The following is a 57,671-nucleotide window of genomic DNA, read 5'->3' on the forward strand; positions in this document are numbered from 1 at the left end:
CCGGACCCTCACAGCAGACGAGGCATCAGCCGCACGTGAAGGCGCAGTGGCCTTGGCTGCCGAACGATTCGGTGCCGTCCAGCGCTAGCCGCAAGCACGCATCAACAGGAAAGGTCCCCGCCGCCACACGGCTGCGGGGACCTTTCCATGCGGGTGCTGCCCTACGGAACCAGGATGACCTTTCCGGTGGTGCGCCGCCCTTCCAGGTCCCGATGGGCCTGGGCAGCCTGCACCAGGGGGTATCGGGCACCGATGCGGACCTTCAAACTGCCGTCCGCCGCCGCTGCGAATACTTCGCCGGAGCGCCAGCGGCGCTCCGCAGCGTCCCTCAGGTAGTGCCCCATGGTGGGCCTGGTCAGGAACAGCGAGCCGCCGGCATTCAGGCGCTGGGGATCCACGGGCGGAACCGGGCCCGAGGCAGCGCCGAAAAGGACCAGCATCCCCCTGACGCGCAATGCGGCCAGTGAGCCGTCGAACGTGTCCTTCCCAACGCCGTCGTACACCACGTCGGCGCCGGTGCCGCTGGTGATGTCCCTGACCCGCCCAGCGAAGCCTTCGTACCGCAGCACATGGTCGGCGCCGGCCTCGCGCGCCAGCTGTTCCTTCGCATCCGTGGAGACTGTGGTGATGACTTCCGCACCGCGGGCCTTGAGCAGCTGGATCAGCAGCAGCCCCACGCCTCCCGCTCCCGCGTGCAGCAGGACGGTGTGCCCGGGCTCCACCTTGAAGGTGGAGTTCATCAGGTAGTGGGCGGTGATGCCCTGCAGGGGCAGCGCGGCTGCCGTCAGGTCGTCCAGGCCCTGCGGGACCGGGAGGGCTGCGGCCTCGTCAACCAGCGCATAGTCCGCGTAGCAGTTGATGCCCTCCGCCGTGGCCACCCGGTCACCCGGGACAAACCCCGTGACGGCGTCGCCCACTGCTTCAACGGTGCCGGCGGCTTCTGATCCGGGGGTGAACGGGAAGGGGACCTTGTAAGTGCCGCTGCGCTTGTACGTGTCAATGAAGTTAACGCCCGCTGCCCCCACCTTCACCAGGAGCTGGCCAGGTCTCGGGACAGGGCGTTCGATGTCCTCGTAGGTAAGGACTTCCGGTCCGCCTGCCTGACGTGCGACGATTGCGTGGGTCATTGCTCACCTTTCCCGGTCCCGGCGTTTCCGGCTCCGGCTGCTGCCACCATCCTAGGGACAGTCCACGGAAGCCCCATAGCGGCCACCTTCCGCTGCATGCATAAATATCGGCATCAGTGAATACTTTTGCTGTATGGTGGTGGTCATGACTATTTCTGTAGCAGTGTCCGGTGCCAGCGGATACGCCGGGGGAGAGGTCCTGCGCCTCCTGGCCGGGCATCCTGGCGTCACCATTGGAGCCATCACGGCCCACAGCAATGCCGGTTCCCGGCTCGGCGAACTGCAGCCCCACCTGCACGGGCTGGCAAGCCGCATCCTTGAGGACACCACGGTGGACAACCTGTCCGGCCACGACGTCGTCTTCCTGGCCCTGCCGCACGGCGCTTCCGCGGAGATTGCAGCCCAGCTGCCGGCAGGGACCGTCGTCATCGATGCCGGCGCAGACCACAGGCTGGAGGACCCGGCGGCCTGGGAAAAGTTTTATGGTTCCGCCCACGCCGGCACCTGGCCCTACGGCCTGCCGGAGCTCCCGGGCCAGCGCGAAGCCCTCAAGGGCGCCAACCGCATTGCCGTGCCCGGCTGCTATCCGACGTCGGCCCTGCTGGCTTTGGCGCCCGGGTTCGCCGCCGGGCTCCTCCAGCCCGACGACGTCGTCATTGTCTCTGCCTCCGGCACCTCCGGCGCGGGCAAGGCCGCCAAGGTGAACCTCATCGGTTCAGAAGTCATGGGTTCCATGAGCCCCTACGGTGTTGGCGGCGGCCACCGGCATACCCCCGAGATCGAACAGGGGTTGTCCAATGCCGCGGGCGAACAGGTCACCGTGTCCTTCACGCCCACCCTGGCACCCATGAGCCGGGGCATCCTCACCACCGCAACGGCGAAGGTCAAAGCCGGCACCACGGAGGAGCAGCTGCGCCAGGCCTGGACCGACGCGTACGACGACGAACCGTTCGTGCACGTCCTCCCGGAAGGCCAGTGGCCCGCCACGAAGTCCGTGCAGGGGTCGAACCACGCCGCCATGCAGCTGGCGTTCGACTCCCACACCGGCCGGGTGATCGTCACCTGCGCCATCGACAACCTCACCAAAGGGACCGCCGGCGGCGCCGTCCAGTCCATGAACATTGCCCTCGGCCTGGCGGAAACCGCCGGCCTCGACCTGCAGGGAGTTGCCCCGTGACCGTTACCGCCCCCCGTGGATTCCGGGCCGCCGGCGTCACAGCCGGACTCAAAGCCTCCGGCAAACCGGACCTTGCCCTGGTAGTCAATGACGGCCCGTCCAAGGCCGCCGCCGCTGTCTTCACCAGCAACCGGGTAGCCGCCGCGCCCGTACACTGGTCACGCCAAGTCGTCTCGGACGGCCGCGTGGACGCGGTGGTTCTCAACTCCGGCGGAGCCAACGCCTGCACCGGGCCGGCCGGTTTCCAGAACACGCACAGCACCGCCGAAAAGGTGGCCAAGGTCCTGGACATCTCCGCCACGGATGTTTTTGTGTGTTCCACCGGCCTGATCGGCGAGCAGCTGCCCATGGACAAGATCCTTCCCGGCGTGGAGGCTGCGGCTGCCGCGCTGAGCGCCGACGGCGGCCCCGAGGCAGCTACCGCCATCATGACCACCGACTCCGTTCCCAAAGCGGCGCTGTTCATCGGCACCGATGCCGATGGCGAGGAATTTGCCATTGGCGGGATTGCCAAGGGTGCGGGCATGCTGGCTCCCGGCCTGGCCACAATGCTGGTGGTCCTCACCACGGATGCGGCAGTCGATTCGGAACTGCTGGATGTCGTCCTCCGGGACGCCACCCGGGTCACCTTCGATCGGGCAGACTCGGACGGCTGCATGTCCACCAACGACACCGTGGTCCTGCTGTCCTCCGGCGCCTCAGGCGCCGTGCCGTCGGCCGAGGCCTTCGCTGCCGGCCTGACCCAGGTCTGCGCCGAACTGGCCCGGAAGCTGATCGCCGATGCCGAAGGTGCCAGCCACGACATCGCCATCCGCACCTTCAACGCCGCCAGCGAAGCGGACGCCGAAACCGTCAGCCGCTCCGTGGCCCGCTCCAACCTCTTCAAGGCCGCCATCTTCGGCAAGGACCCCAACTGGGGCCGGGTGCTGTCCGCGGTGGGCACCACCGACGCCGTCTTCGAACCCGACCAGCTCAACGTGGCCATGAACGGCGTCCAGATCTGCCGCAACGGCAGCATCGGCGACGACCGCGGCCTGGTGGACCTGGAACCGCGCGAGGTCCTGGTGGAAATCGACCTCCAGGCCGGCAACGCCGAGGCCACCATCTGGACGAACGACCTGACCCACGACTACGTGCACGAGAACAGCGCCTACTCGAGCTGACAGACCATTTGAGCCGGGCCCACCGGCGCCCGGCAAACCTGGAGAAAATCCCTGATGAACACCCGCACCCGCGAAACCACGTCCATGCTTGACGCCCAAAGCAAGGCAGGCACGCTGATCGAGGCGCTGCCCTGGATCCAGCGCTTTGCCGGCACCACCATGGTGATCAAGTACGGCGGCAACGCCATGGTCAACGACGAGCTGCGCCGTGCCTTCGCCGAAGACGTCGTTTTCCTGCACCACGTGGGCATCCACCCCGTGGTGGTGCATGGAGGCGGCCCCCAGATCAACTCCATGCTGGCCCGGCTGGGCATCGAGTCCGAGTTCAAGGGCGGCCTGCGGGTCACCACTCCCGAAGCCATGGACGTGGTGCGCATGGTCCTCACCGGCCAGGTGGGCCGCGAACTCGTTGGGCTGATCAACTCCCATGGCCCCTATGCCGTGGGCATGTCCGGTGAGGACGGCGGGCTGCTGCGCGCCGTGCGCACCGGCACGGTCATCGACGGCGAAGAGGTGGACCTGGGCCTGGTGGGCGAAGTGGTGGGCGTGAACCCGGAAGGCATCCTGGACATCCTCGCCGCCGGCCGCATCCCCGTGATCTCCACGGTGGCCCCGGAGATCGACGCCAACGGCTTCGCAGCCGACGGCAGCGTCCAGACCACGGGGCAGGTGCTCAACGTCAACGCGGACACCGCGGCCGCAGCCCTGGCCGAAGCGCTCGGGGCCTCCAAACTGGTGATCCTCACCGACGTCGAAGGCCTCTATGCAAACTGGCCGGACAAGTCCTCGCTGATCTCCTCCCTGAAGGCCTCGGACCTGCGCGGGCTCCTGCCCTCGCTCGAATCCGGCATGATCCCCAAGATGGAAGCCTGCCTCAAGGCCATCGACGGCGGCGTGGAGCGCGCGCACATTGTGGACGGGCGGCTGGCGCACTCCATGCTGCTCGAAACCTTTACCACCGCGGGCATCGGCACCCAGGTGGTTCCCGACGAGGAGACGAATTCATGAACGACGCTGTCGACCTGGGCCCGGCGGGCGAAAAGGACGCCAAGGCTTCCGTGATGACCGGAACCGGAAGCGGATCCGAGTGGCTCGCCCGGTACTCCAGCTCCCTCATGGGTGTGTTCGGCACCCCGCAGCGCGTCCTGGTCCGCGGTGCCGGCTGCCTGGTCTGGGACGCCGACGGCAAGGAGTACCTCGACCTGCTCGGAGGCATCGCCGTCAACGCGCTGGGCCATGCCAACCCGTTCGTCACGTCCGTCATTTCCAGCCAGCTGGCCACCCTTGGCCACGTCTCCAACTTCTTCACCAGCCCCACCCAGATAGCGCTGGCCGAAAAGCTGCTGGCCATCACCGACGCCCCCGCTGGTTCCAAGGTGTTCTTCACCAACTCCGGCACCGAAGCCAACGAGGCCGCCTTCAAGCTGGCCCGCCGCAATACCGGCGGCAGCGGCGCCAGGCGGACCAGGATCATCGCCCTCGAAGGGGCCTTCCACGGCCGGACCATGGGCGCCCTCGCCCTGACCGCCAAAGAGGCCTACCGCGCGCCGTTCGAGCCGCTGCCCGGCGGCGTCGTCCACATCCCCTTCGGTGACGTGGAGGCGCTGAAGGACGCCGTGGACGAGACCGTGGCGGCCGTCTTCCTGGAGCCCATCCAGGGCGAGGCGGGGGTGCGGCCCCTGCCGCCCGGATACCTTCGGGCCGCCCGCGAGCTCACCGCCCGGGTGGGAGCGCTGCTGATCCTCGACGAGGTGCAGACCGGCATCGGCCGTACCGGAAAGTGGCTGGCCAGCGAGGACGCCGGAATCATGCCCGACGCCGTCACCCTGGCCAAGGGCCTGGGCGGCGGCTTCCCGATCGGTGCCCTGATCACCTATGGCCCGGAGACGTCGTCGTTGTTGGCTGCGGGCCAGCACGGCACTACTTTCGGCGGAAACCCGGTGGCAACGGCGGCCGCCCTCGCCACCCTGCACGCCCTCGAAAGCCAGCACGTGCTGGCCAATGCAGCGGCAGTAGGCCAGTACCTGCGGGCCGGCCTGGCCGGAATTCCGGGCGTCACCGAGGTCCGCGGGGAAGGCCTCCTCATCGGCTTCGACCTTGACGCGGAGGTTGCCCCGGGCGTTGTGCAGGCCGGCCTTGACGCGGGGTTCATCGTCAACAGCCCCGGGCCCCGCACCATCCGCCTTGCGCCGCCGCTGGTCCTGACCACGGCCCAGGCAGACTCCTTCCTCGACGCCTTCCCGGCAATCCTCCAAGCAGCTAAGGACGCCCAGTGACACCAGCAGCCAGCACCACCCGGCACTTCCTCAAGGACACGGACCTCAGCCCCGCCGAACAGGCCGAGGTACTTGAACTCGCAGCCCGGATGAAGGCGGCCCCCTACAGCGTCCAGCCGTATGCCGCCGAGGGCAGCGGCCGCAAGACAGTGGCCGTCATCTTCGACAAAACGTCCACCCGGACCCGGGTCTCGTTCGCCACGGGGATCGCGGACCTGGGCGGAAACGCCCTGATCATCAACCCCGGGGAGGCCCAGATCGGACACAAGGAATCCGTGGAGGACACCGCCAGGGTCCTGGAGCGGATGGTCTCCACCATCGTCTGGCGGACCGGCGCGCACGCCGGCCTGGTGGCCATGGCAGAGAACTCCAGGGTTCCCGTGATCAACGCCCTGTGCGACGATTACCACCCCTGCCAGCTGCTGGCGGACCTGTTGGCCGTCAAGGAGCACAAGGGCGAACTCAAGGGCCTCACCATGAGCTACCTGGGGGACGCCGCCAACAACATGGCCAACTCCTACCTGCTGGCCGGTGTCACGGCCGGGATGCACGTGCGGATCGCCGGGCCGGAGGGGTACCTCCCGGCCGCGGACATCGTGGCCGCAGCCGAGGAACGCGCGGCAGAGACCGGCGGGTCCGTGCTTATCACCACTGACGCGGCGGAGGCTTTGAAAGGGGCCGACGTCGTTGCCACAGACACGTGGGTGTCCATGGGGCAGGAAGCGGAAAAGGAAGCCCGGATGCAGCTGTTCCGGGACTACGCCGTGGACGAGGCCGCCATGGCACAGGCTGCGGAAGACGCCGTCGTGCTTCACTGCCTGCCCGCCTACCGCGGCTACGAAATCTCTGCCGGCGTCATCGACGGGCCGCAGTCCATCGTCTGGGACGAGGCCGAAAACCGGCTGCACGCCCAGAAGGCCCTGATGGCCTGGCTGATGCACCGTTCCGGCCTGGCCTTCGTTGACGGGCTCGCACCCGTTGAAGGCACCGGGGAGAGCACGTTCTAGTGTCCGCCCAACCGGCGTCGCCGGGCTCCAGCCCGGCGACCAAGACAGCCCGCCAGGCGCGCATCACCGCCATCCTGACGGGGGAGTCCGTGCGTTCCCAGGCGGAGCTGGCCGCCTTGCTGGCGGACGACGGCGTGCAGGTCACCCAGGCGACGCTCTCGCGGGACCTCGTTGAACTTGGTGCCGTCCGGGTCCGTGGCAAGGAGGGCGTGCTGGTGTACGCCGTACCCGGCGAGGGCGGCGAGCGGGCTGCCCGGAGCGGGGTGAGCCAGGAGATCCTGGACGCCCGGCTGGCCCGGCTGTGCAGCGAACTGCTGGTCACCGCGGAGGCTTCGGCCAACATCGCCGTGCTCCGCACCCCGCCCGGGGCGGCAAACTTCCTGGCGCTGGCCATCGACCATTCGGTGATGCCGTCCATCCTGGGCACCATCGCTGGGGACGACACGGTACTGCTGGTGGCCCGGGACCCGCAGGGCGGCCAGGACCTCGCCGCCAGGTTCCTGCAGCTGGCTGAAGAAGCCGGGCAATAAGCTTGAAGACAACATCTACAAACCCCAATCACAAGGAGCATTCGAAGTGACTGAACGCATTGTGCTCGCCTACTCGGGCGGCCTGGACACCTCAGTAGCCATCGGCTGGATCGGTGAAGCCACCGGCGCCGAGGTCATCGCCGTGGCAGTTGACGTCGGGCAGGGCGGCGAGTCCCTGGAGACCATCCGCCAGCGTGCCCTGGGCTGCGGCGCCGTCGAAGCCTACGTGGCCGACGCCTCCGACGAGTTCGCAAACGAATACTGCATGCCCACGCTGAAGGCCAACGGCCTCTACCAGGGCCACTACCCGCTGGTGTCCGCCATCTCGCGCCCGGTCATCGTCAAGCACCTGGTTAAGGCTGCCCGCGAATTCGGTGCCACCACCGTGGCGCACGGCTGCACCGGCAAGGGCAACGACCAGGTCCGCTTCGAAGTGGGCATCCAGACCCTCGGCCCGGACCTGAAGTGCATCGCCCCGGTCCGCGACCTCGCCCTCACCCGCGACAAGGCCATTGCCTTCGCCGAGGAAAAGGGCCTGCCGATCGAGACCACCAAGAAGAACCCGTACTCCATCGACCAGAACGTCTGGGGCCGTGCCGTGGAAACCGGCTACCTCGAGGACATCTGGAACGCCCCCACCAAGGACATCTACGACTACACCGCCACCCCGGAGTTCCCGCCGGCACCGGACGAGGTGGTCATCTCCTTCGAAGCCGGCGTTCCGGTAGCGATCGACGGCGTCAAGGTCACCCCGCTGCAGGCCATCAAGGAGCTCAACCGCCGTGCCGGTGCCCAGGGCGTGGGCCGCATCGACGTCGTCGAGGACCGCCTGGTGGGCATCAAGTCCCGCGAAATCTACGAGGCCCCCGGTGCCATGGCCCTCATCACGGCCCACAAGCACCTCGAGGACATCACCGTGGAGCGCGAGCAGGCCCGCTTCAAGGCCACCGTTGGCCAGCGCTGGTCCGAGCTGGTGTACGACGGCCAGTGGTTCTCCCCGCTGAAGCGCTCCCTGGACGCGTTTATCGAGGACACCCAGAAGTACGTTTCCGGCGACATCCGCATGACCCTGCACGGCGGCCAGGCCATCGTCAACGGCCGCCGGTCCGACACCTCGCTCTACGACTTCAACCTCGCCACCTACGACACCGGCGACACCTTCGACCAGTCCATGGCCCGCGGCTTCATCGAGCTGTGGGGCATGTCCGCCAAGGTTGCCTCCGGCCGCGACATCCGGGTCGCAGGAAAGTAGCCCCTGTGGCTGAACTGAAATCCGAAGCGACCAACACAGGCGCACTGTGGGGCGGCCGGTTCGCCGGCGGCCCCGCCGACGCCCTGGCGGCACTGAGCAAGTCCACGCACTTCGACTGGCGCCTGGCCCGCTACGACATCGCCGGGTCCAAAGCGCACGCCCGCGTGCTGCACAAGGCCGGGCTGCTGGACGACGCCGAACTGGACGGCATGCTCGCAGCGCTGACGCAGCTGGACGAGGACGTGGCCTCCGGCGCCTACCTGCCGGCGGAGTCCGACGAGGACGTCCACGGTTCGCTGGAGCGGGGCCTGATCGAGCGCGCGGGAACCCAGCTGGGCGGCAAGCTCCGCGCCGGCCGTTCCCGGAACGACCAAGTGGCCACCCTGGGCCGCATGTTCCTGCGGGACCACGCCCGGATCATCGCCCGCGGTGTCCTGGCCACGGTGGATGCCCTGGTGGAGCAGGCCAGGGCGCACCACGGTGTCGCCATGCCCGGCCGCACCCACCTGCAGCACGCCCAGCCCGTCCTGCTCAGCCACCACCTGCTGGCCCACGCCTGGGCCCTGCTGCGCGATGTGCAGCGGCTCCAGGACTGGGACAAGCGGGCCGGTGTTTCGCCATACGGTTCCGGTGCCCTGGCCGGGTCCTCGCTGGGACTGGACCCGGAAGCGGTGGCCGCGGACCTGGGCTTCTTCTCCGCCTCCCACAACTCGATCGACGGCACCGCCTCGCGCGACGTCTTCGCCGAGTTCGCCTGGGTCTGCGCCATGATCGGCGTGGACCTGTCCCGGGTGTCGGAAGAAGTCATCTTCTGGGCCACCAAGGAGTTCTCCTTCGTCACGCTGCACGATTCCTACTCCACGGGCTCGTCCATCATGCCGCAGAAGAAAAACCCGGATGTGGCGGAACTGGCCCGCGGCAAGGCAGGCCGCCTGATCGGCAACCTGACCGGGCTGCTGGCCACGCTTAAGGGCCTGCCGCTGGCGTACAACCGCGACCTGCAGGAGGACAAGGAGCCGGTATTCGACGCCGCTGACACCCTGGAGCTCCTGCTTCCGGCGGTCTCGGGCATGATCGCCACCCTGAAGTTCAACACCGAACGGATGGAATCGCTGGCACCGCAGGGCTTCGCGCTGGCCACGGACATCGCCGAATGGCTTGTCCGCCAGGGCGTACCGTTCCGGGAAGCCCACGAGCTCTCCGGTGCTGCCGTGAAGCAGGCAGAATCCCGCGGCGTGGAGCTGTGGGACCTGACGGACGGGGAGTACGCGGCCATATCGGAGCACCTCACGCCGGAGGTCCGCACCGTTCTGTCGACCGAGGGCTCACTCAACAGCCGCAACTCCCAGGGCGGAACCGCGCCCGCCGCCGTCGAACGCCAGCTGGTTGCGCTGGAAGCCGAGCTTGCCGGCGTCCGGGAGTACGCGGGGTAACCCATCCTCCGCGCGAGATGGCACTTCGCGGCAATGATTTTCATCAACACTGCCGTGAAGTGCCATCTCGCGGCGTTTAAGCTGGGCACATGAGCGAAACGTTCCGAAAGTTCCTCCGCACGCTTCCCGACTTTCCCGAATCGCTGCCGGGCTTTGACCCGGAGAGCGCCCCCAAGAATTCCGTTGAGCTGTTCCGGCAATGGCTGGGCGAGGCGCTGGCGGCGGGGGAGCGGCAGCCGCATGCGTGCAGCCTGGCCACAGCGGGCGGCGATGGCAAACCGTCGTCCAGGATGCTGATCCTGAAGAACATTGACGACGACGGCTGGCACTTCGCGACGTCCCGCACCTCACGCAAGGGCAGGGAACTGGGCGCCAACCCGCATGCTGCCATGACTTTCTACTGGCCCTCCCAAGGCAGGCAAGTCCGCGTTGCCGGGGCCGTCGTCGAACTCTCCGCCGAGGCCTCCGCGCGTGACTGGGCCGAGCGGCCCCGGGCGGACGGCAGCATCAACCCGCACTGGCAGCTCTACGCCCTCCGGCCCGCCGAGATCGAGTTCTGGCAGGCCAGCCACGACGGCAACCATGTCCGGCACCGCGTCGGTCCCGACGGTTCACCCCTGGGTTAGGCTGTCGCCATGACAGCTCCCGCACCAGACGAACTGCTCCCTGCGCTCCACAAAGCCGCGGAGAACGTTGCCGCCGACGCTGCGCGGTTCAGCGATGAAGATGCCAAGGCGCCCTCCGCCCTGCCCGGCTGGAATCGGGGGCACGTCCTTGCCCATCTCACCGGGATCTCCAACGCCATGGCCCGGCAGCTTGAGTACGCTGCGCGCGGAGAGGCCGTGGAGCTTTACGACGGCGGCATGGAAGGCCGGAACAAGGCCATTGACATGGCAGCGGGCCACGACGCCGCCACCCACCTCGCCGACCTCACCGCCGCGCTGGACCGGGCGCTCAAAGCCTTCGACGCGCTGCCCGGCGTCAAGGATTCAGCGGCGAACCGGACCGGCTGGTACGCCCCCATCACCTTTCGCGGGGGCGTGGTCCTGGACGGCGGACTGGCGCTGTGGCGGGAACTGGTCATCCACGCGTCGGACCTGCTGACGGGGAGGGGCCCGGAAACCTGGAGCCGGCCGTTCTGCGAGCACCTCTTCGATTTTCTGGCGGCCAGGGTCCAGCCGGACGACAAGCTGGTGCTGCAGCCACTGGGACTCCAGCCGGTCAGCATTGGCAGCGGCAACCGGTCCACTGTCATCAGCGGCATGATCACCGATATCGCAGCCTGGCTCGCCGGCCGCGAGCCGACGCTGGGCAGCCTGAGGGCCTCGGCCGCGGCTGACGGCGTGAACCTGCCCGAGCTGCTGCCGTGGCCTTCCGGAACCCCCGCAGCCGGCAGGAGCGGCTCGAAGGCCTAAGCGGCTTCGCGCGCCAGCAGGCTCTGCTTGATGGGAAGCCCCCAGCGGAAACCGCCCAGGGAGCCGTCAGTCCGGATCACCCGGTGGCAGGGCACAAACAGTGCGGCGGCATTGAAGGCGCAGGCGCTGGCGGCTGCCCGCACCGCTTTGGGGTTGCCGGCGAGCTCCGCGTACTGGGTATAGGTGACGGGCTGACCCGGCCGCACCAGCCGCAGGACATCCCAGGCATGGGCCCGGAAAGGTCCTGACACCTGCCGCACGGGAACGCCCATCGCCGGCGCGGGGTCACCGGCGTAGAAGGCTTCCACGGCCGATGAGATTTCTCCCAGTCCGCTGACCGTTTCCAGCGTGACGGGCCGCAGGGACGGATGGATCTGGCCGGTCAGCTCGCCGGGGTTGCCTGTCCAGCCGCTGGAGAGCACGACGCCGTCCTGGGCGAGGATGGTGAACGGGCCGTCCGGGGTGGTCATCTGAAGCAGTTGGGCCTTCATCTGTTCGCTTTCTCTGCTGGTCTGGCGTGATGTTGTGGACGCATTGCCGCTGTGCCCCGGCGCGGACTGAACGCAGACTGGGCTGCCGCAGCGTGGGCTGCCGCCCGCCACAGGTGCATGGTGGCGTACGAGCGCCACGGGCTCACTTCCCGGAAGTCCGGGGTGGACGTTGTGGCCTCCGCCGCGAGGGCACGGATCCCGTTCCGCACGGCCGCGTCGTTGGCGAGAAAAACGTCCGGGGCGCCAAGGACGCGCATGGCCAGGTACCCCGTGGTCCATGGTCCCACGCCGGGCAGCGGCAGCAGCTTGCCGGCCAGGCTCTCCGGGCTGTCACCATAGCCAAAGTCGAGCGCGCCGTCCGCCATCGCAGAAGCTGCCGCGAGGAGGGCCGCAATCCGCCGTTGCGGTCCCCGCAGGACGGCGGACCCTCCACCGGCGATCTCGGCCGGGGTGGGAAACATCCTGTCCAGGCCCTCGCCGGGGCTTCGGCTTGGACGTCCGACGACGGCCAGTTGGCTGAGGGCGGTCCGCGCCGCTGCCACGGTGACCTGCTGTCCGGCCATAGCCCGGATCAGCATTTCCGCGGGATCCACTGCACCAGGCATCCTGATTCCCGGAGCGGCCGCCACAACGGGCGCGAGCCTGGCATCCCCTGCCAGTGCAGTGTCGATGGCCACCGGATCAGCGTCCAGGTCAAAGAGCCGCCGCACCCGGCTTAACAGGGCCGGCAGGTCCCTAAGGTCCACCGCGCCGATGGTGAGGGTCAACGGCCGGCCTGGAGCGCCGGCGTCGTAATCCACCTGGAACCTGGCATCACCCTGGGGCAGCCGCAGCGTGCGGGCATAGGAGGCGGCCGTTCCTGCTTCAATCCCGGGGATGGCCCGGACGGCCAGGAAGGTGAAGACGCCGGGGTCGAAAGGTTCACGGTAGGGGAGGTTGAGGGTGAGGGCGGTGGAACTGGCGGTGGCTTTCGGATGCCTCGCGGTGCGGAGCGCGGTGGGGGTCATCCCAAAAACTTCCGCCATGGTCTCGTTGAACTGGCGGACGCTGCTGAAGCCGGCCGCAAAGGCAACGTCTGCGAGCTTCATGGAGGTGGAGACCAGCAGGGTCCGGGCAGTCTGTGCGCGGCCTGCCCGGGCCAGCGAGAGCGGTCCCGCCCCAAGCTCCTGGCTGAGGATGCGGTTGAGCTGGCGGGACGAATAGCCCAGGCGGGCCGCCAGACCGTCAACGCCGTCCCTGGTAACCACGCCGTCACTGATCAACCGCATGGCGCGCCCGGCAATATCCTGGCGAAGGTTCCAGGCGGGCGTGCCGGGAACAGCCTCCGGAAGGCAGCGCTTGCAGGCCCGGTAGCCGGCGTCGTGCGCTGCTGCGGAAGTTTCATAAAACGTGACGTTGGAACTCTTCGGAGTCCTGGCTGGGCAGGACGGGCGGCAGTAGATGCCCGTGGTCCGGACGGCAGTGTAGAACTGCCCGTCGAACCGTGTGTCCCGGGCGTCGATCGCCCGGTAGCGCTGCCAGAAGTCCATTCCTCCATCGTGCCAGCCCTCCGGTGTACCGGCTAGCGGAAATCGGACACGGCCGTAGGGCGTCAAATACGTGAGGGGCGGCGCCGGCGTTGGATAGAGTCTGGCCATGAACAGAAATCCGCTGGGGGCCGGCCAGCCGCTGCGGGAGTTCCTTTCCGGAGACGCCCGCCAGTTGGCGCCGCTGCTGCTGGGAGCCGTCCTGACCCATGACTCCAGGGACGGTGCGGTGTCCGTCCGGCTCACCGAAGTGGAGGCTTACCTGGGCCCCGAGGATTCCCTGCACCCGGATCCCGGATCGCACACCTACCGCGGCCCCACGCCCCGCAACGCCCCCATGTTCGGGCCTGCGGGCCACCTGTACGTCTATTTCACCTACGGGATGCACCACTGCACGAACATCGTGTGCGGTCCGGAAGGAACGGCGTCCGCCCTGCTGCTGCGGGCAGGGGAGATCGTGGACGGGATTGAACTTGCCCGGCACCGCCGGACCACGTCCAAAAGTGCCGCCGACCTTGCGAGGGGGCCTGCCCGGCTGGCCAAGGCCTTGGGCCTGACGACGGCGGACAGCGGCCGTGATGCACTCGCGCCGCCGTTCGGGCTGGCGCTTCCGCCCAGGCCCGTGGGAAAGGTGAGCTCCGGACCAAGGGTGGGGGTCTCCGGCACAGGAGGAACAGACCAGTACTCATGGCGCTTCTGGATCACCGGCGACCCTACCGTCTCCCAGTACAAGGCAGCCAAGCCAAGGGGGGCCAAACCGGATCCTGCAACGTTTCACAAGCGTTAACGGAAATGGTTGTAGAATGGTAGGTCTGTCTTTTGCGATAGGGGAACGTTAAATGCTCGACGCCGATTTGGCCCACGAACGCGACTATGTAGCCGGCCTGTACGCCCGGCTCGAAGAGCTGCGCGAGGAAAAGCGCCGCCAGCTGGCGCAGGTCCGCCGGGCCGGGGCTGTGGGCACCATGCAGAACGTCTCCGAGCGCGACGCGTTCGCTGCCCTCTACGAGGACCGGCTCGCCCAGCTGGACGCGGTGGATGACCGGCTGGTCTTCGGCCGGCTGGACCTGGACTCCGGCGAAGCGCAGTACATTGGCCGCATCGGCCTCACCACCGAGGACCTGCAGCGGCTCATGGTGGACTGGCGCGCGCCCGAGGCCGGCCACTTCTACCAGGCCACGGCCTTTGACCGGCAGGGTGTGCGCCGGCGCCGGCACCTGATCCTGCAGGGCCGGGAGGTCAAGGCCATCGAGGATGACGTCCTTGACGCCGGGATGCTGGCGGACAACGAATCCCTGCAGGGCGAGGGCGCCCTCCTCGCTGCGCTGAACTCCAAACGCACCGGCCGGATGTCGGACATCGTCAGCACCATCCAGTCCGAGCAGGACCGCATCATTCGCTCCTCCATCTCCGGTGCACTGGTGGTGCAGGGCGGACCCGGTACCGGCAAGACCGCCGTGGCCCTCCACCGTGCCGCCTACCTGCTCTACACCCACCGCGACCGCCTCAAGACTGCCGGCGTGCTGCTGGTGGGCCCGTCGTCGTCGTTCATGAAGTACATCGAAAGGGTGCTGCCCTCCCTGGGCGAGACCGGCGTCGTGATGGCCAGCGTGGGCCGCCTCATGCCAGGCATCCACGCGGTGCCGGAACCGGACGCCGACGTTGCCGCCATCAAGGGCCGCCTCGACATGGCCACCGTGGTGGCCAACGCCGTGGCCAACCGCCAGCGGATTCCCGCGGAAGACCGGATCCTGGAGGTGGACGGCCGCAAGCTGGTGCTGACTCCGCGCCAGGTCCGCCGCGCCCGCGAGCGTGCCCGCTCCACCGGCAAGCCGCACAACGAGGCCCGCGTGACGTTCGTCAAGATCCTGCTGCGCGAACTTACCGAACAAATGACCGAGCTGGTGGAGGCCGGGAACATCGGCAACAACGCAGACCGCTCCTACCTTGCCGAGGATGTCCGTTCCGCACGGGATGTCCGTATTGCCCTCAACCTCTGCTGGATGCCCATGACGCCGGAGAAGCTGATCTCCGAGCTCTTCAGCAAGCCGGCCGTGCTGGAATTCTGCACCCCCAACATGGCCCCGGCTGAGCGGGCACTGCTGCAGCGCCCGGCCGACGCCCCCTGGACCGAGTCCGATGTCCCGCTGCTGGACGAGGCCGCCGAGCTTCTCGGCGAGCTGGATCCCGCTGCCGGGCGTGGCCTTGCCCAGCAGGAACACGACCGGGCCCGCGACCTTGCCAACGCCAAGCAGACGCTGGTGAACATGCAGGCCGCAGGCGTCGATCCGCTGATGTCGGCAGAGGAACTGGCCGAGCAGAACCAGGAACAGGAAACACGGCAGACCGCCGCCGAGCGCGCCACCAGCGACCGCACGTGGGCTTTTGGCCACATCGTGGTGGATGAGGCGCAGGAGCTTTCGCCCATGCAGTGGCGCCTCCTGGTCCGCCGTTGCCCGTTGAAGTCCTTCACCATCGTGGGGGACATTGCGCAGACCAGCTCTGTTGCCGGCGCCAATTCCTGGCAAGGGGCGCTTGCTCCCATGTTCGGGGACCGCTGGCAGCTGGAAGAGCTGACGGTGAACTACCGCACGCCTTCCCAGATCGCCGAGGCCGCCGTCCGGATGGCCAACGCGGCGGGACTGGTGGTCTCGGCGCCGAAGGCCGTCCGCGAAGGACGCTGGTCACCCGTCATCGACGAAGTGGATGCGGGCCAGGTGGTCAGCCGCCTTGTTGAGGTCCTGCCGGAGGAGCTGGACGCGCTCGACGGCGGCCTGCTCGCCGTGATTGCCGACGGGCAGTTCCTGCCGGAGGCCACGGCAGCGCTGCGGGCTGCCTATGGACGCCGCGTGGGCACCGGTGCCGGTAGTTACGAGCAGGACATCGTGGTGATCAGCCCCCGCGAGGCCAAGGGGCTGGAGTTCGACGGCGTGGTGGTGCTCGAGCCCTCCATGATGCTCAACCATGAGCACGGCAAGGTGGGGGACCTGTATGTGGCAATGACCCGGGCCACCCAGCGGCTGCGGCTTATTGCTTCGGAACCAGTTCCGGCAGGGATCAAACGCTGATCCGGTGCGCCGCATACTGCTAACTTAGAAGGCGTGCCAGAACTCAACAGCCTCGAATCGCAGCAGAACGACCCCACTTTTGCCAACGTATGGCAGGAGCTGAAATGGCGTGGCCTGGTCCACGTGTCCACCGACGAGGCAGAGCTTGAAAAACTCCTCGCCGGCGGGCCGGTTACTTACTATTGCGGGTTCGATCCCACCGCGCCGAGCCTCCATTTGGGAAACCTGGTCCAGCTGCTCCTCATGCGCCGGCTGCAGCTGGCCGGCCATAAGCCGCTCGGGCTTGTGGGTGGTTCAACCGGCATGATCGGCGACCCCCGTCCCACGGCCGAGCGCACCCTGAACACCAAGGACACCGTGGCCGAGTGGGTGGGCTACCTTCAGGCCCAGGTCCGCCGCTTCCTCAGCTTCGAGGGGGACAATGCGGCCCGGATGGTGAACAACCTGGACTGGACGGCGCCCCTGAGCGCCATCGACTTCCTGCGCGAAGTGGGCAAGCACTACCGTGTGGGAACCATGCTCCGCAAGGATGCAGTGGCCTCACGGCTGAGCTCGGATGAGGGCATCAGCTACACCGAATTCAGCTACCAGATCCTCCAGGGCATGGACTACCTCCAGCTGTACCGGGATTACGGCTGCGTGCTGCAGACCGGTGGCTCGGACCAGTGGGGCAACCTCACCAGTGGTACGGAGCTGATCCGCAAGGTGGAGGGCAAGAGCGTCCACGCCCTCGGAACACCACTGATCACCAACGCTGACGGCACGAAATTCGGCAAGAGCGAGGGCAACGCCATCTGGCTGGACGCCGGCATGTGCAGCCCTTATGCCTTCTACCAGTTCTGGGTCAACACCGCGGATGCTGACGTTGTGAACCGGCTGAAGGTCTTCACCTTCCTCAGCAGGGCTGAGATCGAGGAGCTTTCCGCTGCTGTGGCGGAACGGCCGTTCGCCCGTCAAGGCCAGCGGAAGCTTGCCTACGAAGTGACGTCCCTTGTTCACGGTGTAGAAGCCACGGAGAAGGTCATCGCGGCATCCGCAGCGCTTTTCGGAAACGGTGACCTCACCGCCCTGGACAAGCCCACGCTTCAGGCGGCAACCTCGGAGCTGCCCTCCGCCACGGTGCAGGTGGATGAGATGGGGATTGTGGACCTGCTGGTTGCTTCCGGTTTGTCCGACAGCAAGTCAGCGGCCAGGCGCACCGTTGGTGAAGGCGGTGCCTACGTCAACAACGAGAAGGTGTCCGACCCCGAAGCGGTGATTCCAGAGTCCGAACTGCTGCATGGGCAGTACCTGCTTCTGCGCCGGGGAAAGAAGAACCTGGCCACCGTGGAGGTCTTGGTTCCCTAGGTCTTCCGCCGCTCTACATAGCCACCTGCACGCTCCTCCGCAGCCGATTTGCACGGCCGCGGGGGAGCGTGTAATGTTTTCTTAGTCGCCGCCGCTGAAGCGGAAAAATAGCGACCAACCCCCACCAAAAAGTGAAGCAACTTCACCATGTGCGGAAACGCAAAGCGGAGAATTGCTTCAATTTCTGATGGGCGGATTCATTCCACTGAGTGAATTCCGGGAAAACAACCCGGATTTGCAAAGTGAAAATCAATGAAATAAGATTGAAACATCGCAGCGAAGAAATACGGAATACGAATTCATTGAATTGAATTGTTTCGGGAATATTCGAATGTGTCTGTTGTTTGAGAACTCAATAGTGTGCCAAGTTTGTTGATACCAATTGTTTTATTGATTGGTTGTTTTGGCCAGGTCCGCCACCCCGTGGTGTGGTCTGGTTTTTACAGCTGGTTTCAAATTTTGCAGTGTGGTGGCCGCGTTTTCCCGTGGTGCCATGTTGTGTTCGTTTTTGTTTTTCTTCAACGGAGAGTTTGATCCTGGCTCAGGATGAACGCTGGCGGCGTGCTTAACACATGCAAGTCGAACGATGATCCCAGCTTGCTGGGGGATTAGTGGCGAACGGGTGAGTAACACGTGAGTAACCTGCCCTTAACTCTGGGATAAGCCTGGGAAACTGGGTCTAATACCGGATATGACTCCTCATCGCATGGTGGGGGGTGGAAAGCTTTTTGTGGTTTTGGATGGACTCGCGGCCTATCAGCTTGTTGGTGAGGTAATGGCTTACCAAGGCGACGACGGGTAGCCGGCCTGAGAGGGTGACCGGCCACACTGGGACTGAGACACGGCCCAGACTCCTACGGGAGGCAGCAGTGGGGAATATTGCACAATGGGCGCAAGCCTGATGCAGCGACGCCGCGTGAGGGATGACGGCCTTCGGGTTGTAAACCTCTTTCAGTAGGGAAGAAGCGAAAGTGACGGTACCTGCAGAAGAAGCGCCGGCTAACTACGTGCCAGCAGCCGCGGTAATACGTAGGGCGCAAGCGTTATCCGGAATTATTGGGCGTAAAGAGCTCGTAGGCGGTTTGTCGCGTCTGCCGTGAAAGTCCGGGGCTCAACTCCGGATCTGCGGTGGGTACGGGCAGACTAGAGTGATGTAGGGGAGACTGGAATTCCTGGTGTAGCGGTGAAATGCGCAGATATCAGGAGGAACACCGATGGCGAAGGCAGGTCTCTGGGCATTAACTGACGCTGAGGAGCGAAAGCATGGGGAGCGAACAGGATTAGATACCCTGGTAGTCCATGCCGTAAACGTTGGGCACTAGGTGTGGGGGACATTCCACGTTTTCCGCGCCGTAGCTAACGCATTAAGTGCCCCGCCTGGGGAGTACGGCCGCAAGGCTAAAACTCAAAGGAATTGACGGGGGCCCGCACAAGCGGCGGAGCATGCGGATTAATTCGATGCAACGCGAAGAACCTTACCAAGGCTTGACATGAACCGGAAACACCTGGAGACAGGTGCCCCGCTTGCGGTCGGTTTACAGGTGGTGCATGGTTGTCGTCAGCTCGTGTCGTGAGATGTTGGGTTAAGTCCCGCAACGAGCGCAACCCTCGTTCTATGTTGCCAGCACGTGATGGTGGGGACTCATAGGAGACTGCCGGGGTCAACTCGGAGGAAGGTGGGGACGACGTCAAATCATCATGCCCCTTATGTCTTGGGCTTCACGCATGCTACAATGGCCGGTACAAAGGGTTGCGATACTGTGAGGTGGAGCTAATCCCAAAAAGCCGGTCTCAGTTCGGATTGGGGTCTGCAACTCGACCCCATGAAGTCGGAGTCGCTAGTAATCGCAGATCAGCAACGCTGCGGTGAATACGTTCCCGGGCCTTGTACACACCGCCCGTCAAGTCACGAAAGTTGGTAACACCCGAAGCCGGTGGCCTAACCCCTTGTGGGAGGGAGCTGTCGAAGGTGGGACTGGCGATTGGGACTAAGTCGTAACAAGGTAGCCGTACCGGAAGGTGCGGCTGGATCACCTCCTTTCTAAGGAGCACCTACAAATTTTCATGCCGCGTATGTGGTGGTGGGGGTTTGTCAGGAGTATATGCCCGTTGCGCAGACGCTAGTTCTGCGGCGGGTGCTCAAGGGTGGAATATCAACAAATAGCGGCTGCCGGTTCTGTCCGGTGCTGAGTACGGTTCTCCCTTTGTGGGGTTCCTGGAAAGGTGCTGGGGGGTGTTGGTGGTTTAGTGTTTGGCACACTGTTGGGTCCTGAGGCAACAGGGCCGCGGGTTCTGCCCCCTTTTTTGTGGGGTGGGGTTTGCGGGTTTGTGTGTTTCTGGTTTCCTGGCTGCACCGATCATGCGTGTGATCCTTTCGGGGGTTGTGTGTGGGGTGTGTGGTTTGGGGTTGTTGTTTGAGAACTACATAGTGGACGCGAGCATCTTTTATAAGAAGCAATTTCCAAGAATATGAACCTGGATCTGTTGTTCTGTCTTTCGGGATGGAGCGGTGGTTTTCATGGTTCTCTCGAAAATTACTGATTGATCTTTTGTGGTCAAGTTTTTAAGAGCACACGGTGGATGCCTTGGCATTAGGAGCCGAAGAAGGACGTAGGAATCTGCGATAAGCCTGGGGGAGTCGATAACCGGACTGTGATCCCAGGGTGTCCGAATGGGGAAACCCCGCCAGGGGCGCGAGTTGCCTGGTGACCCGCATCTGAACACATAGGGTGCGTGGAGGGAACGCGGGGAAGTGAAACATCTCAGTACCCGCAGGAAGAGAAAACAATAGTGATTCCGTTAGTAGTGGCGAGCGAACGCGGATCAGGCTAAACCGTTCCATGTGTGATAGCCGGCGGGCGTTGCATGGTCGGGGTTGTGGGACTTTCCATACCAGTTCTGCCGGGCTGGTGGGGTGTGATGTGCAGGCATAGGTGAACGGTTTTGAAAGGCCGGCCAGAGAGGGTGTTAGCCCCGTAACCGTAATGTTGTGTACCGCCCGGATGAGTATCCCAAGTAGTACGGGGCCCGAGAAATCCCGTGCGAATCTGTCAGGACCACCTGATAAGCCTAAATACTCCCTAATGACCGATAGCGGACCAGTACCGTGAGGGAAAGGTGAAAAGTACCCCGGGAGGGGAGTGAAACAGTACCTGAAACCGTGTGCTTACAATCCGTCGGAGCCAGTCTGATTCTGGTGACGGCGTGCCTTTTGAAGAATGAGCCTGCGAGTTAGTGTTACGTCGCGAGGTTAACCCGTGTGGGGCAGCCGTAGCGAAAGCGAGTCTGAATAGGGCGTTGCAGTGGCGTGATCTAGACCCGAAGCGAAGTGATCTACCCATGGCCAGGTTGAAGCGACGGTAAGACGTCGTGGAGGACCGAACCCACTTCAGTTGAAAATGGAGGGGATGAGCTGTGGGTAGGGGTGAAAGGCCAATCAAACTTCGTGATAGCTGGTTCTCCCCGAAATGCATTTAGGTGCAGCGTTGCGTGTTTCTTGCTGGAGGTAGAGCTACTGGATGGCTAATGGGCCCTACAAGGTTACTGACGTCAGCCAAACTCCGAATGCCGGTAAGTGAGAGCGCAGCAGTGAGACTGTGGGGGATAAGCTTCATAGTCGAGAGGGAAACAGCCCAGACCACCAACTAAGGCCCCTAAGCGTGTGCTAAGTGGGAAAGGATGTGGAGTTGCGAAGACAACCAGGAGGTTGGCTTAGAAGCAGCCATCCTTAAAAGAGTGCGTAATAGCTCACTGGTCAAGTGATTCCGCGCCGACAATGTAGCGGGGCTCAAGTACACCGCCGAAGTTGTGGCATTCAGATATTAGCTAAGCCCTTGTGGTTCAGGCGTCTGGATGGGTAGGGGAGCGTCGTGTGGGCGGTGAAGTCGCGGTGTAAACCAGCGGTGGAGCCTACACGAGTGAGAATGCAGGCATGAGTAGCGAAAGACGGGTGAGAAACCCGTCCGCCGAATGATCAAGGGTTCCAGGGTCAAGCTAATCTGCCCTGGGTAAGTCGGGACCTAAGGCGAGGCCGACAGGCGTAGTCGATGGACAACGGGTTGATATTCCCGTACCGGCGAAAAACCGCCCATGCTGAACAGGGGATACTAACTGCCCGAGACCTGCCCGATCGCCCTTGTGGTGTGAGGGTTTTGGTGGAGCGCAGGACCTGATCCTGGGAGGCAAGCGTATTAACAGGTGTGACGCAGGAAGGTAGCCAAGCCGGGCGATGGTTGTCCCGGTCTAAGGATGTAGGGCGAACGGTAGGCAAATCCGCTGTTCATGATGCCTGAGATCTGATGGGACCCCCGTTTGGGGGGATTTGGTGATCCTATGCTGCCGAGAAAAGCATCGACGCGAGGTTTTAGCCGCCCGTACCCCAAACCGACACAGGTGATCAGGTAGAGAATACTAAGGCGATCGAGAGAATTATGGTTAAGGAACTCGGCAAAATGCCCCCGTAACTTCGGGAGAAGGGGGGCCCCAACCTTGATACACCCACGCGGTGTGGAGGGGATCGGGGCCGCAGAGACCAGGGGGAAGCGACTGTTTACTAAAAACACAGGTCCGTGCGAAGTCGCAAGACGATGTATACGGACTGACTCCTGCCCGGTGCTGGAAGGTTAAGAGGACCGGTTAGCCGCAAGGCGAAGCTGAGAATTTAAGCCCCAGTAAACGGCGGTGGTAACTATAACCATCCTAAGGTAGCGAAATTCCTTGTCGGGTAAGTTCCGACCTGCACGAATGGAGTAACGACTTCCCCGCTGTCTCAACCATAAACTCGGCGAAATTGCAGTACGAGTAAAGATGCTCGTTACGCGCAGCAGGACGGAAAGACCCCGAGACCTTTACTATAGTTTGGTATTGGTGTTCGGAGTGGCTTGTGTAGGATAGGTGGGAGACGTTGAAGCCCGGACGCCAGTTCGGGTGGAGTCATCGTTGAAATACCACTCTGGTCACTTTGGACATCTAACTTCGGCCCGTAATCCGGGTCAGGGACAGTGCCTGATGGGTAGTTTAACTGGGGCGGTTGCCTCCTAAAAAGTAACGGAGGCGCCCAAAGGTTCCCTCAGCCTGGTTGGCAATCAGGTGTCGAGTGTAAGTGCACAAGGGAGCTTGACTGTGAGAGAGACATCTCGAGCAGGGACGAAAGTCGGGACTAGTGATCCGGCGGTACATTGTGGAATGGCCGTCGCTCAACGGATAAAAGGTACCTCGGGGATAACAGGCTGATCTTGCCCAAGAGTCCATATCGACGGCATGGTTTGGCACCTCGATGTCGGCTCGTCGCATCCTGGGGCTGGAGTAGGTCCCAAGGGTTGGGCTGTTCGCCCATTAAAGCGGTACGCGAGCTGGGTTTAGAACGTCGTGAGACAGTTCGGTCCCTATCCGCTGCGCGCGCAGGAAATTTGAGAAGGGCTGTCCTTAGTACGAGAGGACCGGGACGGACGAACCTCTGGTGTGTCAGTTGTACTGCCAAGTGCACCGCTGATTAGCTACGTTCGGATGGGATAACCGCTGAAAGCATCTAAGCGGGAAGCTCGCTTCAAGATGAGATTTCCATACACCTTGTGTGTGAGAGGCCCCCAGCCAGACCACTGGGTTGATAGGCCGGATGTGGAAGCGAGGACTAACGACTCGTGAAGCTGACCGGTACTAATAGGCCGATAACTTACACCACACACCCTCTTCCGTGAACGGATTCAAAAGACGTTCACACCAGGAAAGGGTAAAAAGATAACAAGACTGCTTGCGTCCACTATGTGGTTCCCAACCAACAAACCCACCCGGTTTGCTGGCAAGGAACCAACAACTGAATATCAACACCACAATGTTGTAACCACACAAGACTTCCCACACCACCCCCACGGGGTTGGTGGCGGGTAACAGGGTTACGGCGGTCATAGCGTGGGGGAAACGCCCGGTCCCATTCCGAACCCGGAAGCTAAGACCCACAGCGCCGATGGTACTGCACCCGGGAGGGTGTGGGAGAGTAGGTCACCGCCGGACACACATTGGTCGAGGCCCCAACCACCATGGTTGGGGCCTCCCACATTTAACACACCACACCACACCCCCGGACAGGGACACACCAGCGGAGCACCAGGCAACGGCCGCCCGGGCGACCCTCTCCCACTTATCGTCGGTTTCCCGGGCGATCCTCACTCACCGAACGCCGGTTCCCGGGGTGATCCTCTTCCACCTCCTGCCGGTTAAAACCCCACCAGCGCACACAGAGTGCGAGAGCGTCCCGGGAAACCCGACATCAAGTGAGAGAGGGTGTGAATCTTCCCACGATGCGGCCGCCTGGGCTTCGCTCGTGATGCTCTGCGGGATGACTCCTCTAGAATTGATGAAGATGTACGGACTTCGAAGCGCTTGATTTCGGGTTGCGTAGGAAACGAAACACGGATACGAGCGGCTGCAGTTGCGCCAGTGGTCGGCTCACAACAGGAGGAATCCACATGGCTGAGCACAACGGCGGCAATCGCGGCGGAAATGACCGCGGCGGATTCCGCGGCAATAACAATTCAGGCGGGGATCCCCGGGGTTTCCGGTCCCGCGCCAACCGTGACGGCGGCGACTCATCAGGTCGTCCCTCCGGCAGTGGTGAGCGGAAGCCGTTCGGTGACCGTGAGCGGAAGCCGTTCGGTGATCGCGATCGTAAGCCCTATGGTGATCGGGACCAGAAGCCCTTTGGTGATCGTCCGCGCCGTGATGGCGAGAGCGACCGCCGCAGTTTCGGCGACCGCGACCGGAAGCCGTTCGGTGACCGTGACCGTAAGCCGTTCAGTGGTGGTGGTGAGCGGAAGCCGTTCGGTGATCGCGATCGTAAGCCCTATGGTGATCGGGACCAGAAGCCCTTTGGTGATCGTCCGCGCCGTGATGGCGAGGGCGACCGCCGCGGTTTCGGTGGTGGTGAGCGGAAGCCATTCGGCGACCGTGACCGTAAGCCGTTCAGTGGTGGTGGTGAGCGGAAGCCGTTCGGTGATCGCGATCGTAAGCCCTATGGTGATCGGGACCAGAAGCCTTTTGGTGATCGTCCGCGCCGTGATGGCGAAGGGGACCGCCGCGGTTTCGGTGGTGGAGAAAACCGGAGGCCCTTCGGAGAACGCAGCGAGCGGTCCGGCCGTGGTGACCGCCAGGACCGTGCACCCCGCAATTTCGATCGTGGCCCGGGCCGCGGGGACGCAGGTCCCCGTACCTTCGGCCGGGACCGGCAGGAAGACCGCCCCGTTCGCGAACCCAACGTCCGTGACCTCCGCAGCGCGAACCGTCCGGACCGGGAGAGGTCTCCGCAGATCGATGAGGACGTCACGGGTAAGGAACTCGACCGCGCCACCCAGCACCAGATCAAGACGCTCGAAGCAAAGAGCGCGGAATGGGTTGCCCGCCACTTGGTGATGGCCGGCCGGCTCATTGATGAAGAACCGGAACTCGCCTTCCAGCACGCCCTCGCTGCAAGCCGCCGCGGCGGCAGGCTGGCGGCGGTCCGGGAAGCCGTGGGCCTGACCGCCTACGCAGCCGGGCACTACGGCGAAGCCCTCCGCGAATTCCGCACCTACCGCCGCATCAGTGGCTCCAACGTCCATCTCCCAGTCATGGCCGACTGCGAGCGGGGACTGGGACGCCCTGACCGCGCCCTTGACGTTGCCCGGTCCGAGGAAGCCCAGGACCTGGACGCTCCCGGCAAGGCAGAACTCGCCATTGTGGCAGCAGGGGCCAGGACCGACCTTGGACAGCTGGACGCTGCGGTAGCCGAACTGGAAATCCCGCAGCTGGACATCAACCGGGCGTTCTCCTACAGCCCCCGGCTGTTCCGTGCGTACGCCGACGCCCTGGCTGGCGTGGGCCGCGACGATGAAGCCGAGAAGTGGCGGAAGCAGGCAGTGGTGGCTGAAAACGCGCTGGGACAAGGCGTGGATGAAGAGCCGGACATTATCGACCTCGGCTGGGACGAGGAGGAAGAGGCGAGGGAGGAAGCAGAGCGCCGCCGTCTCCTCGACCGTGCTTCGCAAGCGTCCGAAACTGCTCCCAAGGCTGTATCCGCTGAAGGTGCCCCCGCCGCGCAGGCCGCAGAGCTGCACGCAGCAGAGGCCACTGCGGAGTTGCAGGATTCTGAGCCGCAGGATGCGAGCATCGACGACCAGGAAGCTGACTACTTTGTTTCCGACGACGCCGAGTCTGACGAGGATTCGGTGGAACAGGACGAGCTGGAATCCGCCGGAGCGGACGCAGGCAGCGCCGCCGACGAACAGGATGACGCCGCCGAGCACCAGGACCGCCGGGAAGACTGAAGAATGGCCAACGTTCCCCTGATCTCCCTGTTCGATGCACTGCTGGCGGACCTGGACGGCGTGGTCTACGCCGGTCCGCACGCCATCCCCGGTGCCATTGAGTCGTTGAAGCAGCTCTCCGGCATCGGCGTGGGCCTGGGATATGTGACGAACAACGCGTCGCGTTCCCCGGCCCAGGTGGCAGCCCACCTTCGCGACCTGGGGGCGCCGGCCGAGGACCATCAGGTGGTGAGTTCTTCACAGGCCGCCGCGGATCTGCTCGCGTCCCTGCTGGCTCCCGGCTCGCGGATCCTCATCACCGGCAGCCCGGCCCTTGCCGCCGAGATCGAACTCGTTGGCCTGGTGCCGGTATTCAGCCAGGATGAGGGCCCGGTGGCGGTTGTCCAAGGCTTCAATCCCGAGATCGGGTGGAAAGACCTGGCCGAAGCCACCTACGTGGTGAACGCCGGAGCACTGTGGGTGGCCACGAACACGGACATGTCCATACCGCAGGCCCGAGGCATTGCCCCCGGAAACGGAACGTTGGTGGCGGCTGTAGCGGCAGCCACAGGCCAAACGCCTCGCGTGGCCGGCAAACCGGAGGCCCCGCTCTTCCACTCCGCAGCCAAACGGCTTGGGGCCGAACGGCCGCTGGTGGTGGGGGACCGGCTGGACACGGACATCCTGGGCGGCAACAACGCCGGCTTCGCCACCGTGACGGTGCTGACGGGCGTCGACACCCGCCAGACCATTCTGGCCGCCCGGGCCGCCGAACGCCCGGACTACATCATCAGCAACCTGGCGGACCTGCACCGGCCGTACCCCGAGGTGGAGCACCACGACGGCACCTACACCTGTGGCCTTGCTACGGCACGCGTGGCCAACGGCGCGGTGGGCATCATCGGCAGACAGGACAACCTGGACTCCTGGCGCGCTGCCTGCGCTGCATGGTGGGCCGCGACGCCTGACGCCTCCACGCCCCAGGCTCCCGATCTGGTGTGGATGGATCACTAGACTGGTGCAATGACTGAGCTGACCGAACCGGAATCCGCAGCAGCCCAGCCTTCCCCGGACTGGCCCGGCCTCGGGGATGCGGAAGTGACGGACCCCGTGGTGGCACAGGCACTGGCGCGGCTTGGCACCCTTCCGCAGGTCCCGGTGTCCGACCACGAAAAGGTGTACAACGAACTCCACGATGAACTGCTGGCCGCGCTGAACACAGTTCCCAATGACAGCGCGCCCGCAGGTGCGGACCCGACGGGCGGCGCGGCCTGATGCCGGCACGCCTCGACCAGGCCTTGGTTGCCCGCGGGCTCGCAAGATCCCGAACGCACGCAGCCGCCTTGATTGCCGAGGGCAAGGTCAGCTCAGCAGGCCAGGTACTGGCCAAGGCGTCCCTGCAGGTGGACGAGGACAAGCCCCTGGAAGTCGACCACGACGAACGGGACACCTACGTAAGCCGGGCAGGGCACAAACTGGCTGGTGCGCTTGACGCCTTCCCGGAAGTCCAACCGGAGGGCAAGAGGTGCCTCGACGCCGGCGCCTCCACCGGCGGTTTCACTGACGTCCTGCTTCGGCGCGGGGCCGCGCACGTGGTGGCGGTCGACGTCGGACACGGCCAGCTGGTGCAGCGGCTGCGGGAAGATCCCCGTGTGGAAGTCCACGAGGGACTGAACGTCCGGTACATGTCGCCCGCGGACATCGGGGGCACGGCGGAACTCACCGTTGCCGACCTCTCTTTCATCTCCCTCACCCTGGTTGTCCGTCCACTCGCGGAATGCACCGAGCCCGGTGGGGACCTGGTGCTGATGGTGAAGCCGCAGTTCGAAATCGGGAAGGACCGGCTGGGACGGACCGGCGTGGTGACTTCCGAGCGGGAACGGCGCCTGGCGGTGGAGAAAGTAGCCAGGGCAGCGCTCGACGCCGGGCTCGACCTAAGGGGCCTTGCGCAGAGTCCGTTGCCGGGCCAGGACGGAAACGTTGAATACTTCCTGTGGATAAAACGCAGGATCAGCCAAGACCTGCCTAAGATCGAAGAGCGGGAGGCAGCGGCTGCTGCCTTGCTCGGACGAATCTGGCCGAACCACTAGAGAGCGGAACCTGATGAGCAGGCGTGTACTGGTCCTCGCCCATACCGGCCGCGAGGACTCGCTGAAGGCTGCGTGGGAAGCGTGCGCCCTCCTGCACGCCTCAGGCATCGTGCCGGTCATGCAGGAATCCGAACTTGCGGATATGGAGCGTTTCTTCGGACACCTTGCCCAGCCCGTGGAGGTCCTCCACGACCACGTCCAGCTCCCGGATGTTGAACTGGTGATGGTCCTCGGCGGGGACGGCACCATCCTGCGCGCCGCCGAACTCGTCCGGGAAGTGGACGTGCCGCTGCTGGGCGTCAACCTTGGCCATGTTGGCTTCCTGGCCGAAAGCGAGCGGGCGGACCTGGCCCAGACCGTCGAGTGGATCGCCAGCCGCGAGTACACGGTGGAAGAGCGGATGACCATCGATGTCCAGGTGTGGGTCCGCGGCCAGAAGATCTGGCACACCTGGGCGCTGAACGAAGCCGCCATCGAGAAAGCCAACCGCGAACGCATGCTCGAGGTTGTGACCGAAGTGGACGAGCGTCCCCTCACGTCCTTTGGCTGCGACGGCATCGTGCTGGCTACCCCCACCGGGTCCACGGCGTACGGCTTTTCGGCCGGCGGTCCCGTGGTCTGGCCCGAGGTGGAGGCACTGGTCATCGTCCCCATCAGTGCCCACGCACTCTTCGCCAAGCCGCTGGTGGTCTCGCCCCGTTCCAAGTTGGCTGTGGAAGTTCTTGGCCGGACGGATGCCCAGGGCGTCCTGTGGTGTGATGGCAGGCGCTCCGTGGACCTGCCGCCGGGTGCGCGGGTTGAGGTCACAAAATCAGCTACGCCGGTGCGGCTCGCACGCACCCACCAGACGCCGTTCTCGGCACGGCTGGTCCGCAAGTTCGAGCTGCCGATCCACGGCTGGCGGGGACCGGTACCCAAGGCGGACGCCATCCACACCGGCCCCATACCCATTGTCAGGACCCCGCGGCCCATGCCTCCGCTCCAGGTGCCCCAGCCGGACCAGCCCGGCGATGACAACGATCCCACCACCGCAAAGTGAAGCCATGCTTGAAGAACTGAGAATCCGCGACCTTGGCGTCATCACCGACGCAACGCTGCCGCTCGGGCCTGGCTTGAGCGTGGTGACCGGCGAGACCGGTGCCGGCAAGACCATGGTGGTCACCGCCGTCGGGCTCCTCCTGGGCGCGCGCTCCGATGCCGGAGCCGTCAGGAGCGGCGCCAAGAGCGCCACCGCCGAGGCAGTGCTGAAGCTCGACGCCGGCCACCCCGCCATTGCCAGGGCCTTGGAGGCCGGGGCAGAGGCGGAGGAATTCGACGGCGGCGCGGAGCTGATCCTCGCACGTCGCCTGGGCTCGGACGGCCGCAGCCGCGCCTTCCTGGGCGGCAGGGCCGCGCCGGTGGGTGTCCTCGCCGAAATCGGCGAGACCCTGGTAGTGGTCCATGGACAGTCAGACCAGATCCGGCTCAAGGGAACTGCTGCCCAGCGCGGTGCCCTGGACAAGTTTGCCGGCGACGCGCTGGCCGGCCCGCTGGCCGCCTACCAGGACCTTTTCAACCGCTGGAAGTCCAGCCAGGCCGAGCTGGACACCCTCCGCAGCGCTGCACGCGACAGGCTGCGCGAGGCTGAATCCCTGCAGAGCGCCCTCGCCGAAATAGACGAGGTTGATCCGCAGCCGGGGGAGGACGAAGTGCTCAAGGCGGAAGCGGTGAAGCTGGCCAATGTGGAGGAGCTCCGCATCGCTGCCAGCACGGCCCACCAGGCGCTTATCGCGGAGGACTTCGGCGACGAGGGGGATGCCACCACCCTGGTTGATGCCGCCAAACGGACGCTTGAACATGTGGCCGAGCACGACGCCGAGCTGGGCTCCGCGGCCGCCCGCCTGGCCGAGGTGGGCTTCCTGCTGAACGACATTGCCACCGAACTGGCCAGCTACCAGGCGGGACTGGATACAGAAGGCCCTGAACGGCTCGCGGAGATCGAGGAACGCCGGGCCGTCCTGGCCAAACTGGTCCGCAAATACGCACCGACCATTGACGAGGTCCTGGTCTGGGCGGAGAACGCCCGCGTCCGGTTTGATGAGCTGCAGGACGACTCCACCAGGATCGAAAAGCTGGACGCGGAAGTGGTCCAGGCAGAAGCAGACCTGAAGAAGCAGGCCGCAGCCATCAGCAAAATCAGGGCCAAGGCTGCGAAGGACCTCTCAGCCCGGGTCAGTGCGGAGCTGAAGGCGCTGGCCATGGCTGATGCAACCCTGGTCATCAACATTGAATCCGGTGGCCAGCTGGGGCCGCACGGCGCGGACGAGATCAGCTTCCTGCTGCAGCCGCACTCCGGTGCCCCCGCCCGGCCCCTTGGCAAAGGTGCCTCCGGCGGTGAACTGTCCCGCGTCATGCTCGCCATCGAGGTGGTTCTGGCAGCCGTGGATCCGGTCCCGACGTTCGTCTTCGATGAGGTGGATGCCGGAGTGGGCGGCCGCGCCGCCGTCGAGATCGGCCGCAGGCTTGCCATGCTGGCCCGCCATGTACAGGTGCTGGTGGTCACGCACCTGCCTCAGGTGGCCGCTTTCGCGGACCAGCACATCACCGTCACAAAGACGTCCGTCCGGGGAGCCGACGGCGGAACCGCGACCGGGTTCACGTCCAGTGATGTCCGCCTCCTCGACGGGCCGGAAAGGGTCCGCGAGTTGGCCCGCATGCTGGCCGGCCAGGAGGACTCCGAGTCGGCGCAGGCCCACGCCCAGGAACTGCTGGACGACGCGAAACTCCTGCCCCAGGGGGCCTGAAAGCGGGCAGGGGGAGTGCCCGGCGTGCCGGCCGCCCCTTGATCGGCGGACGGCCGAAGGGCAGACTTTGACGTTTGGGGAACACTGCCGGCGATCCGTGGAAGGCTCAAATGATGATAAGCTCGAATTCCGTGGTGCAGCGATCAAATTCCCGTGTAAATTCCCGGTTCCCGGGTTCATCCAAGACGACCAAACACATCTTCGTAACCGGTGGTGTGGCGTCCTCGCTCGGTAAGGGACTGACGGCATCAAGCCTCGGCCACCTGCTGCGCGCACGCGGCCTGTCTGTAACTATGCAGAAGCTCGATCCCTACCTGAATGTGGATCCGGGCACCATGAACCCCTTCCAGCACGGCGAAGTCTTCGTCACTGACGACGGCGCCGAGACCGACCTGGACATCGGGCACTACGAGCGCTTCCTCGACGAAAACCTTGAGGGTTCGGCCAACGTGACCACGGGGCAGGTGTACTCCACCGTCATCGCCAAGGAGCGCCGCGGCGAATACCTCGGCGACACCGTCCAGGTCATCCCGCACATCACCGATGAGATCAAGCGCCGCATGCGCCTGCCGGCTGAGGGCAAGAATGCCCCGGACGTCATCATCACCGAAATCGGCGGCACCGTGGGTGACATCGAATCCCAGCCGTTCCTCGAATCGGCCCGCCAGGTGCGGCAGGACATCGGCCGCACCAACGTGTTCTTCCTCCACGTCTCCCTGGTCCCGTACATCGGGCCGTCCCAGGAGCTGAAGACCAAGCCCACCCAGCACTCTGTCGCAGCCCTGCGGTCCATCGGCATCCAGCCCGAAGCGATCGTCATCCGCTCGGACCGCGAAGTGCCCGATGCCATGCGGGAGAAGATCGGCCGGATGTGCGACGTCGACATCGACGCCGTGGTCAACGCCGCCGACGCGCCCAGCATCTACGACATTCCCAAGACCCTCCACACGCAGGGCCTGGACTCGTACATCGTGCGCGCCCTGGACCTGCCCTTCAAGGACGTGGACTGGACCAGCTGGGACAAGCTGCTCGAAGCGGTCCACAACCCCAAGCATGAGGTTGAGATCGCACTGGTGGGCAAGTACATCGACCTGCCCGACGCCTACCTTTCCGTGACTGAGGCCCTGCGCGCCGGCGGCTTCGCCAACGACACCAAGGTCAAGATCCGTTGGGTCCCGTCGGACGAATGCGAAACCCGCGAGGGCGCCATTGCAGCGCTCGACGGCGTCGACGCGATCTGCGTCCCCGGCGGCTTTGGCATCCGGGGACTTGAGGGCAAGCTCGGCGCCCTGAAGTTCGCCCGCGAAACCAAGCTGCCCGTCCTGGGCCTCTGCCTGGGCCTGCAGTGCATGGTCATCGAATACGCCCGCAACGTGGTGGGCCTCGAAGGCGCGTCATCCAGCGAATTCGAGCCGGACTCCAAGTACCCGGTCATCGCCACCATGGAAGAGCAGCTGGAGTTCGTCGAAGGCCGCGGCGACCTGGGCGGCACCATGCGCCTGGGCCTCTACGAAGCAAAGCTTGATCCCGGATCGGTCATTGCCGAGACCTACGGCAAAACCACCGTCAGCGAACGCCACCGCCACCGCTACGAGGTCAACAACAAGTACCGCGACCAGATTGCAGCCGAAGGCCTGGTCTTCTCCGGCACGTCCCCGGACGGCAAGCTCGTTGAATTCGTCGAGCTGCCCGCGGACGTCCACCCGTACTACGTGGCCACGCAGGCGCACCCTGAGCTCAGCTCGCGTCCCACCCGGCCGCATCCGCTCTTCGCGGGCCTGGTCAAGGCAGCCCTGAACCACCAGAAGGGCTCCGACACGGCCGGGACCGCGGATGACGGTGCAACCGAGGCCCTGCAGTCCGGTACGGTAGCCGCTAAGTAGTTCCAACAGAAAAAGGACGGCGCGATGCCCGGTACACCTGAAGCCACCCCTGCTGCGAAGCAGGTTTCGGATGCACCGAGCCCGCGCCGTCTTTTGTCTACCGAGAAGGTCTATGAAGGCCGGATCTGGGATGTGGTCAGCGACAGCTTCCAGCTGCAGGAAACGGGCGAAGCACTCACCCGCGACTACATCGACCACCCCGGTGCGGTGGCCGTCCTGCCCATGAACGCTGCCGGCCAGATCCTCCTCCTCAAGCAGTACCGCCATCCGGTGGGCATGGATCTCTGGGAGATCCCCGCCGGCCTGCTGGATATTGAGGGCGAGGACTTCGTGGTGGGGGCCGCCCGCGAACTCGCCGAGGAAGCAGACCTTGCCGCGGGAACCTGGAACGTCCTGGCGGACTTCTTCAACTCACCGGGATCTTCCAGCGAGGCCATCAGGATCTACCTGGCCCGGGACCTGATCGAGATACCCCACCACGAACGCCACGAGCGGACGGATGAGGAAGCGGAGATCGAGTTCCACTGGATCAGCCTGGACGACGCCGTGGACTCGGTACTGGCCGGAAGGCTCCACAACCCGTCCGCCGTCGTCGGCATCCTTGCAGCCGCCGCCGCGCGCGCCAGCGGATTTGAGGGGCTCCGTCCCGCGGACGCACCCTGGCCTGCGCACCCCAGCCAGCGCTGATGGTGCCACCACCCTCCGCAGAACTGGCGTCCGCAGGGCCGGCTGTCGCCGAGGCGGCCCCGGCCGCGCCGGTCCGGGACGCAGCACCGCCCCCCTCCCCGCCCACGGCGGTTGACCGGGGCATTATCGACTACCTGCAGCACATGGGTGTGGAGCGCGGCCTGGCAACTAACACCCTGGCCGCCTACAAACGGGATCTCACCCGTTATGCCCGCTACCTGTCAGCGGCCGGCTGCACCCGTCCGGAGGACATTACCCGCCACCACGTCACCGGGTACGTCCGTGCGCTGACAGACGGGTCCGACGGCGGCTCCACCCTGGGCGTCAGGTCCGCCGCCAGGACCGTGGTCGCCGTCCGCGGCCTCCACAAGTTCTGGGCGTTGGAGGGCTTCACGCCCACGGATCCCGCCAGTGAAGTCCACCCGCCCATGCCTGGGAAGCGGCTGCCGAAGGCCATCAGCGTGGACGAAGTCACCCGGATCCTCGAAGCGGCCGGAACGGACACGGCAACGGGGCTGCGCGACCGGGCCCTCCTTGAATTCCTGTACTCCACCGGAGCGCGGATCAGCGAGGCCGTGGGCCTGGATGTTGACGACATCTCACTGGATGCTGAGGCGTCCGGCCCAGCCATCGTGCGGCTCTTCGGCAAAGGTTCCAAAGAACGGCTGGTGCCCCTTGGCTCCTATGGTGCCAGGGCGCTCGAAGCCTACCTGGTGCGGGGCCGGCCCCTACTGGCAGCCAAGGGAAAAGGCACCCCGGCGCTGTTCCTCAACGCCCGCGGCGGACGGATCAGCCGGCAGAGCGCCTGGACCATCTTGAAGGCGGCGGCCGAAAAGGCAAACATCACCAAGGACGTCTCACCCCACACCCTCCGGCATTCCTTTGCCACCCACCTGCTCGAGGGCGGTGCCGACGTCCGCGTGGTCCAGGAGCTCCTGGGGCACGCCTCGGTGACCACCACGCAGGTGTACACCCTGGTCACGGCCGACACCTTGCGGGAGATCTATGCCGCCGCGCATCCACGGGCACTGGGCTGAGCATGGCTGCTGCGGTTGCCCTCTGTTTCCTGCTCCGGGAGGTTGACGGCGTCTCCCAGGTCCTGCTGGGGTTGAAGAAGACGGGCTTTGGGCGCGGAAAGATCGTTGGCATCGGCGGCCACGTGGAACCGGGCGAGAGCGACGCGGAAGCGGCAATCCGCGAGGTGCGGGAGGAAGCCGACGTCGTGCTCCGGCACGAGGACCTCCGGGATGCCGGAATCATCCGGTTCGTGTTCCCGGCCAAGCCGGAGTGGGACATGCACACGCGGCTGTTCACAGCCGTCCGCTGGGACGGCGAACCCACGGAAAGCGCCGAAATCGCACCGGCCTGGTTTGATACCGCAACCCTGCCTGTGGACCGGATGTGGCAGGACGCGGACCATTGGCTGCCGGTGGTGCTGGAAGGCGGGAAGGTCAACATCGTTGTGACCATGGACAACGACAACGAAGCCGTCGCCTCCTCCGAAAGCCTGCTGTCCTAGGCCTAGGCCCTTCAGGACCAGAACCCTAAGCAGGGAAGAACGACGGCGGCACGACCACCTTGGAAGGTGGCCGCACCGCCGTGGCCCACAGGCCGTCGTCGTGCTTTCCGCAGGGGCGGAGGTTACCCCAGGTGCCGTTCCTCCGGACCCACGTATTCGCTCAGCGGACGGATCAGGGAGTTCGAGTCCAGCTGCTCCATGATGTGCGCCGTCCAGCCCGTGATCCGGCTGGCGACGAACAGGGGAGTGAACGTCTCGGTGTCGAAGCCCATCAGGTGGTAGGTGGGTCCCGCCGGATAGTCGAGGTTGGGCTTGATGGCCTTTGCCTCGTCCATGGCGGTCTCGAGCCCCTGGTACAGGCCCAGGAGTTCCGGCCGGCCGTAGTGCGCGATCATCTTGTCCAGGGCCGCCTTCATGGTGGGGACCCGGGAGTCGCCGTGCTTGTACACCCGGTGGCCAAAGCCCATCACCTTCTTCTTGTGGGCCAGGGCGTCCTCCATCCAGGCCTTGGCCCGCGCTGCCGCTTCTTCCAGCGATTCCTCCGGCCGGATGCCGATCTCGTCGAAGGTGTGCATGACGGCCTCGTTTGCGCCGCCGTGCAGCGGGCCCTTCAGGGCGCCGATGGCGCCCGTGACCGCTGAGTGCAGGTCCGAGAGCGTGGAGGTGATCACCCGCGCCGTGAAGGTTGAGGCGTTAAAGCTGTGTTCGGCGTAAAGGATCATGGAAACGTTGAAGGCCTCCACCACTTCGGGGACCTGTTCCTCACCAAAGGCCATCCACAGGAAGTTGGCCGAATAGCCCAGATCCTCGCGCGGCTCAATGGCGGTTTGCCCGTGCCGGCGCCGCTGGTCATACGCCACCACGGCCGGCATCGCTGCGAACAGGTCCACGGCCTTTGCCATGTTGGCATCCCGCGATGAATCCTCCGCCAGCGGATGCCTGGCACCCATGACCGAGGCCGCCGTCCGGCACACATCCATGGGGTGGGAGCTGGTGGGAAGGGCATCGATCACCTGCTTGACCACCGGGTCCAGGGCGCGCCCGGCCCGCTCCCGGGCGGTGAACTCAGCCAGCTGCTCCGCGGTGGGCAGCTCCCCGTTCCAGAGCAGGTACGCGACTTCCTCAAAGCTGCACCGCGCCGCGAGCTCCTGGACCGGGTAGCCGCGGTACAGCAGCGAGTTGGTGTCCGGGTTGACCTTCGAAACGGACGTGTAGTCCACTACGACCCCGGCGAGACCTTTTTTGATGTCCTGTTCAGCCATGCTGAAACTCCCTTGTTCCTGTCGCCTTTCGGATGCCGGCCGCGGCCGGCGGTGGTCCTTTAGTGCTTCCCGGGGACCTGGAAATTGAAGACCCCGGTGTCAAAACGGTTGTATGCCTCGTAGTCAACGAGGTCGTACAGCCGCGCACGGGTCAGCATGCTGCCAACCTGCGCCTCCTGCGTTCCCTCAGCCTTGATCGAGTCCAGCGTACGCTCAGCAGCGCCCATGGCACTACGGAGCAGGGTGACCGGATAGATCACCATGTTCACGCCCACTGCTGCCAGCTGGTCCACCGTGAAAAGGTCGCTCTTTCCGAACTCCGTCATGTTGGCCAGGATGGGCACGTCCACGGCATCGCGGATGGCCTGGAACTCGTCCAGGGTGGCCATCGCTTCGGGGAAGATCGCGTCAGCACCGGCGTCCACGAGTGCTTTTGCCCTGTCCTGGGCGGCCGCCAGTCCGTCCGTGGCGCGGATGTCGGTGCGGGCCATGATGAGGAAGTTCGGGTCCCGGCGGGCATCCGCAGCCGCCCGGATGCGCTTGGTGGCCGTCTCCAGGTCCACTACGTTCTTGCCGTCCAGGTGGCCGCAACGCTTGGGGTTGAACTGGTCCTCGATGTGCAGTCCTGCCAGGCCGGCGTTCTCAAGTTCCTGCACGGTGCGCGCCACGTTCATCGGCTCACCGAACCCGGTGTCTGCGTCCACGATGGCGGGCAGGTCCGTCATGCGGGCAATCTGCCCGGCACGGGTGGCAACCTCGGTCAGGGTGGTCAGTCCGATGTCCGGGAGGCCGAGGTCGTTGGCCAGCACCGCGCCGGAGATGTACACCCCGGCGAACCCTTTTTCCTCGATGAGCCGGGCCGAGAGCGGGTTGAAGGCGCCCGGGAACTGCGCGATGGTCCCGGAGGCGAGGAGCTCGCGGAACCGGAGCCGCTTCTGCTCAGGGGTGGTCTTCGAGTACAGCACTAGAAGAGTCCCTTCGGTGCGGCGTTGAGGTCGATGACGCCGGAGGCGGCGGTGATGTTCAGCTGGTCCAGCTCGCCGGCGGCGAGTTCCGGCAGGCGTTCGACGGCGGCGAGGAACCTTTCAATCTCGGCCTCCTCCACAAGTCCGGCGGCGAGGGTGCGGAACTTATTGATGTACTGCTCGCGGCCAAAGGGCCTGGCACCGAGGGGGTGGGCGTCGGCAACCGCGATGCTGTCCTTGATGACCGTGCCGTCCGTCAGGGTGATCTCCACCGAGCCGCCAAACGCCTTTTCGGCAATGTCCAGGGAATGGTAGCGGCGGGTCCACTCGGGGTCTTCCTCGGTGCTGACCTTCTGCCACAGGTCAACGGTGTCCGGCCGTGCGGCGCGTTCCGGGGAGTAGGAGTCCACGTGGTGCCAGGACCCGTCCTGCAGGGCGACCGTGAAGATGTACGGGATGGAGTGGTCCAGCGTTTCCCTTGAGGCGGTGGGGGAGTACTTCTGCGGATCATTGGCGCCGGAGCCGATGACATAGTGCGTGTGGTGGCTCGTTTTGATCAGGACGGACTTCACGTTGGCCGGGTCCGTGGCTTCCGGATGTTCGCGGTTCAGTTTCCGGGCAAGGTCGATCCAGGCCTGTGCCTGGTACTCGGCGGAGTGTTCCTTGGTGTAGGTGTCCAGGATGGCCCGCTTTGCTTCCCCGGCCTCCGGCAGCGGCACCAGGTACGAGGCGTCCGGGCCGTCCAGCATCCACGCGATGACTCCGTCCTCACCTTCGTAGATGGGAACGGGAGAGGTCTGCCCGCGCATGGCACGGTCTGCGGCCTCAACGGCCATCTTTCCCGCGAAGGCAGGAGCGTGCGCCTTCCAGGTGGAGATCTCGCCCTTCCGCGACTGCCGGGTGGCGGTGGTGGTGTGCAGGGCCTGGCCGACGGACTGGAAGATGGTTTCGACGTCGAGCCCCAGCAGGGTGCCGATGCCGGCCGCTGCCGACGGGCCAAGGTGGGCCACGTGGTCGATCTTGTGCTTGTGCAGGCAGATGGCCTTGACCAGGTTCACCTGGATCTCGTACCCGGTGGTGATGCCGCGGATGAGCTCCTGTCCGCTGGAACCGGTGTGCTGGGCAACAGCCAGGATCGGCGGGATGTTGTCCCCTGGATGTGAGTAGTCGGCGGCCAGGAACGTGTCATGGTAGTCCAGTTCCCGCACAGCAACCCCGTTGGCCCACGCCGCCCATTCCGGTGACACGCGCTCGCCAATGCCGAAGACCTTGGCCCCCTGCCCGCCGGTGCTGGGGCCGTGTGCCAGGGCCTGGGCGCGGGCCGCCACAATCGGTGCCCGGTTCAGGGAAGCGATGGCCACGGACGCGTTGTCGATGACCCGGTTGATCACCATGTCGGCCACCTCGGGCGTTACCGGGACGGGATCGGTGGCCACCTTGGCGATCTTGTAGGCGAGCTGCTCCTCGCGGGGCAGGTTTTCCTCGCTCTTGTAAACCCGGACGTGGTGTTCCTTAACCATGGTGCTCCTTGTGGTGGGGTGTGTGCGTGTTCTTGACGTGCGAAAGGCTTCGGTGCAGGTGGAGGATGGTGGCGGCCTCGGCCAGCCGGGGATTGCGGGCGGCGATCGCTTCGGCGATGGCTGCGTGCTCGGCTGCCGCGGCCGTGAGCCGCTGGGCATCGTCGGCTGCGAGGCGGCGTACGCGCACCAGGTGCACACGCAGGCCGCGCATGGCCTGTGCCAGGTAGGAGTTGGACACTGCGGCATCGATGGCGGCATCCAGGCGCCCGGCAAGATCGTAGTAGGCATGCCGGCCGGGGTCGCTGCTCTCGATAAGGGCCGGGGCCTCGAGCAGCTCCTTGTGGAGCTGGAGGAAGACGCCAGGGTCCCCGCGCTCGGCTGCCAGGGCGGCGGCCTTGCTTTCAAGGGTTTCGCGCAGCTCGAAGAGTTCGTCGATGTCATCGAGCGAAACGTCGGTGACGACGACGCCACGGCTGCCTGCCGTCGTCGTGAGCCCTTCGGCGGTAAGCCGGCCCAGCGCCTCCCGCAGTGGAGTCCGTGAAACGCCGAGGCGTTCGGACTGCTCCACCTCAGCAAGCACCGTGCCCGGGAGGAGGCGCCACTCGGTGATGTCGTCGCGTAGCGCGGCGTAGGCCCTGTCACTGGCGCGCATCGTTGCCTCCTTCGGTATCGAACACCCTCAGTGTATACACAACTTCCCCTTATGCCAACAAACTCCAATATCTATGCACCGTTTTAGGTCTTTTGTATACAAAACCCTTGTTGCCCTGTCCTGTCCCCGCTAGCATGTCCACTACACAACGTCGTGGATGGGAAGTGCTTCATGGTCACCAGCAGCTATCGGGACAGCTACGAACAAAGCCTCGGGCAGCCGGGGGAGTTTTGGCTCAATGCCGCCGCCAAGGTTTCCTGGTCGGTGCCGCCCCGGCGCGCCCTCGACTCAAGCCGGGCTCCGCTCTTCACCTGGTTCCCTGACGGCGTCCTCAATACCTCCTACAACGCCCTTGACCGCCACGTGGAAGCCGGCCGGGGGGACCAGGACGCGCTGATCTACGATTCCGCCATGCTCGGCACCCGCCAGCGCTTCACCTACACGGAACTCACCCGGCTGGTGGCACGCTTTGCCGGCGCCCTCCGCAACCGCGGTGTTGGCAAGGGGGACCGCGTCGTGATCTATATGCCGATGATTCCCGAGGCTGCCATCGCCATGCTGGCAACAGCGCGTCTTGGAGCCGTCCATTCGGTGGTCTTCGGCGGGTTTGCCCCGAAGGAACTTGCAGCACGCATCCGCGACGCCGCTCCCGCCGTCGTGGTCACGGCTTCCGGAGGAATCGAGCCGTCCCGCCGCATTGAGTACCTCCCCGCCGTCGCGGAAGCCCTTGAACTTGCTGGGGTACCGGACCTTCCCGTAATCGTCCGGGCACGTGACGGGTTCGCCAACACGGCGACGGACCGCGGCTGGAATGACTGGGACTTGGAAATGGCCGTTGCGGAACCTGCCGCCCCCGTGGACGTCGCGGCCACGGACCCGCTGTACATCCTCTACACCTCAGGCACCACCGGGACGCCCAAAGGCGTGGTGCGGGACAACGGCGGCCACGCCGTCGCGCTCAGCTGGACCATGGAAAACATCTACGACGCCGGTCCCGGGGACGTCATGTGGACCGCGTCGGATGTCGGCTGGGTGGTAGGGCACTCCTACATCGTCTACGGCCCCTTGCTTGCCGGTGCCACCACTGTCCTCTATGAGGGCAAGCCGGTTGGAACGCCTGATGCCGGCGCGTTTTGGCGGGTGATCCAGGAGCACGGGGTCAACGTCTTGTTCACCGCCCCCACAGCGCTGCGGGCCATCCGGAAGGCAGACCCCGGGGCGGACCTGCTGCGGAACTACGACGTCTCCAGCCTGCGCACGCTTTTCACGGCGGGGGAGCGGCTGGACACGGACACGTTCCACTGGGCCTCCCGGTCGGTTGGCGTTCCTGTGGTGGACCACTGGTGGCAGACGGAAACGGGCTGGGCCATCTGCGCCAATCCCCGCGGCCTGGAAGAACTGCCCATCAAGGCAGGTTCGCCCAGCGTCCCGATGCCGGGGTTCAGGCTCAGCATCGTGGACGGCCTGGGCGGGGAGGTGGCACCCGGCACGGAGGGGAACATCGTGCTCGGGCTGCCACTGCCGCCCGGGACCCTGGCCACGCTTTGGGGCGACGACGAACGGTATATCTCCTCCTACCTGCAGGCTTTCGAGGGGTGCTACGCCACCGGCGACTCCGGCTACCGGGACGCGGAAGGCTACGTGTTTGTCATGGGGCGGACCGATGACATCATCAATGTTGCCGGGCACCGGCTGTCCACGGGCGCCATGGAACAGGTCATCGGGCAGCATCCGGCCGTCGCCGAGTGCGCGGTGATCGGCCTGGCCGACCCCCTGAAAGGCCAGCGGCCCAGCGGCTACGTCGTGCTCAAGTCCGGGGTCGAGGTGGCCGAGGACATCCTGGCCAAGGACCTGGTGGCGATGGTCCGGCGGGACATCGGCGCTGTTGCGGACTTCAAGCACGTGACGGTGGTAGATGCCCTGCCCAAGACCCGGTCCGGGAAGATCCTCCGCAAGACCATGCGCCAGATTGCCGACGGCGAGGAGTACACGGTGCCGTCTACGATCGAAGACGCCGGGGTGATCGACCAGCTGATCGGGAGCCTCCGTCGCGGCGGCAGCGGAAACTAGCAGCGGCCACTAGCGGCGGTGGCCTTAGCCAGCAGCTGGGTCAGCGCCCACTCCAGCGGTACTCGTTTTCCGGCCTGCCCGGTGTCCCGTAGCGGGCTGTCCTGGAGACCGTGCCGGCGTCCGCCAGGTACTCGAGGTAGCGGCGGGCGGTGACACGGGACATGCCCAGGGCGTCCATGACTTCCGTGGCGGACACGGCGACGCTGTGTTGCCTGACAAACTCCTGCACCGAGCCCAGCGTGGATGCGGAGAGGCCTTTGGGCAGGGGCAGTTCCGACGGCGCCCGCAGGCTTGCGAAAGCCTGGTCCACTTCGCTTTGGGATGCTCCGGCTTTTCCCGAGCCGGCGTCCGGGCCCGCGAGCTGCTGCCGGAACTGCCGGTAGCTTTCCAGCTTGTCGGCGAACGTGGCGAACGTGAACGGCTTGATCAGGTACTGCACCACCCCGATGGCCACGGCGCTCCGGACGATGGCCAGCTCCCGGACGGCGGTGATGGCGATGATGTCGGCCAGAATTCCCGCCGCCCGCATCCGCCGCGCAATGTCCAGGCCGTGGAGGTCCGGCAGGTTCATGTCCAGGAGGACCAGCTCCACCGGGTTGCCCGCCGCAGAGAGCTCACCGAGCAGCCGGAGGGCGGACTGGCCGTCCGGTGCGCTTCCGGCAAGCTCAAAGCCCGGCAGCCGCCCGATGTAGGCTGCGTGAGCCGCCGATGCGATGGCCTCGTCCTCAACGACGAGGACCCGGATGTTGCTCACGGTGTGTGCTCCTTCTGCGGGGACGCCGCCGCGGGTAGGAATACTTCGAATTTCGCTCCGCGCCGTCCGTTAATGGTCAGGGTACCGCCCAGACGCTGCACTGCCTGCCGGACCAGCGCCAGCCCGACGCCGCGGCCGCCGGGCCCGGAAGGCTTGGTGCTGAAGCCGTGCCGGAAGATGTGATCCGCGGACTGGGCGTCCAGGGCGGCGCCGGAATCGTGGACGGCGATATCCAGTCCCTCCTCATCCGATTCCACGGTCAGCTGCACGCGCCGGGGCGGGGGACCGTCCGCAGCCGCATCGATGGCATTGTCGAGCAGGTTTCCCAGGATTGTCACCAGGTCCTGCACGGCTACCCCCGCCACCGTACCGGAACCCAGCGTGGCAACGTCCAGCTGGACCCCGCGTTCGTGGGCTTCAGCCACCTTGCCCATGACCAGTGCGCCAAGGACGGGTTCATCAACGGAACTGACCATGTCATCGGTCAGCTGCTGGCTCAGTTCCAGGTCCCGGGTGGCAAAATCCAGGGCTTCCTGCGTACGGCCCAGCTCCAGGAGCGAGACCATGGTGTGGAGCCTGTTGGCGTGCTCGTGGGTCTGGGCGCGGAGGGCTCCGGACAGTGTCCGCATGGTTTCCAGTTCGTTGCCCAGTGCCTCGATTTCGGTACGGTCCCGCAGCGTTGCCACCGTACCGTAGACGGGTGTCCTGCCGCGGGTCCCCGGAGAGCCTGGCGCCCTTGCCGGTCCCTGGTTGACCACCAGCACACGGGAACCCGTAAGGATGATTTCGTCCTTGGCGGGCCGTCCGGATTCGAACAGGTCCCGGAGTTCCTCCTCGAGCGGCAACTCGGCCAGCGACGGCGGCATGGTTGGGTCCTTGCTGCCGGCACCTTCGAGGCCCAGCAGTTCCCCCGCCTGGTCGTTGTACATCACCACGCGCCCCTTCGTGTCGATGAGGATCAGGCCTTCGCGCACCGAATGCAGGACGGATTCGTAGTAGGCAAACAGCTGCGAGAGCTGCTCCGGCCCCCAGCCACGGGTCACGCGTCGGAGGTACCGGCCCAGGAACCAGGATGCCAGCGAACCTCCCACCAGCAGGGCGAGGCCAATCGACAGCAGGGCAGGCAGGCGTCCGGCAAAGGCGACATCCACCGTACGGACCGTAACGCCCACGGCCACCAGTGCCTTCACCTCGCCCGCCTGGTCCTTGACCGGAACAATGGTCCGCACCGAGGGGCCCAACGTCCCCGCCGTCACTTCGGTATGCTGCCCGCCCTGCAGCGCGGCGTCGATGGAGCCGATGTACGGCCGGCCGATTTCCTCGTCCCGCGGATGCGTCCACCGCGTCCGGTTCGGGGCCATGATGGTGATGAAGTCGACGTCGGCCTCCGCCATGACGTCCCTGGCGTAGGGCTGGAGCGTCCCCGTCGGGTCCGGGCTGGAGGCCGCATCCAGCACCAGGGGGCTGGCCGCGATGGCTGCGGCAATCCCCGCCATCCGTTGGCCGGCCTCATCATAGGTACGGTCCCGGGCATCGACGAACGTCGCCGAACCGACGATGGCGATAAACACCACCACGATCAGCAGGTTCGCCACAAAAAGCCGGCGGGCGATGCTCCAGGGGTGGATCATGTGTACCTCCCGACGCCCTTTCCGGCTGTAATCCTGTGGAAATCCCGTGCGCCACGACCAATCTGAACGGCACCGCGACCAATATGAACGCAACGGTGAGCTGGGTCACGGCGTACCCAATGATGGATATCACACCGGAGGACGCGTAGAGCCCAGAGAATGTGCCGCAGCGTCTATCAGATTATCCATATAAGGAGACACATCATGGCTTCTCAACGAGGAGAGTCGCTTGACACCGTGAAGACGCGGCGCAAGGGCATCGACAAATCGCACTACCTCTACATTGCCGTCATCGCCGCCGTTATCCTCGGCGCCGTGGTGGGCCTGATGTTCCCCGAGGTGGGCAAGTCCCTCAAGCCGCTCGGCGATGGATTCATCAAGCTCATCAAGATGATGATTGCGCCCATTATCTTCTGCACCATCGTCCTGGGCATTGGCTCCATCGCCAAGGCCGCCACGGTGGGCAAGGTCGGTGGACTGGCCCTGGGCTACTTCGTGCTGATGTCAACCTTCGCGCTCGCCATCGGCCTGGTGGTCGGCAACATGATCCACCCGGGTGAAGGCCTGAAGCTGGCACCGTACGATCCCTCCAAGAAGGCAGAAGTGGACAGCACCGTTGCCTTCCTCCTCGGAATCATCCCGGGTGATATTCCGGTCCTTCCCACGCTCTTTGCTGCCCTCCTCGTAGGTTTCGCCCTCCAGAAGATGGGCCCGCAGGGTGCACCCGTCCTCAAGGCCATCGGCCACGGCCAGGCACTCGTCTTCCGCATCCTCATCATGATCATGTGGCTTGCCCCCGTAGGCGCCTTCGGTGCCATCGCCGCCGTCGTGGGAGCCACCGGCTTCCAGGCCATCGTCAGCATGTTCACCCTGATGGCTGCCTTCTACATCACCTGCGCACTGTTCATCGTCATCATCCTCGGCGGATTGCTGAAAATTGTGACCGGCGTCAACATCTTCAAGCTCATGAAGTACCTGGGCCGTGAATACCTGCTGATCTTCTCCACATCCTCCTCCGAAGCCGCGCTGCCCCGCCTGATCGCAAAGATGGAGCACCTCGGCGTTTCCAAGCCGGTGGTTGGCGTCACCGTTCCCACGGGTTACTCCTTCAACCTGGACGGCACAGCCATCTACCTGACCATGGCTTCCCTGTTCGTCGCCAACGCCATGGGAACCCCGCTGGACCTGGGAGCCCAGGTTTCGCTGCTGGTCTTCATGATCATCGCTTCCAAGGGCGCCGCCGGCGTCACCGGCGCCGGCCTGGCCACCCTCGCTGCCGGCCTGCAGGCCCACAAGCCGGAACTGCTCGGCGGCGTCGGCATGATCGTCGGAATCGACCGCTTTATGTCCGAGGCCCGCGCCCTGACCAACTTCACCGGCAACGCCGTGGCCACCGTGCTGATCGGCACCTGGGTGAAGGAGATCGAACGGGGCCAGGTTGACCAGGTGCTCTCCGGCAAACTGCCCTTCGACGAGCAGACCATGATCGCCGGCCACGGCCACACCGAGCCCGCCGCCACGGAAACCGAAGCTCCGCGCGTTCCGGCCGCCGTCTAGGCGCCAGCCGCCAGCCGCGCACCCCAGTAACAGCACAGCAGCCCCCGCAGCCATGGCCGCGGGGGCTGCTTTGTGGCTCGAATAAACCAACCTTCGACCTCAGCTAGAGGGTCAAGGCTCAACATGGGTGGAAAGTCAAGTTCCGCCGAATACCGTGTCGGTCGCTGTAACCTTGGGAAGAAGAAGGAACGGCGCTGGCATCCAGCGGCAGGAAATCACCGTCATCGAAAGTGTGGATAGATACGTGAGCAGCGAACAGGGTTCGGCAACTCTGGAGGGCACGGAATTTGACCTGGACAACGCGGTGATGGGCCCCACGGGCCGCCCATACCGGGAGTTCCCGGAACCGGCACCGCTGTCCTCCCACGGTCCGGCGCGTGTGATCGCCATGGTCAACCAAAAAGGCGGCGTCGGCAAGACCACCTCCACCATCAACCTCGCGGCAGCGCTGGCGGAATATGGCCGCCGGGTGCTCCTGGTCGATTTCGATCCCCAGGGTGCGTTGTCGGCAGGCCTCGGGGTGAACCCCCACGAACTGGACCTTACGGTCTACAACGTGCTGATGGACCGCAAGGTCAACATCCGTGACGCCATCCACCAGACCGGCGTGGAGAACGTGGACCTGCTGCCGGCCAACATCGACCTTTCCGCTGCCGAAGTCCAGCTGGTCAATGAAGTGGCGCGGGAACAGGTCCTGGACCGGGCGCTGAAGAAAGTCGAGGACGATTACGACGTTGTCCTCATCGACTGCCAGCCCTCCCTGGGCCTGCTGACCGTGAACGCGCTGACCGCGGCCCACGGCGTCATCATCCCGCTGATCTGCGAGTTCTTCGCCCTTCGCGCCGTGGCTCTGCTGGTGGAGACCATCGACAAAGTGCAGGACCGGCTTAACCCGCGCCTGCAGGTGGACGGGGTGCTCGCCACGATGTACGACGCCCGCACCCTGCACAGCCGTGAAGTCATCACGCGGCTGGTGGAGGCTTTCGGGGACAAGGTCTTCGAGACCGTCATCAAGCGTTCCATCAAGTTTGCCGACGCCACCGTGGCCGCTGAGCCGATCACCAGCTACGCCGGCAACCACGTGGGCGCGGACGCCTACCGGCGCCTGGCCAAAGAGCTGATCTCGCGCGGCGGCGCGCCCTAGCCAGGACGTGGCCGAATCCAAGCCCGGCTTCGAGGTGCGGCTGGCCAACTTCACGGGTCCCTTCGATCTCCTGCTGGGGCTGATCGCGAAGCACCAGCTGGACATCACCGAGGTGGCCCTGGCCACGGTGACGGACGAGTTCATCAAGTACATCCGGAACCTGCAGGAACGTGGCGGGGAATGGGCGCTGGATGAAGCCAGCGAGTTCCTGGTGATCGCCGCGACGCTCCTGGACATCAAAGCTGCCAGGCTCCTTCCGGCCGGCGAGGTGGAAGACGACGAGGACATGGCACTGCTCGAGGCCAGGGACCTGCTCTTCGCCCGGCTCCTGCAGTACAAGGCCTTCAAGCATGTGGCAGGCCTCCTGGGCGAGACCCTGCACCAGGAGGCCATGCGCTATCCCCGGCAGGTTGCCCTTGAAGAGCATTTCGCCGCCATGCTCCCGGAACTGGTGTGGAAGCACACCCCCGAACAGTTCGCCGCGCTGGCGGAAGCCGCGCTGCGGCCCAAGGCCCCCAAACCCACCGAAGTTGGGCTGGCCCACCTCCACGGCGGTAACGTCAGCGTCAAGGAGCAGGCAGAAATAGTCGGGCTGCGGCTCCAGCGGGAATCGCCGCTGACATTCCGGGCCATCATCGCCGACGCCGAATCCACGCTTGTGGTGGTTGCGAGGTTCCTGGCGCTGCTGGAACTGTTCCGGGACAAGGCGGTGTCATTCGACCAGTTGTCGCCGCTGGCGGATCTTGCCGTCCACTGGACCGCCGGCAGCCGGCAGTGGTCGGCAAAGAACCTAAGCGAAGAATTCGAGGAGCAGCTGTGACCAAGGAAGCCACGGAAGACGCGCGATTGGCGGAGGAAGACGTCGAAAACCTCCCGGGCGGGGCCAAGGCTGCCATTGAAGCTGTCCTGATGGTCATCGACCAGCCGGCCACGGAGGAGGAACTGGCGGCAGGCCTTGGACTGACCGTTGAAACGGTCGGCGCCCTGCTGGCCGAACTGCAGCGCGAGTATAGCGGCTATACTGTTAAGGCCCCGGATATGGATCAAGCCAGCGCCGCTGGTTTTGGCTCCAGCCCCCGGGGTTTTGAATTGCGGAACATCGCCGGTGGCTGGCGGATCTACTCGCGCGCGGACTTTGCCGACATTGTTGGCAAATATGTGCTCGAAGGCCAGACTGCCAGGCTTACGCAGGCAGCCCTGGAAACGCTCGCGGTCATCGCGTACCGCCAGCCCGTCTCCAGGGCCAGGGTTTCGGCAATTCGGGGCGTCAATGTTGACTCTGTGGTGCGGACGCTCGCCCAGCGCGGGTTGATCGAGGATTCGGGAACGGATCCGGAATCCGGGGCCATGCTCTACCGGACCACGTCGTATTTCCTGGAACGGATGGGAATCGGCTCTGTGGCGGAACTGCCGCAGTTGTCTCCACATCTTCCGGGCCTTGACGGCATTGCGGAGTACTACGACGCCGACGGAATCTAGGCAGCGTCGCGCTGCCTGGGCAACAGTATTTATCAGGGCAGATTATTTCTGCACGGCTGGTTAAGGTTGTCTCTGGACACCTTTCCGGCCAAACAATTGAAGGACGGGTCATGACACAGGCGGGACGCCAGGGTTCACCACGTAACAGCTCGGGACGCAACAATCCCCAGCGCAACAACACCTCCCAGGGTGGCAAGTCAGCGGGCGGTTTCCGCGGCGGTGCCCCGAAGCGGGGCGGCGGGTTCGGCAGCGACCGCCCGCAGCGCGCACCCAAGCCGCGCGAGGAGCGCTTCATCGATCCGGATCTGGCATCGGACGGCCCCCAGCAGGGCCGCAGTGCCGCAGATCCGAAGGCCGCCAGGCCTTCCTCACGGAAGCCTGCAGCGCGCAAGCCTGGAGCGAAGAAGGTCCCGGGCACTCCGGGCGCCCTTAAGCCCAAGCCGCGTACCGGCGCACCCGGCGCCGCAGCCTCCCGCGCCTTCGGAAGCGAACGCTTCGGCCAGAACCTGGGACCAGTCCGCAGGCCCTCACGCAAGAAGGGCCCGCGCGGCGACGTTCCCCAGTCGGAACTCCACGACGCCGACGGCGTGCGCCTGCAGAAGGTCATGGCCTCGGCCGGCGTCGCCTCACGCCGCGTCTGCGAGGAGATGATTGCCGAGGGCCGCGTGGAAGTGGACGGACAGGTAGTCACCGAGCTCGGCGTCCGGGTCGATCCCAAAACCGCCGTCATCCACGTGGACGGCCTGCGGATCCAGCTGGATGAAAACCTCGTCTACATGGTCTTCAACAAGCCGAAGGGCGTTGTCTCCACCATGGAGGACCCCGAGGGCCGGCCGTGCATCAGCGATTTCCTCAAGAGCAACAAGAACACCGGCGAACGCCTGTTCCACGTTGGGCGCCTCGACGTCGCCACCGAGGGACTGCTGCTGCTGACAAACGACGGCGAACTGGCCAACCGCCTGACGCACCCTTCCTACGAGGTGCCCAAGACGTACCTGGTGCAGGTCCGCGGTCCCTTCCCGCAGGGGATCGGCGCCCAGCTCAAGGAAGGCGTGGAACTGGAGGACGGTTTCGCGTCCGTGGACTCCTTCCGCCTCGTTGACTCCACCCCCGGCTACGTCCTGATCGAGGTTGTCCTCCACTCGGGCAAGAACCGCATTGTCCGGCGCCTGTTCGACGCCGTCGGCTTCCCGGTCCTCCGCCTGGTCCGCGTCAAGGTAGGTCCCATCGGCCTGGGTGACCAGCGCCAGGGCAGCATCCGCAACCTCGGCAAGCAGGAAGTCGGGCATCTGCTGGCATTTGTAGGGCTCTGAGGCATGTCCGCCTTCCACAGCCAGGGCCGCGGGCACCTGGATGGTCCGGTGGTGGTCCTCGGGACCGGCCTGCTCGGTGCCAGCATTGGCCTGGGCCTGCGCGGACGTGGCGTCCCGGTGTTCCTTTCCGACCCCTCGCCCACCAACCAGGCGGTCGCCGTGGACATCGGTGCGGGCCGGCCGCTGCCGGAACTCGGCAGCGCCGTCCCCCAGCTGGTGGTGGTTGCCGCTCCGCCGGACGTTACAGCCGACGTCGTGGAAAAAGCCCTTTCGGATTTTCCCGGCTCCATTGTGGTGGACATAGCCAGCGTCAAGGCGGATATCCTGGACAACCTGCGGCGCCGCGGCGTCGACCTCTCCCGGTACGTGGGCACACACCCCATGGCCGGCCGGGAAAAGTCGGGCCCGGTGGCCGCCCGCGGCGAGCTGTTCACCTCGATGCCGTGGGTGGTGTGCCCGTCAGAGGAAACCTCTGGCGCCGCCCTCCAGGCGGCGCGGTCCCTGGCGTCGGACCTCGGCGCGGTGGTCTCCCAGTTCACGGCCGACGAGCACGACGAAGCTGTTGCCCTGGTGTCCCACCTGCCCCAGGTCATGTCCTCGCTGCTCGCGAGCCGGCTCCAGGGTACGCCGCTGCATGCCCTGTCCCTGGCCGGCAACGGGCTGCGGGACGTCACCCGGATAGCTGCGAGCGATCCGTCCCTGTGGGTCCAGATCCTCGGCGGCAACGCGGCGAAAGTCGTGGAAATCCTCTACGGCGTCAGGGATGACCTCAACCGCCTGATCGGAACACTCGAGCAACCCACGGCTCCCGGCGCACGGCTGGACCTCGCGCAGCTCATGAGCGAAGGCAACGCCGGCCAGGCCCGCATTCCGGGCAAGCACGGCGGACCGCCGCAGGCGTACTCCTGGCTGACCGTCCTGGTGGACGACAAACCCGGACAGATCGCGCGGCTCCTCACGGAGATAGGCGAGATCGGCGTCAACCTGGAGGACCTCCGCCTGGACCACTCTTCAGGCCAGAACGTGGGTATGGTGGAAATATCCGTGTTGCCGAACAAGCATGACCACCTGATCGAAGCACTCAACGACCGCGGATGGCGGGTACTCCAGTAATGACACAGGAACTTCTCGATACCATGCCCGCGCTGCGCATCGGCCGGCCGCTGGTGGTGGCCATTGACGGCCCGTCCGGCTCCGGCAAGTCCAGCGTCAGCAAGGAAGTGGCCCGCAGGCTCAGGCTCGCCTACCTGGACACCGGCGCGATGTACCGTGCCCTCACCTGGTTCTGCGTCAGTCAGGGCATCGACCTCGAAGACGCCGCAGCAGTGGAGCAGGCCGCCCGGGACCTGGTCCTGGAACTGAGCACCAGCCCCGCGGAGGAGTACGTGCGGGTGGACGGCGTCGACGTCACCGACGCCATCCGCGAGCCCGCCATCTCCTCTTCCGTCAGCGCCGTGGCCACTACCCTGGGGGCAAGGACTGAGCTGATCCGCCGGCAGCGGGAACTGATCGAAAAGCACCACCGCCGCATGGTGGTGGAAGGCAGGGACATCACTACCGTCGTCGCGCCCGGAGCGGAAGTCCGGATGCTGCTCACGGCCAGTGAGGAAGCGCGGCTGCGGCGGCGCGGAATCCAGCTGGGCGGCACCCAGAACGCCGAGGAGCTGGCGGCGCAGGTGACCCACCGCGATGCCAAGGACTCCTCCGTGGTGAATTTCACCACGGCCGCCTCCGGGGTGGTGACCCTGGACTCGTCGGACCTGGACTTCGACCAGACCGTCGCCGCCGCCCTGGTGATCGTCACAAAGGTCCTCAACCGTGACTGAACGCGCCGCCGCCACCTCCCGGCCGGGTGTTCCCTCCGGCCTGACCATGGCGTGGAGCAGGCCGGTGGGCTGGATTCTCGACCATATGGTCTACCGGACCACCGTCACGGGCAAGGAAAATGTGCCCACCGGCGGCCCCGTGATCTTCGCGGGCAACCACATCAGCTTCCTGGACGGTCCGGTCATGTTCGGTGCCGCACCGCGCCCTATGCACATCCTGGTCAAACAGGAGATGTTCAAGGGCTTCCTCGGCCAGGTATTGACCGCTTCCGGCCAGTTGCCGGTGGACAGGCGCGGCGACCGTACCGCCCTGCAGCGGTGCAAGGAAGTGCTCGACGCCGGCCGGTGCGTCGGCATCCTTCCCGAAGGAACCAGGGGGAGCGGGGCTGCAGAAGACATTAACGGCGGCGTCGCCTGGCTGGCCCTGAATTCCGGGGCCCCGGTGGTCCCCGTGGCCATCCTGGGCACCCGCAGGGGAGACGAGCACGTGGATTCCGTGCCGCGGCCCGGCAGGCGTTTCCACGTCAGCTTCGGAAATGCCCTCACCCTTGCCCGCCGGGCAGGGGAAAGCGGGCGTGCTTCAATGGACAGGGCGGCGCTGGAAATCCGCGCCGCGCTGGCAGGGCACGTCCAGGACTCCATTCAACTCAGCGGGCAGCCACTGCCTTTCGCAGATGCCCGCCAAGACTTAACAGCAGTAGCCGGGACGCCGGCAGATGACCACTAAGGACAGTGCAATGAGCGATACGACTCAAACTCCCGGCCACTTCGGCGCCGGCGAAGACGAATACACGCCCACGGGCACGGACCAGGTGGCCGAACGGCTGGCTGCCATCGACGATGACGAGGCCGAGCTCCGCGCTGCGTCCCTCCGGGCGGGCCTGGAGGACTATGACCTCGACGAGGAAGACGCCGCACTGCTCAGCGGCGAATACGGCGACGAGGACTTTGACGGTCCCGTCAAGCTCGATCCCGTCCTGGCCATCATCGGCCGGCCGAACGTGGGTAAGTCCACCCTGGTGAACCGAATCCTTGGGCGCCGGGAAGCCGTCGTCGAGGACACCCCCGGCGTCACCCGCGACCGCGTTATGTATTCCGCGAACTGGAACGGACGCAACTTCACCCTGGTGGACACCGGAGGCTGGGAGCACGACGCCCGCGGCATCCACGCCCGCGTAGCCGAGCAGGCCGAGATGGCCGTTGAACTCGCGGACGCAGTCCTCTTCGTGGTGGACTCTGCCGTGGGGGCAACCGCCACCGATGAAGGCGTCATGAAAATGCTGCGGCGCAGCAAGAAGCCGGTCATCATGGTGGCCAACAAGGTGGACGACTTTGCCCAGGAGGCGGACTCCGCCACCCTGTGGGGCCTCGGCTTCGGCGAGCCCTACCCTGTCTCCGCGCTGCACGGGCGCGGCGTGGCGGACCTGCTGGACCACGTGATGGACGTGCTCCCCGAGTTCTCCACCATCGAGGGCCTGGAACGCTCCGGCGGTCCCCGCCGCATCGCCCTGATCGGCCGCCCCAACGTGGGCAAGTCCTCCCTGCTGAACAAACTGGCCGGGACTGAACGCGTGGTGGTGGACAACACCGCCGGCACCACCCGCGATCCGGTGGACGAGTTCATCGAACTCGGCGGCCGCACCTGGCGCTTCGTGGACACGGCAGGCATCCGCCGCCGCCAGCACATGGCACAGGGTGCGGACTACTACGCCTCCCTCCGTACCCAGGCCGCGCTCGAAAAGGCGGAGGTCGCCGTCGTGCTCCTCGCCGTTGACGAGGTCCTCAGCGAGCAGGACGTCCGGATCCTGCAGCTCGCCATTGAGTCAGGCCGGGCCCTGGTGCTGGCCTTCAACAAGTGGGACCTGCTCGACGACGAACGCCGGCGCTACCTCGAGCGTGAAATTGAGCAGGACCTGGCCCACGTGGACTGGGCACCCCGCGTGAACATCTCGGCCAAGACCGGATGGCACAAGGACCGCCTGGTGCCGGCCCTGGACCTGGCGCTGGAGAACTGGGACAAGCGCATTGCCACGGGCCGCCTCAACGCGTTCCTTGGCGAGCTCGTTGCCGCGCACCCGCACCCCGTCCGCGGCGGAAAGCAGCCGCGCATCCTCTTCGGCACCCAGGCGTCAAGCCGGCCGCCGAAGTTCGTGCTGTTCACCACCGGATTCCTGGACCCCGGATACCGGCGCTTCATCACCCGCCGGCTGCGGGAAACGTTCGGCTTCGAAGGCACGCCCATCGAGGTCAGCATGCGCGTGCGCGAAAAGCGCGGCAAGAAGCGTTAATTGCGACACACCTTGGGGGCTGATCACCGGAAAGTGTCACAGGCACCCCTCCGGATCGTGTAAGCTCTTCTAGGTGGTTCGGCCGGACTGCTGATGAAAACCTTCGGGTTTGAGTTCAGCGGAGAACGGCGGAACCAGCGGGCTGTAGCGCAGCTTGGTAGCGCACTTGACTGGGGGTCAAGGGGTCGCAGGTTCAAATCCTGTCAGCCCGACCACAAAGCCGCGGAAACTCTAGGGTTTCCGCGGTTTTTGCGTTTGCGGGATTTAAACCAGTCAGCGAAAACCCGTCAAAACAGGCTGTGACCGGCCGGCGCTTAAGCCCGGCCGTGCCAGGCCTTTGGAGCGGCCGGGTGAACAACCAGCGAAGGACCCCGTTCGAGTGATCACCGGTCATTGACCGGGGGATTGGCCCCGAGCCTGCTCATGGACGCCTTGATGCTCCCCCGGGAGGAGCCTGCCTCGGTCAACAGTGCCGCCGAAGCGCGCCGGTGGCCGCCCGCGACAAGGACGTGGTCCCGGCCCTGCGTCCCTCCCGTTCTGCTCCCGTCGACGTCCTCAGGCGCCAGTGGAAGGCGTAAAGCGAGGAAGTCTTGGTTTCTCCTTGACCATTTGATGCCTCTCGGTGCCCAGCACAGCGTCCCAGCTAGCCGAGGGCGGCGTCGAGGGTCACGAAGCCGTAGCCTGCCGCCCGGAGCTGGGAGATCACCTGTGGGAGGGCCGCTGCGTCGAGCGTTGAGCCGTCGTCGGGGTTAGAGCCGAGGTGCATCAGGACGATCTCTCCGGGCTGCACGAATGCCATGACGCGCTGGACAATGAAGCTCGGGCCGCGCGTTCCGTTCATGGTGCCTTGCCAGCCCAAGGTGTCAACGGTCCACCGGACCGCCGCGTAACCTGCTGCGTTGACGTCTCCAATCGTGCGGGAATCGCGAGCGCCGAACGGGAAGCGGAAGAACGGGCGCGGGTCTCCTCCAGCGGCCTCGATGGTCTTCTGCGCGCTGCTGATCTGGGCCGCGATCTGGGCGTCGGTCAGGGTTGTGAAATCTGGGTGGGTCATGGAGTGATTGCCGATCCGATGCCCCGCGTTGTAGATCAGCGCCGGGTCGGAGGGGAACTGGTTCACCCAGTCTCCGGTGAGGAAGAAAGTGCCCGGGACGCCGTTGGCTGCGAGGGTGGTGAGGATCGATCGGAGGGCGGCGTCGTTGGCGCCGGCGTCGAACGTGAGAGCGACAACCTTCTGCGTAGTCTGAATGCGCTCGAGGTCCACGCCCAGGAGCGCCGACGGGACCCCGGTGTAGATGACGTCGGTCCTGCCGCTGGCCGCGTGCCACAGGATGGAACCGTGCTGGAAGTCGCTGCGGCGCCCGCCCGTGATGCCGTACTCGCCGCTGGTCGGGTAGCCGAGCCGGCTGCGCTCCCAACCGAGGACCACCCACTGGGCTCGGATGGCTCCGTACACCTCGTGGGCTCCCGTGGCGGGCGACCAGTAGATCGACGAGCTGGCGTTCGTGCCGCTGAAGTGGTTGTACCGGCCGACCCCGTCGGGGGTGCCGGTCTCGTCCGTGAGTGGGAAGCCCAGTAGGCCGGCTGGTCCGCCGAATGCGAGATAGCGTCCGCGGATGGCCCCGTGCACCTCGCGCGCTCCGGTGCCGGGGCTCCAGTAGACCGATCCTCCGGCGAAGTCATTGTACTGACCAGCGGCGCCCGGAGTGGTGGTCTCGTCCGTGAGTGGGAAGCCCAGTAGGCCGGCCGGTCCGCCGAACGCGAGATAGCGTCCGCGGATCGCCCCGTGCACCTCGCGCGCTCCGGTGCCGGGGCTCCAGTAAATCGTGCCTCCGGTGTAGTCCTGGGCGCGACCCCCCGCGATGTCGTACGCGCTGCCGACTGGCGTGCCGAGGAACGAAGCGCTGCCGCCGAGCTGCTCATAGTGCTGGACGATCGCGTCGTCGCCGGTCTGCTCGACCGTCATCGATGCCGTAACGCTCCGCTGCGCAGCCACCGCTGATGCAGCGGACGCGGGCGGCGGCCCCAGGGCCGTGCCCCCGAGGCCACCTCCGAGGGCGAGGGCCAAGGTCATGACGAGGACGGCGGGTCGAGACCGGCGCATTGTGACCCCTTCGTGCTGATGGAGACATGCGAGCTTTGGTCAAGACGCTACGCCCCAGGAACGTACCCGGGTAGGACCAGAAGTCCCGAACCGCAATCTTTCCACCAGCGTCACCCGCCGCGGCGCTGCCGCAGTCGCCGAATGTTGGGGGTGCTACATCCTTGAGCCCGGAAAGTTCGTGGATCGGCGTCCATGGCACGTTGCGGGCGGGATGCCGGCCTCCCTACTTGAGGAACTTCGAGGTCCTGCGGTCGGCCAGGATCTTGCCCTTCGTCTGGCAGGTGGGGCAGTACTGCAGCGCGGTGTCCGCAAAGGAGACTTCGTGGACTGTGTCCCCGCAGACGGGGCACGGCTGCCCGGCCCGGGCATGGACCCGCATGTGGCTCCTTTTGACGTCCTTGAGGTCCTTGGGCGGCTTGCCCTGGGCCTCGGCCATCGCCGTTCCCAGGATGTCGTGGATGGCGTCGTACAGGACCTGGACAGTTTCACGGTCCAGGGACTTGGCGGTGGCGAAGGGGGAGATCCGCGCCGCATGCAGGATTTCGTCGCTGTAGGCGTTTCCGATCCCGGCGATCACGCCCTGGTTCCGCAGGAGACCCTTGATCTGCTGGGAGCTGCCGGCAAGGATCTCAGCCAGCATATCGGCGTCGAACGCTGCAGCAAACGGGTCCGGGCCCAGCGTTGCGATGCCCGGCACCTCCTGGGGGTCCCGCACCACGTAAACCGCAAGGCTCTTCTTGGTTCCGGCCTCGGTAAGGTCGAATCCGCGGGGGCCGCCGGGTCCGGTGAACGCGAGGCGGGCGGCGATGTGCCCCTTGCCCATCTTCAGCTGGGCATCGGTGGGGGAGTCCGTGAAGCGCACCCAGCCCGCCCTGGCGAGATGGAAGACAAAGGAAACTCCTCCCGTGTCTATGCTGATGAACTTCCCGAAGCGCCGTACGCCGGTCACGGTCCTGCCTTCGAGTGAACTGAAGGGCGGATCGGCTGTCTTGAGGACGGCAAACGACACGATCTGCACTTTGGAAACAACGGTTCCTTGCAGATGGTCGGCCAGGAAGCCGGCCAGGCCGGAGACCTCGGGGAGCTCAGGCATCCGTCAACCGCCGTTCCTGGCATCGCCGCTGCCCGTGCATGCGCTCATGCGTCCCATCTTGTCAGAAACCCCGGCAAACGCCCCGCCGGATGTGCCTATACTTTCAACGCGGCCCGTTTCCCGGGCCGCGTTGACAGTGGTGTTCGACCCGATGAAAGGCCCCTGATGAGCAACATTCCTGAAGATCTGTCCTACACCGCCGAACACGAGTGGGTCACCGCCCCCAATGCCGACGGCGTGGTCCGGGTAGGGATCACAGACTTTGCCCAGGATGCCCTCGGGGATGTTGTGTACGCCCAGATGCCGGAAGTCGGTACCAGGATTACGGCAAACGAAGTTGTCGGCGAGGTGGAGTCCACCAAGAGCGTCAGCGACATCTACGCCCCCGTCAGCGGCGAAGTTGTGGGCCGGAATGAGTCCCTTGACACCGATTCCGCGCTCATCAACACCGATCCCTATGGGGACGGCTGGCTTATTGAGATCAAGCTTGCCGAAGCCGACGCCGTGGACTCATTGCTCAGTGCATCGGAGTACGAACAGCAGGTAGGCTAAAGCTAACCGGTTTTTCCGGTCCGGCCCGGGGCGAAGCCAGATGTCTTCGCACGTCAGCGGCCGGATCGGCGGCCGGTTCCGGACCTGCGCTGCAGGCCCGGTGGGCAGATGTTGGTTGCGCGCCTGATGGCCGCAGCGGAAAAGAGGAGGAGTCCATGGCTGGCCACACACAGAACCCTGCCGACGGGGAATACGGCTCGGGTGCGGCCAGGGAGTCGGAGACCACCTCCATCCATCTCGCCCCGGTGAGGGATGAGCCCACGATTACCCCCAAGCTTTCGTCCGAAGAACGCAGTTCCGTGGAGGCACTGCCGGCTGGCTCGGCGCTCCTGGTTGCCCACAGCGGCCCCAACGCCGGGGCCCGGTTCCTGCTCGATTCCGATGTCACCACGGCGGGCCGGCACCCGGACG

48 protein-coding genes, 1 tRNA gene and 3 rRNA genes (2 of these 52 running past the window's edge) are annotated in these 57,671 nt (G+C 65.5%); 40 read left to right on the forward strand and 12 right to left on the reverse strand.

Annotation, left to right across the window (positions count from 1 at the left end; genetic code table 11):
* Positions 1–88: the 3' portion of a phenylalanine--tRNA ligase subunit beta gene (pheT, locus tag ABRP28_RS03090; protein WP_350004567.1), read on the forward strand. 2,456 nt of this gene lie to the left of the window's left edge; the window shows 88 of its 2,544 coding nt (coding positions 2,457–2,544); the start codon falls outside the window, past its left edge; it ends in the stop codon at positions 86–88.
* A 73-nt stretch (positions 89–161) separates the two neighbouring features.
* Here the strand turns inward: pheT and ABRP28_RS03095 are convergent, their stop codons facing one another.
* The gene (locus tag ABRP28_RS03095; RefSeq protein WP_350004565.1) at positions 162–1,127 is read right to left on the reverse strand and encodes a quinone oxidoreductase; all 966 of its coding nucleotides are present in this window, start codon (positions 1,125–1,127) and stop codon (positions 162–164) included.
* Positions 1,128–1,272: 145 nt separating this feature from the next.
* On the opposite strand from ABRP28_RS03095, the gene argC reads away from it, so the two are divergent.
* From argC to ABRP28_RS03145, 10 genes are all read left to right on the forward strand, one after another.
* Entirely contained in the window at positions 1,273–2,304 is a 1,032-nt protein-coding gene (argC, locus tag ABRP28_RS03100; RefSeq protein ID WP_350004563.1) for an N-acetyl-gamma-glutamyl-phosphate reductase, read from the forward strand.
* A complete protein-coding gene (gene argJ / locus ABRP28_RS03105; protein WP_350004561.1) occupies positions 2,301–3,467 on the forward strand; it encodes a bifunctional glutamate N-acetyltransferase/amino-acid acetyltransferase ArgJ in 1,167 nt (388 codons plus the stop codon). Before argC ends, argJ begins: the two co-directional genes overlap by 4 nt.
* Before the next feature lie 54 nt (positions 3,468–3,521).
* Entirely contained in the window at positions 3,522–4,475 is a 954-nt protein-coding gene (argB, locus tag ABRP28_RS03110; protein ID WP_350004559.1) for an acetylglutamate kinase, read from the forward strand.
* A gap of 53 nt (positions 4,476–4,528) precedes the next feature.
* Positions 4,529–5,743, forward strand: coding sequence for an acetylornithine transaminase (locus ABRP28_RS03115; RefSeq protein ID WP_350004722.1), 1,215 nt, complete (start codon positions 4,529–4,531; stop codon positions 5,741–5,743).
* Positions 5,740–6,750 carry an ornithine carbamoyltransferase gene (gene argF, locus ABRP28_RS03120; RefSeq protein ID WP_350004557.1) on the forward strand — a complete coding sequence of 337 codons (1,011 nt, stop codon included), beginning with the start codon at positions 5,740–5,742 and terminating at the stop codon, positions 6,748–6,750. Before ABRP28_RS03115 ends, argF begins: the two co-directional genes overlap by 4 nt.
* Positions 6,750–7,280, forward strand: coding sequence for an arginine repressor (locus ABRP28_RS03125; RefSeq protein ID WP_174180327.1), 531 nt, complete (start codon positions 6,750–6,752; stop codon positions 7,278–7,280). Before argF ends, ABRP28_RS03125 begins: the two co-directional genes overlap by 1 nt.
* A 46-nt stretch (positions 7,281–7,326) precedes the next feature.
* Complete coding sequence (locus ABRP28_RS03130) at positions 7,327–8,532, forward strand: argininosuccinate synthase (protein ID WP_190613448.1); 1,206 nt, start codon at positions 7,327–7,329, stop codon at positions 8,530–8,532.
* Between the two features lie 5 nt (positions 8,533–8,537).
* A complete protein-coding gene (gene argH / locus ABRP28_RS03135; RefSeq protein ID WP_350004554.1) occupies positions 8,538–9,965 on the forward strand; it encodes an argininosuccinate lyase in 1,428 nt (475 codons plus the stop codon).
* A gap of 89 nt (positions 9,966–10,054) precedes the next feature.
* Complete coding sequence (locus ABRP28_RS03140) at positions 10,055–10,591, forward strand: pyridoxamine 5'-phosphate oxidase family protein (protein WP_350004553.1); 537 nt, start codon at positions 10,055–10,057, stop codon at positions 10,589–10,591.
* 9 nt (positions 10,592–10,600) lie between these two features.
* On the forward strand, positions 10,601–11,380 hold the full coding sequence (locus tag ABRP28_RS03145) for a maleylpyruvate isomerase family mycothiol-dependent enzyme (protein WP_350004551.1): 780 nt from the start codon (positions 10,601–10,603) through the stop codon (positions 11,378–11,380).
* On the opposite strand, the gene ABRP28_RS03150 is transcribed toward ABRP28_RS03145, so the two are convergent.
* Together ABRP28_RS03150 and ABRP28_RS03155 are read right to left on the reverse strand one after the other, a co-directional pair.
* Positions 11,377–11,871, reverse strand: coding sequence for a methylated-DNA--[protein]-cysteine S-methyltransferase (locus ABRP28_RS03150; RefSeq protein WP_350004549.1), 495 nt, complete (start codon positions 11,869–11,871; stop codon positions 11,377–11,379). The two genes, ABRP28_RS03145 and ABRP28_RS03150, sit on opposite strands and share 4 nt — an antisense overlap.
* Positions 11,868–13,400 carry an AlkA N-terminal domain-containing protein gene (locus ABRP28_RS03155; protein WP_350004548.1) on the reverse strand — a complete coding sequence of 511 codons (1,533 nt, stop codon included), beginning with the start codon at positions 13,398–13,400 and terminating at the stop codon, positions 11,868–11,870. Before ABRP28_RS03155 ends, ABRP28_RS03150 begins: the two co-directional genes overlap by 4 nt.
* Positions 13,401–13,506: 106 nt before the next feature.
* On the opposite strand from ABRP28_RS03155, the gene ABRP28_RS03160 reads away from it, so the two are divergent.
* The 6 genes from ABRP28_RS03160 (at position 13,507) to rrf (ending at position 23,821) form a co-directional block, all read left to right on the forward strand.
* Complete coding sequence (locus ABRP28_RS03160) at positions 13,507–14,184, forward strand: DNA-3-methyladenine glycosylase (protein ID WP_350004546.1); 678 nt, start codon at positions 13,507–13,509, stop codon at positions 14,182–14,184.
* A 52-nt stretch (positions 14,185–14,236) separates the two neighbouring features.
* On the forward strand, positions 14,237–16,465 hold the full coding sequence (locus ABRP28_RS03165; RefSeq protein WP_350004544.1) for an AAA family ATPase: 2,229 nt from the start codon (positions 14,237–14,239) through the stop codon (positions 16,463–16,465).
* 33 nt (positions 16,466–16,498) lie between these two features.
* The gene (gene tyrS, locus ABRP28_RS03170) at positions 16,499–17,812 is read left to right on the forward strand and encodes a tyrosine--tRNA ligase (RefSeq protein ID WP_350004542.1); all 1,314 of its coding nucleotides are present in this window, start codon (positions 16,499–16,501) and stop codon (positions 17,810–17,812) included.
* A gap of 518 nt (positions 17,813–18,330) precedes the next feature.
* Positions 18,331–19,853 (forward strand): 16S ribosomal RNA (locus tag ABRP28_RS03175).
* 512 nt (positions 19,854–20,365) lie between these two features.
* Positions 20,366–23,492 (forward strand): 23S ribosomal RNA (locus ABRP28_RS03180).
* Between the two features lie 212 nt (positions 23,493–23,704).
* Positions 23,705–23,821 (forward strand): 5S ribosomal RNA (rrf, locus tag ABRP28_RS03185).
* Together the 16S, 23S and 5S rRNA genes form the textbook arrangement of a ribosomal RNA operon.
* 578 nt (positions 23,822–24,399) lie before the next feature.
* Here the strand turns inward: rrf and ABRP28_RS03190 are convergent.
* Complete coding sequence (locus ABRP28_RS03190; protein WP_374152916.1) at positions 24,400–25,209, reverse strand: hypothetical protein; 810 nt, start codon at positions 25,207–25,209, stop codon at positions 24,400–24,402.
* 6 nt (positions 25,210–25,215) lie between these two features.
* Between ABRP28_RS03190 and ABRP28_RS03195 the strand changes: the two genes are divergently transcribed.
* From ABRP28_RS03195 to ABRP28_RS03240, 10 genes are all read left to right on the forward strand, one after another.
* On the forward strand, positions 25,216–26,109 hold the full coding sequence (locus ABRP28_RS03195) for a hypothetical protein (RefSeq protein ID WP_350002147.1): 894 nt from the start codon (positions 25,216–25,218) through the stop codon (positions 26,107–26,109).
* 3 nt (positions 26,110–26,112) lie between these two features.
* Positions 26,113–27,102 (forward strand): HAD-IIA family hydrolase, encoded by a 990-nt coding sequence (locus ABRP28_RS03200; protein WP_350002148.1) that lies wholly within the window; start codon positions 26,113–26,115, stop codon positions 27,100–27,102.
* A 9-nt stretch (positions 27,103–27,111) separates the two neighbouring features.
* On the forward strand, positions 27,112–27,363 hold the full coding sequence (locus ABRP28_RS03205) for a hypothetical protein (protein WP_350002149.1): 252 nt from the start codon (positions 27,112–27,114) through the stop codon (positions 27,361–27,363).
* The gene (locus ABRP28_RS03210; protein ID WP_350002150.1) at positions 27,363–28,178 is read left to right on the forward strand and encodes a TlyA family RNA methyltransferase; all 816 of its coding nucleotides are present in this window, start codon (positions 27,363–27,365) and stop codon (positions 28,176–28,178) included. The genes ABRP28_RS03205 and ABRP28_RS03210 overlap by 1 nt, the downstream gene beginning before the upstream one ends.
* Positions 28,179–28,191: 13 nt before the next feature.
* A complete protein-coding gene (locus ABRP28_RS03215; protein WP_066274990.1) occupies positions 28,192–29,217 on the forward strand; it encodes an NAD kinase in 1,026 nt (341 codons plus the stop codon).
* Between the two features lie 4 nt (positions 29,218–29,221).
* Positions 29,222–30,961: a DNA repair protein RecN gene (recN, locus tag ABRP28_RS03220; protein WP_350002151.1), complete on the forward strand. Its 1,740-nt coding sequence runs from the start codon at positions 29,222–29,224 to the stop codon at positions 30,959–30,961.
* 113 nt (positions 30,962–31,074) lie between these two features.
* Complete coding sequence (locus ABRP28_RS03225; protein ID WP_350002152.1) at positions 31,075–32,844, forward strand: CTP synthase; 1,770 nt, start codon at positions 31,075–31,077, stop codon at positions 32,842–32,844.
* 24 nt (positions 32,845–32,868) lie between these two features.
* The gene (locus tag ABRP28_RS03230; protein WP_350002153.1) at positions 32,869–33,531 is read left to right on the forward strand and encodes an NUDIX hydrolase; all 663 of its coding nucleotides are present in this window, start codon (positions 32,869–32,871) and stop codon (positions 33,529–33,531) included.
* On the forward strand, positions 33,531–34,568 hold the full coding sequence (gene xerD, locus ABRP28_RS03235; protein ID WP_350002154.1) for a site-specific tyrosine recombinase XerD: 1,038 nt from the start codon (positions 33,531–33,533) through the stop codon (positions 34,566–34,568). The genes ABRP28_RS03230 and xerD overlap by 1 nt, the downstream gene beginning before the upstream one ends.
* A gap of 2 nt (positions 34,569–34,570) precedes the next feature.
* Positions 34,571–35,050 (forward strand): 8-oxo-dGTP diphosphatase, encoded by a 480-nt coding sequence (locus ABRP28_RS03240; RefSeq protein WP_350002155.1) that lies wholly within the window; start codon positions 34,571–34,573, stop codon positions 35,048–35,050.
* A 122-nt stretch (positions 35,051–35,172) separates the two neighbouring features.
* On the opposite strand, the gene ABRP28_RS03245 is transcribed toward ABRP28_RS03240, so the two are convergent.
* The 4 genes from ABRP28_RS03245 to ABRP28_RS03260 are packed head-to-tail and all read right to left on the reverse strand — an operon-like array spanning position 35,173 to position 39,449.
* The gene (locus tag ABRP28_RS03245) at positions 35,173–36,312 is read right to left on the reverse strand and encodes a bifunctional 2-methylcitrate synthase/citrate synthase (RefSeq protein ID WP_350002156.1); all 1,140 of its coding nucleotides are present in this window, start codon (positions 36,310–36,312) and stop codon (positions 35,173–35,175) included.
* Between the two features lie 59 nt (positions 36,313–36,371).
* Positions 36,372–37,277, reverse strand: a complete 906-nt coding sequence (gene prpB, locus ABRP28_RS03250) for a methylisocitrate lyase (RefSeq protein WP_350002157.1) — start codon at positions 37,275–37,277, stop codon at positions 36,372–36,374.
* Positions 37,277–38,797: an MmgE/PrpD family protein gene (locus ABRP28_RS03255; protein ID WP_350002158.1), complete on the reverse strand. Its 1,521-nt coding sequence runs from the start codon at positions 38,795–38,797 to the stop codon at positions 37,277–37,279. The genes prpB and ABRP28_RS03255 overlap by 1 nt, the downstream gene beginning before the upstream one ends.
* Positions 38,790–39,449 carry a GntR family transcriptional regulator gene (locus ABRP28_RS03260; RefSeq protein WP_350002159.1) on the reverse strand — a complete coding sequence of 220 codons (660 nt, stop codon included), beginning with the start codon at positions 39,447–39,449 and terminating at the stop codon, positions 38,790–38,792. The genes ABRP28_RS03255 and ABRP28_RS03260 overlap by 8 nt, the downstream gene beginning before the upstream one ends.
* A gap of 171 nt (positions 39,450–39,620) precedes the next feature.
* Between ABRP28_RS03260 and ABRP28_RS03265 the strand changes: the two genes are divergently transcribed.
* Entirely contained in the window at positions 39,621–41,519 is a 1,899-nt protein-coding gene (locus tag ABRP28_RS03265; RefSeq protein WP_350002160.1) for an AMP-binding protein, read from the forward strand.
* 40 nt (positions 41,520–41,559) lie between these two features.
* Here ABRP28_RS03265 and ABRP28_RS03270 read toward each other — a convergent pair whose 3' ends face one another.
* A complete protein-coding gene (locus tag ABRP28_RS03270; protein ID WP_231456504.1) occupies positions 41,560–42,273 on the reverse strand; it encodes a response regulator in 714 nt (237 codons plus the stop codon).
* A complete protein-coding gene (locus tag ABRP28_RS03275) occupies positions 42,270–43,904 on the reverse strand; it encodes a sensor histidine kinase (RefSeq protein ID WP_350002161.1) in 1,635 nt (544 codons plus the stop codon). Before ABRP28_RS03275 ends, ABRP28_RS03270 begins: the two co-directional genes overlap by 4 nt.
* A 204-nt stretch (positions 43,905–44,108) precedes the next feature.
* On the opposite strand from ABRP28_RS03275, the gene ABRP28_RS03280 reads away from it, so the two are divergent.
* From ABRP28_RS03280 to ABRP28_RS03325, 10 genes are all read left to right on the forward strand, one after another.
* A complete protein-coding gene (locus ABRP28_RS03280; protein WP_350002162.1) occupies positions 44,109–45,461 on the forward strand; it encodes a cation:dicarboxylate symporter family transporter in 1,353 nt (450 codons plus the stop codon).
* A 244-nt stretch (positions 45,462–45,705) separates the two neighbouring features.
* Positions 45,706–46,605, forward strand: a complete 900-nt coding sequence (locus ABRP28_RS03285; RefSeq protein ID WP_102977304.1) for a ParA family protein — start codon at positions 45,706–45,708, stop codon at positions 46,603–46,605.
* A gap of 7 nt (positions 46,606–46,612) precedes the next feature.
* The gene (locus tag ABRP28_RS03290) at positions 46,613–47,425 is read left to right on the forward strand and encodes a ScpA family protein (RefSeq protein ID WP_350002163.1); all 813 of its coding nucleotides are present in this window, start codon (positions 46,613–46,615) and stop codon (positions 47,423–47,425) included.
* Entirely contained in the window at positions 47,422–48,084 is a 663-nt protein-coding gene (locus tag ABRP28_RS03295; RefSeq protein WP_350002164.1) for an SMC-Scp complex subunit ScpB, read from the forward strand. The genes ABRP28_RS03290 and ABRP28_RS03295 overlap by 4 nt, the downstream gene beginning before the upstream one ends.
* 110 nt (positions 48,085–48,194) lie before the next feature.
* Positions 48,195–49,397: a pseudouridine synthase gene (locus tag ABRP28_RS03300; RefSeq protein ID WP_350002165.1), complete on the forward strand. Its 1,203-nt coding sequence runs from the start codon at positions 48,195–48,197 to the stop codon at positions 49,395–49,397.
* A gap of 3 nt (positions 49,398–49,400) precedes the next feature.
* A complete protein-coding gene (locus ABRP28_RS03305; RefSeq protein WP_350002166.1) occupies positions 49,401–50,510 on the forward strand; it encodes a prephenate dehydrogenase in 1,110 nt (369 codons plus the stop codon).
* Positions 50,510–51,223, forward strand: coding sequence for a (d)CMP kinase (gene cmk, locus ABRP28_RS03310; RefSeq protein ID WP_350002167.1), 714 nt, complete (start codon positions 50,510–50,512; stop codon positions 51,221–51,223). Before ABRP28_RS03305 ends, cmk begins: the two co-directional genes overlap by 1 nt.
* Positions 51,224–51,269: 46 nt before the next feature.
* Positions 51,270–51,950 carry a lysophospholipid acyltransferase family protein gene (locus ABRP28_RS03315; RefSeq protein WP_350002390.1) on the forward strand — a complete coding sequence of 227 codons (681 nt, stop codon included), beginning with the start codon at positions 51,270–51,272 and terminating at the stop codon, positions 51,948–51,950.
* 10 nt (positions 51,951–51,960) lie between these two features.
* On the forward strand, positions 51,961–53,511 hold the full coding sequence (gene der, locus ABRP28_RS03320) for a ribosome biogenesis GTPase Der (RefSeq protein WP_066275036.1): 1,551 nt from the start codon (positions 51,961–51,963) through the stop codon (positions 53,509–53,511).
* 138 nt (positions 53,512–53,649) lie between these two features.
* A tRNA-Pro gene (locus ABRP28_RS03325) sits at positions 53,650–53,726 on the forward strand.
* Positions 53,727–54,154: 428 nt separating this feature from the next.
* Here the strand turns inward: ABRP28_RS03325 and ABRP28_RS03330 are convergent.
* Together ABRP28_RS03330 and ABRP28_RS03335 are read right to left on the reverse strand one after the other, a co-directional pair.
* Positions 54,155–55,615, reverse strand: a complete 1,461-nt coding sequence (locus tag ABRP28_RS03330; RefSeq protein ID WP_350002168.1) for a polysaccharide deacetylase family protein — start codon at positions 55,613–55,615, stop codon at positions 54,155–54,157.
* Between the two features lie 223 nt (positions 55,616–55,838).
* Entirely contained in the window at positions 55,839–56,708 is an 870-nt protein-coding gene (locus tag ABRP28_RS03335; protein WP_350002169.1) for a DNA-formamidopyrimidine glycosylase family protein, read from the reverse strand.
* 165 nt (positions 56,709–56,873) lie between these two features.
* Here ABRP28_RS03335 and gcvH point away from each other — a divergent pair, with 165 nt between their 5' ends.
* Positions 56,874–57,260 (forward strand): glycine cleavage system protein GcvH, encoded by a 387-nt coding sequence (gcvH, locus tag ABRP28_RS03340; protein WP_350002170.1) that lies wholly within the window; start codon positions 56,874–56,876, stop codon positions 57,258–57,260.
* Between the two features lie 155 nt (positions 57,261–57,415).
* Positions 57,416–57,671: the 5' portion of an FHA domain-containing protein gene (locus ABRP28_RS03345; protein WP_350002171.1), read on the forward strand. Its footprint extends 221 nt past the window's final position; only the first 256 of its 477 coding nucleotides appear in the window; the start codon lies at positions 57,416–57,418; the stop codon falls past the right edge of the window.

This window comes from Pseudarthrobacter sp. WHRI 8279, assembly GCF_040224115.2.
In the GTDB taxonomy this organism is placed as follows: Bacteria; Actinomycetota; Actinomycetes; order Actinomycetales; family Micrococcaceae; genus Arthrobacter.

Coding starts and splice junctions, on each gene's coding strand:
- ABRP28_RS03140 (WP_350004553.1), top strand. CDS start 10,055: ATGAGCGAAACGTTCCGAAAGTTCCTCCGCACGCTTCCCGACTTTCCC.
- ABRP28_RS03205 (WP_350002149.1), top strand. CDS start 27,112: ATGACTGAGCTGACCGAACCGGAATCCGCAGCAGCCCAGCCTTCCCCG.
- xerD (WP_350002154.1), top strand. CDS start 33,531: ATGGTGCCACCACCCTCCGCAGAACTGGCGTCCGCAGGGCCGGCTGTC.
- der (WP_066275036.1), top strand. CDS start 51,961: ATGAGCGATACGACTCAAACTCCCGGCCACTTCGGCGCCGGCGAAGAC.
- ABRP28_RS03230 (WP_350002153.1), top strand. CDS start 32,869: ATGCCCGGTACACCTGAAGCCACCCCTGCTGCGAAGCAGGTTTCGGAT.
- gcvH (WP_350002170.1), top strand. CDS start 56,874: ATGAGCAACATTCCTGAAGATCTGTCCTACACCGCCGAACACGAGTGG.
- ABRP28_RS03210 (WP_350002150.1), top strand. CDS start 27,363: ATGCCGGCACGCCTCGACCAGGCCTTGGTTGCCCGCGGGCTCGCAAGA.
- ABRP28_RS03095 (WP_350004565.1), bottom strand. CDS start 1,127: ATGACCCACGCAATCGTCGCACGTCAGGCAGGCGGACCGGAAGTCCTT.
- ABRP28_RS03315 (WP_350002390.1), top strand. CDS start 51,270: ATGGCGTGGAGCAGGCCGGTGGGCTGGATTCTCGACCATATGGTCTAC.
- cmk (WP_350002167.1), top strand. CDS start 50,510: ATGACACAGGAACTTCTCGATACCATGCCCGCGCTGCGCATCGGCCGG.
- ABRP28_RS03115 (WP_350004722.1), top strand. CDS start 4,529: ATGACCGGAACCGGAAGCGGATCCGAGTGGCTCGCCCGGTACTCCAGC.
- ABRP28_RS03305 (WP_350002166.1), top strand. CDS start 49,401: ATGTCCGCCTTCCACAGCCAGGGCCGCGGGCACCTGGATGGTCCGGTG.
- ABRP28_RS03245 (WP_350002156.1), bottom strand. CDS start 36,312: ATGGCTGAACAGGACATCAAAAAAGGTCTCGCCGGGGTCGTAGTGGAC.
- ABRP28_RS03160 (WP_350004546.1), top strand. CDS start 13,507: ATGAACAGAAATCCGCTGGGGGCCGGCCAGCCGCTGCGGGAGTTCCTT.
- ABRP28_RS03330 (WP_350002168.1), bottom strand. CDS start 55,615: ATGCGCCGGTCTCGACCCGCCGTCCTCGTCATGACCTTGGCCCTCGCC.
- ABRP28_RS03165 (WP_350004544.1), top strand. CDS start 14,237: ATGCTCGACGCCGATTTGGCCCACGAACGCGACTATGTAGCCGGCCTG.
- ABRP28_RS03335 (WP_350002169.1), bottom strand. CDS start 56,708: ATGCCTGAGCTCCCCGAGGTCTCCGGCCTGGCCGGCTTCCTGGCCGAC.
- ABRP28_RS03200 (WP_350002148.1), top strand. CDS start 26,113: ATGGCCAACGTTCCCCTGATCTCCCTGTTCGATGCACTGCTGGCGGAC.
- ABRP28_RS03150 (WP_350004549.1), bottom strand. CDS start 11,871: ATGAAGGCCCAACTGCTTCAGATGACCACCCCGGACGGCCCGTTCACC.
- ABRP28_RS03155 (WP_350004548.1), bottom strand. CDS start 13,400: ATGGACTTCTGGCAGCGCTACCGGGCGATCGACGCCCGGGACACACGG.
- argC (WP_350004563.1), top strand. CDS start 1,273: ATGACTATTTCTGTAGCAGTGTCCGGTGCCAGCGGATACGCCGGGGGA.
- ABRP28_RS03265 (WP_350002160.1), top strand. CDS start 39,621: ATGGTCACCAGCAGCTATCGGGACAGCTACGAACAAAGCCTCGGGCAG.
- recN (WP_350002151.1), top strand. CDS start 29,222: ATGCTTGAAGAACTGAGAATCCGCGACCTTGGCGTCATCACCGACGCA.
- argB (WP_350004559.1), top strand. CDS start 3,522: ATGAACACCCGCACCCGCGAAACCACGTCCATGCTTGACGCCCAAAGC.
- ABRP28_RS03225 (WP_350002152.1), top strand. CDS start 31,075: ATGATAAGCTCGAATTCCGTGGTGCAGCGATCAAATTCCCGTGTAAAT.
- ABRP28_RS03260 (WP_350002159.1), bottom strand. CDS start 39,449: ATGCGCGCCAGTGACAGGGCCTACGCCGCGCTACGCGACGACATCACC.
- ABRP28_RS03195 (WP_350002147.1), top strand. CDS start 25,216: ATGGCCGGCCGGCTCATTGATGAAGAACCGGAACTCGCCTTCCAGCAC.
- ABRP28_RS03145 (WP_350004551.1), top strand. CDS start 10,601: ATGACAGCTCCCGCACCAGACGAACTGCTCCCTGCGCTCCACAAAGCC.
- ABRP28_RS03240 (WP_350002155.1), top strand. CDS start 34,571: ATGGCTGCTGCGGTTGCCCTCTGTTTCCTGCTCCGGGAGGTTGACGGC.
- ABRP28_RS03215 (WP_066274990.1), top strand. CDS start 28,192: ATGAGCAGGCGTGTACTGGTCCTCGCCCATACCGGCCGCGAGGACTCG.
- ABRP28_RS03300 (WP_350002165.1), top strand. CDS start 48,195: ATGACACAGGCGGGACGCCAGGGTTCACCACGTAACAGCTCGGGACGC.
- ABRP28_RS03275 (WP_350002161.1), bottom strand. CDS start 43,904: ATGATCCACCCCTGGAGCATCGCCCGCCGGCTTTTTGTGGCGAACCTG.
- ABRP28_RS03280 (WP_350002162.1), top strand. CDS start 44,109: ATGGCTTCTCAACGAGGAGAGTCGCTTGACACCGTGAAGACGCGGCGC.
- ABRP28_RS03255 (WP_350002158.1), bottom strand. CDS start 38,797: ATGGTTAAGGAACACCACGTCCGGGTTTACAAGAGCGAGGAAAACCTG.